The sequence below is a fragment of the Rhodococcus sp. LB1 genome, assembly GCF_001583455.1.
Lineage (GTDB): Bacteria > Actinomycetota > Actinomycetes > Mycobacteriales > Mycobacteriaceae > Rhodococcus_F > Rhodococcus_F opacus.
Window position 1 is genome coordinate 1 of the sequence record NZ_LTCZ01000054.1, and the last position, 56,888, is coordinate 56,888.

Annotated in this window: 57 protein-coding genes; 23 read left to right on the forward strand and 34 right to left on the reverse strand. The window is 67.5% G+C overall.

All coding sequences use genetic code 11. The annotated features are described in order from the left end of the window. Positions 1 to 7: 7 nt before the first annotated feature. Positions 8 to 1,039 (reverse strand): lysylphosphatidylglycerol synthase transmembrane domain-containing protein, encoded by a 1,032-nt coding sequence (locus tag AZG88_RS10150; RefSeq protein WP_231913914.1) that lies wholly within the window; start codon positions 1,037 to 1,039, stop codon positions 8 to 10. Next, on the reverse strand, positions 1,026 to 1,661 hold the full coding sequence (locus tag AZG88_RS10155; RefSeq protein ID WP_061697604.1) for a TetR/AcrR family transcriptional regulator: 636 nt from the start codon (positions 1,659 to 1,661) through the stop codon (positions 1,026 to 1,028). Before AZG88_RS10155 ends, AZG88_RS10150 begins: the two co-directional genes overlap by 14 nt. A gap of 105 nt (positions 1,662 to 1,766) precedes the next feature. Between AZG88_RS10155 and AZG88_RS10160 the strand changes: the two genes are divergently transcribed. Together AZG88_RS10160 and AZG88_RS10165 are read left to right on the forward strand one after the other, a co-directional pair. Beyond that, positions 1,767 to 2,147 carry a DUF3054 domain-containing protein gene (locus tag AZG88_RS10160; RefSeq protein WP_005243782.1) on the forward strand — a complete coding sequence of 127 codons (381 nt, stop codon included), beginning with the start codon at positions 1,767 to 1,769 and terminating at the stop codon, positions 2,145 to 2,147. A gap of 56 nt (positions 2,148 to 2,203) precedes the next feature. Continuing rightward, complete coding sequence (locus AZG88_RS10165) at positions 2,204 to 3,676, forward strand: peptide MFS transporter (protein WP_061697605.1); 1,473 nt, start codon at positions 2,204 to 2,206, stop codon at positions 3,674 to 3,676. Positions 3,677 to 3,730: 54 nt separating this feature from the next. Here AZG88_RS10165 and AZG88_RS10170 read toward each other — a convergent pair whose 3' ends face one another. The 3 genes from AZG88_RS10170 to AZG88_RS10180 form a co-directional block, all read right to left on the reverse strand. Next, positions 3,731 to 4,468: a sulfite exporter TauE/SafE family protein gene (locus AZG88_RS10170; protein ID WP_005263664.1), complete on the reverse strand. Its 738-nt coding sequence runs from the start codon at positions 4,466 to 4,468 to the stop codon at positions 3,731 to 3,733. A 90-nt stretch (positions 4,469 to 4,558) separates the two neighbouring features. Continuing rightward, complete coding sequence (locus tag AZG88_RS10175; protein ID WP_082833274.1) at positions 4,559 to 6,238, reverse strand: NTF2-like N-terminal transpeptidase domain-containing protein; 1,680 nt, start codon at positions 6,236 to 6,238, stop codon at positions 4,559 to 4,561. 96 nt (positions 6,239 to 6,334) lie between these two features. Further along, positions 6,335 to 8,134 (reverse strand): penicillin-binding transpeptidase domain-containing protein, encoded by a 1,800-nt coding sequence (locus AZG88_RS10180; RefSeq protein ID WP_061697606.1) that lies wholly within the window; start codon positions 8,132 to 8,134, stop codon positions 6,335 to 6,337. Positions 8,135 to 8,229: 95 nt separating this feature from the next. Between AZG88_RS10180 and AZG88_RS10185 the strand changes: the two genes are divergently transcribed. Together AZG88_RS10185 and AZG88_RS10190 are read left to right on the forward strand one after the other, a co-directional pair. Continuing rightward, a complete protein-coding gene (locus tag AZG88_RS10185) occupies positions 8,230 to 8,796 on the forward strand; it encodes a hypothetical protein (protein WP_005243791.1) in 567 nt (188 codons plus the stop codon). Between the two features lie 141 nt (positions 8,797 to 8,937). Then, positions 8,938 to 10,536 carry an ABC-F family ATP-binding cassette domain-containing protein gene (locus AZG88_RS10190; protein WP_005243794.1) on the forward strand — a complete coding sequence of 533 codons (1,599 nt, stop codon included), beginning with the start codon at positions 8,938 to 8,940 and terminating at the stop codon, positions 10,534 to 10,536. Here AZG88_RS10190 and AZG88_RS10195 read toward each other — a convergent pair. After that, entirely contained in the window at positions 10,512 to 11,525 is a 1,014-nt protein-coding gene (locus tag AZG88_RS10195; protein WP_061697607.1) for an isopenicillin N synthase family dioxygenase, read from the reverse strand. The genes AZG88_RS10190 and AZG88_RS10195 overlap by 25 nt on opposite strands. After that, positions 11,522 to 12,001 (reverse strand): nucleoside deaminase, encoded by a 480-nt coding sequence (locus AZG88_RS10200; protein WP_061697608.1) that lies wholly within the window; start codon positions 11,999 to 12,001, stop codon positions 11,522 to 11,524. The genes AZG88_RS10195 and AZG88_RS10200 overlap by 4 nt, the downstream gene beginning before the upstream one ends. Positions 12,002 to 12,105: 104 nt before the next feature. Here AZG88_RS10200 and AZG88_RS10205 point away from each other — a divergent pair, with 104 nt between their 5' ends. Continuing rightward, a complete protein-coding gene (locus AZG88_RS10205; RefSeq protein ID WP_061697609.1) occupies positions 12,106 to 13,635 on the forward strand; it encodes a PucR family transcriptional regulator in 1,530 nt (509 codons plus the stop codon). Here the strand turns inward: AZG88_RS10205 and AZG88_RS10210 are convergent. Further along, on the reverse strand, positions 13,600 to 15,024 hold the full coding sequence (locus AZG88_RS10210) for a purine-cytosine permease family protein (protein ID WP_061697610.1): 1,425 nt from the start codon (positions 15,022 to 15,024) through the stop codon (positions 13,600 to 13,602). The two genes, AZG88_RS10205 and AZG88_RS10210, sit on opposite strands and share 36 nt — an antisense overlap. A gap of 139 nt (positions 15,025 to 15,163) precedes the next feature. Between AZG88_RS10210 and AZG88_RS10215 the strand changes: the two genes are divergently transcribed. Genes AZG88_RS10215 through AZG88_RS10225 form a run of 3 tightly spaced genes read left to right on the forward strand, consistent with a single transcriptional unit; the run spans position 15,164 to position 17,412 of the window. Next, complete coding sequence (locus AZG88_RS10215; protein ID WP_025431959.1) at positions 15,164 to 15,595, forward strand: MerR family transcriptional regulator; 432 nt, start codon at positions 15,164 to 15,166, stop codon at positions 15,593 to 15,595. Then, on the forward strand, positions 15,592 to 16,605 hold the full coding sequence (locus tag AZG88_RS10220) for an aldo/keto reductase (protein WP_061697611.1): 1,014 nt from the start codon (positions 15,592 to 15,594) through the stop codon (positions 16,603 to 16,605). The genes AZG88_RS10215 and AZG88_RS10220 overlap by 4 nt, the downstream gene beginning before the upstream one ends. Then, complete coding sequence (locus AZG88_RS10225; RefSeq protein WP_082833275.1) at positions 16,606 to 17,412, forward strand: alpha/beta fold hydrolase; 807 nt, start codon at positions 16,606 to 16,608, stop codon at positions 17,410 to 17,412. It abuts the gene before it with no gap. 3 nt (positions 17,413 to 17,415) lie between these two features. Here AZG88_RS10225 and AZG88_RS10230 read toward each other — a convergent pair whose 3' ends face one another. The 4 genes from AZG88_RS10230 to AZG88_RS10245 form a co-directional block, all read right to left on the reverse strand. Next, positions 17,416 to 17,793 carry a VOC family protein gene (locus tag AZG88_RS10230; protein ID WP_005243807.1) on the reverse strand — a complete coding sequence of 126 codons (378 nt, stop codon included), beginning with the start codon at positions 17,791 to 17,793 and terminating at the stop codon, positions 17,416 to 17,418. A 69-nt stretch (positions 17,794 to 17,862) separates the two neighbouring features. After that, positions 17,863 to 19,098, reverse strand: coding sequence for an acyl-CoA dehydrogenase family protein (locus tag AZG88_RS10235; RefSeq protein WP_061697612.1), 1,236 nt, complete (start codon positions 19,096 to 19,098; stop codon positions 17,863 to 17,865). A 79-nt stretch (positions 19,099 to 19,177) separates the two neighbouring features. Then, entirely contained in the window at positions 19,178 to 19,903 is a 726-nt protein-coding gene (locus tag AZG88_RS10240; RefSeq protein ID WP_061697613.1) for an ABC transporter substrate-binding protein, read from the reverse strand. 27 nt (positions 19,904 to 19,930) lie between these two features. Then, positions 19,931 to 21,235, reverse strand: coding sequence for an alpha/beta hydrolase (locus AZG88_RS10245; RefSeq protein ID WP_061697614.1), 1,305 nt, complete (start codon positions 21,233 to 21,235; stop codon positions 19,931 to 19,933). A 67-nt stretch (positions 21,236 to 21,302) separates the two neighbouring features. Between AZG88_RS10245 and AZG88_RS10250 the strand changes: the two genes are divergently transcribed. Then, complete coding sequence (locus AZG88_RS10250; protein ID WP_061697615.1) at positions 21,303 to 21,890, forward strand: phosphoribosylanthranilate isomerase; 588 nt, start codon at positions 21,303 to 21,305, stop codon at positions 21,888 to 21,890. A 1-nt stretch (position 21,891) separates the two neighbouring features. Here the strand turns inward: AZG88_RS10250 and AZG88_RS10255 are convergent, their stop codons facing one another. The 5 genes from AZG88_RS10255 to AZG88_RS10275 form a co-directional block, all read right to left on the reverse strand. Further along, on the reverse strand, positions 21,892 to 22,788 hold the full coding sequence (locus AZG88_RS10255; RefSeq protein ID WP_061697616.1) for an alpha/beta fold hydrolase: 897 nt from the start codon (positions 22,786 to 22,788) through the stop codon (positions 21,892 to 21,894). Positions 22,789 to 22,829: 41 nt separating this feature from the next. Further along, entirely contained in the window at positions 22,830 to 23,459 is a 630-nt protein-coding gene (locus AZG88_RS10260) for an alpha/beta hydrolase family protein (protein WP_442971709.1), read from the reverse strand. 26 nt (positions 23,460 to 23,485) lie between these two features. Next, the gene (locus AZG88_RS10265; RefSeq protein WP_061697617.1) at positions 23,486 to 24,421 is read right to left on the reverse strand and encodes an alpha/beta hydrolase; all 936 of its coding nucleotides are present in this window, start codon (positions 24,419 to 24,421) and stop codon (positions 23,486 to 23,488) included. 47 nt (positions 24,422 to 24,468) lie between these two features. After that, positions 24,469 to 25,815: an MFS transporter gene (locus AZG88_RS10270; RefSeq protein WP_061697618.1), complete on the reverse strand. Its 1,347-nt coding sequence runs from the start codon at positions 25,813 to 25,815 to the stop codon at positions 24,469 to 24,471. Positions 25,816 to 25,940: 125 nt separating this feature from the next. Then, a complete protein-coding gene (locus tag AZG88_RS10275; protein WP_005243818.1) occupies positions 25,941 to 26,846 on the reverse strand; it encodes a LysR family transcriptional regulator in 906 nt (301 codons plus the stop codon). A gap of 114 nt (positions 26,847 to 26,960) precedes the next feature. Here AZG88_RS10275 and AZG88_RS10280 point away from each other — a divergent pair, with 114 nt between their 5' ends. The 7 genes from AZG88_RS10280 to AZG88_RS10305 all read left to right on the forward strand — a co-directional run bounded on the left by AZG88_RS10280 (position 26,961) and on the right by AZG88_RS10305 (position 32,908). Further along, entirely contained in the window at positions 26,961 to 27,497 is a 537-nt protein-coding gene (locus tag AZG88_RS10280) for a hypothetical protein (protein WP_005243820.1), read from the forward strand. A gap of 57 nt (positions 27,498 to 27,554) precedes the next feature. Next, positions 27,555 to 27,761 carry a hypothetical protein gene (locus tag AZG88_RS10285; RefSeq protein WP_005243822.1) on the forward strand — a complete coding sequence of 69 codons (207 nt, stop codon included), beginning with the start codon at positions 27,555 to 27,557 and terminating at the stop codon, positions 27,759 to 27,761. 31 nt (positions 27,762 to 27,792) lie between these two features. After that, positions 27,793 to 27,948, forward strand: a complete 156-nt coding sequence (locus AZG88_RS52525) for a DUF6131 family protein (RefSeq protein WP_005263616.1) — start codon at positions 27,793 to 27,795, stop codon at positions 27,946 to 27,948. Positions 27,949 to 28,064: 116 nt separating this feature from the next. Continuing rightward, positions 28,065 to 29,231, forward strand: a complete 1,167-nt coding sequence (gene couH, locus AZG88_RS10290; RefSeq protein ID WP_005243826.1) for a dihydro-p-hydroxycinnamoy-CoA dehydrogenase — start codon at positions 28,065 to 28,067, stop codon at positions 29,229 to 29,231. 127 nt (positions 29,232 to 29,358) lie between these two features. After that, complete coding sequence (gene couT / locus AZG88_RS10295) at positions 29,359 to 30,687, forward strand: p-hydroxycinnamate MFS transporter (protein ID WP_005243827.1); 1,329 nt, start codon at positions 29,359 to 29,361, stop codon at positions 30,685 to 30,687. Positions 30,688 to 30,742: 55 nt separating this feature from the next. Further along, positions 30,743 to 32,278, forward strand: coding sequence for a p-hydroxycinnamoyl-CoA synthetase (gene couL, locus AZG88_RS10300; RefSeq protein ID WP_061697619.1), 1,536 nt, complete (start codon positions 30,743 to 30,745; stop codon positions 32,276 to 32,278). Positions 32,279 to 32,323: 45 nt separating this feature from the next. Continuing rightward, positions 32,324 to 32,908, forward strand: coding sequence for a DJ-1/PfpI family protein (locus tag AZG88_RS10305; protein ID WP_025431955.1), 585 nt, complete (start codon positions 32,324 to 32,326; stop codon positions 32,906 to 32,908). Between the two features lie 24 nt (positions 32,909 to 32,932). Here the strand turns inward: AZG88_RS10305 and AZG88_RS10310 are convergent, their stop codons facing one another. The 5 genes from AZG88_RS10310 to couR form a co-directional block, all read right to left on the reverse strand. Then, positions 32,933 to 34,702: a CocE/NonD family hydrolase gene (locus AZG88_RS10310; RefSeq protein WP_061697620.1), complete on the reverse strand. Its 1,770-nt coding sequence runs from the start codon at positions 34,700 to 34,702 to the stop codon at positions 32,933 to 32,935. Continuing rightward, on the reverse strand, positions 34,699 to 36,024 hold the full coding sequence (locus tag AZG88_RS10315) for an MFS transporter (protein WP_061697621.1): 1,326 nt from the start codon (positions 36,022 to 36,024) through the stop codon (positions 34,699 to 34,701). Before AZG88_RS10315 ends, AZG88_RS10310 begins: the two co-directional genes overlap by 4 nt. Before the next feature lie 172 nt (positions 36,025 to 36,196). After that, entirely contained in the window at positions 36,197 to 37,105 is a 909-nt protein-coding gene (locus AZG88_RS10320; RefSeq protein WP_061697622.1) for a LysR family transcriptional regulator, read from the reverse strand. 6 nt (positions 37,106 to 37,111) lie between these two features. Beyond that, positions 37,112 to 37,588 (reverse strand): DUF3237 domain-containing protein, encoded by a 477-nt coding sequence (locus AZG88_RS10325; RefSeq protein WP_005243839.1) that lies wholly within the window; start codon positions 37,586 to 37,588, stop codon positions 37,112 to 37,114. Positions 37,589 to 37,594: 6 nt separating this feature from the next. Continuing rightward, a complete protein-coding gene (gene couR / locus AZG88_RS10330; protein WP_025431954.1) occupies positions 37,595 to 38,035 on the reverse strand; it encodes a MarR family transcriptional repressor CouR in 441 nt (146 codons plus the stop codon). Positions 38,036 to 38,149: 114 nt separating this feature from the next. Here couR and couN point away from each other — a divergent pair, with 114 nt between their 5' ends. From couN to couM, 3 genes are read left to right on the forward strand one after another with little or no spacing between them, the layout of a single operon-like run. After that, positions 38,150 to 39,061 (forward strand): 4-hydroxyphenyl-beta-hydroxyacyl-CoA dehydrogenase, encoded by a 912-nt coding sequence (gene couN / locus AZG88_RS10335; protein WP_005243844.1) that lies wholly within the window; start codon positions 38,150 to 38,152, stop codon positions 39,059 to 39,061. Further along, positions 39,058 to 39,948: a 4-hydroxyphenyl-beta-ketoacyl-CoA hydrolase gene (gene couO, locus AZG88_RS10340; RefSeq protein ID WP_061697623.1), complete on the forward strand. Its 891-nt coding sequence runs from the start codon at positions 39,058 to 39,060 to the stop codon at positions 39,946 to 39,948. The genes couN and couO overlap by 4 nt, the downstream gene beginning before the upstream one ends. A gap of 32 nt (positions 39,949 to 39,980) precedes the next feature. Further along, the gene (gene couM, locus AZG88_RS10345; RefSeq protein WP_005243848.1) at positions 39,981 to 40,454 is read left to right on the forward strand and encodes a p-hydroxycinnamoyl-CoA hydratase; all 474 of its coding nucleotides are present in this window, start codon (positions 39,981 to 39,983) and stop codon (positions 40,452 to 40,454) included. Positions 40,455 to 40,482: 28 nt separating this feature from the next. On the opposite strand, the gene AZG88_RS10350 is transcribed toward couM, so the two are convergent. After that, complete coding sequence (locus tag AZG88_RS10350; protein ID WP_005243850.1) at positions 40,483 to 40,662, reverse strand: hypothetical protein; 180 nt, start codon at positions 40,660 to 40,662, stop codon at positions 40,483 to 40,485. Positions 40,663 to 41,006: 344 nt separating this feature from the next. On the opposite strand from AZG88_RS10350, the gene AZG88_RS10355 reads away from it, so the two are divergent. The 3 genes from AZG88_RS10355 to AZG88_RS10365 all read left to right on the forward strand — a co-directional run bounded on the left by AZG88_RS10355 (position 41,007) and on the right by AZG88_RS10365 (position 44,858). After that, a complete protein-coding gene (locus tag AZG88_RS10355; RefSeq protein WP_005243853.1) occupies positions 41,007 to 41,771 on the forward strand; it encodes a pirin family protein in 765 nt (254 codons plus the stop codon). A gap of 90 nt (positions 41,772 to 41,861) precedes the next feature. Beyond that, positions 41,862 to 42,833, forward strand: coding sequence for a protocatechuate dioxygenase (locus AZG88_RS10360; protein ID WP_061697624.1), 972 nt, complete (start codon positions 41,862 to 41,864; stop codon positions 42,831 to 42,833). Positions 42,834 to 42,908: 75 nt separating this feature from the next. Then, a complete protein-coding gene (locus tag AZG88_RS10365; protein ID WP_061697625.1) occupies positions 42,909 to 44,858 on the forward strand; it encodes a M13 family metallopeptidase in 1,950 nt (649 codons plus the stop codon). Between the two features lie 3 nt (positions 44,859 to 44,861). On the opposite strand, the gene AZG88_RS10370 is transcribed toward AZG88_RS10365, so the two are convergent. From AZG88_RS10370 to AZG88_RS10420, 11 genes are all read right to left on the reverse strand, one after another. Beyond that, positions 44,862 to 45,926, reverse strand: coding sequence for an ABC transporter ATP-binding protein (locus tag AZG88_RS10370; RefSeq protein ID WP_005243861.1), 1,065 nt, complete (start codon positions 45,924 to 45,926; stop codon positions 44,862 to 44,864). Between the two features lie 17 nt (positions 45,927 to 45,943). Beyond that, complete coding sequence (locus tag AZG88_RS10375; protein WP_061697626.1) at positions 45,944 to 47,263, reverse strand: ABC transporter substrate-binding protein; 1,320 nt, start codon at positions 47,261 to 47,263, stop codon at positions 45,944 to 45,946. A gap of 18 nt (positions 47,264 to 47,281) precedes the next feature. Beyond that, positions 47,282 to 48,181 carry a carbohydrate ABC transporter permease gene (locus AZG88_RS10380; RefSeq protein ID WP_061697627.1) on the reverse strand — a complete coding sequence of 300 codons (900 nt, stop codon included), beginning with the start codon at positions 48,179 to 48,181 and terminating at the stop codon, positions 47,282 to 47,284. Next, positions 48,178 to 49,110: a carbohydrate ABC transporter permease gene (locus AZG88_RS10385; RefSeq protein WP_061043791.1), complete on the reverse strand. Its 933-nt coding sequence runs from the start codon at positions 49,108 to 49,110 to the stop codon at positions 48,178 to 48,180. Before AZG88_RS10385 ends, AZG88_RS10380 begins: the two co-directional genes overlap by 4 nt. Before the next feature lie 97 nt (positions 49,111 to 49,207). Further along, positions 49,208 to 50,128, reverse strand: coding sequence for a L,D-transpeptidase (locus AZG88_RS10390; RefSeq protein ID WP_061697628.1), 921 nt, complete (start codon positions 50,126 to 50,128; stop codon positions 49,208 to 49,210). Positions 50,129 to 50,297: 169 nt separating this feature from the next. Further along, the gene (locus tag AZG88_RS10395; protein WP_025431949.1) at positions 50,298 to 51,977 is read right to left on the reverse strand and encodes an FAD-dependent oxidoreductase; all 1,680 of its coding nucleotides are present in this window, start codon (positions 51,975 to 51,977) and stop codon (positions 50,298 to 50,300) included. A gap of 93 nt (positions 51,978 to 52,070) precedes the next feature. Further along, the gene (locus AZG88_RS10400; protein WP_025431948.1) at positions 52,071 to 52,292 is read right to left on the reverse strand and encodes a dodecin; all 222 of its coding nucleotides are present in this window, start codon (positions 52,290 to 52,292) and stop codon (positions 52,071 to 52,073) included. Between the two features lie 17 nt (positions 52,293 to 52,309). Beyond that, positions 52,310 to 53,515, reverse strand: a complete 1,206-nt coding sequence (locus AZG88_RS10405; RefSeq protein ID WP_061697629.1) for a serine hydrolase domain-containing protein — start codon at positions 53,513 to 53,515, stop codon at positions 52,310 to 52,312. Positions 53,516 to 53,608: 93 nt separating this feature from the next. Continuing rightward, a complete protein-coding gene (locus tag AZG88_RS10410; RefSeq protein WP_061697630.1) occupies positions 53,609 to 54,124 on the reverse strand; it encodes a DUF6764 family protein in 516 nt (171 codons plus the stop codon). A gap of 53 nt (positions 54,125 to 54,177) precedes the next feature. Next, complete coding sequence (locus AZG88_RS10415) at positions 54,178 to 55,206, reverse strand: DNA polymerase domain-containing protein (protein WP_005243885.1); 1,029 nt, start codon at positions 55,204 to 55,206, stop codon at positions 54,178 to 54,180. Then, positions 55,207 to 56,250, reverse strand: a complete 1,044-nt coding sequence (locus tag AZG88_RS10420; protein ID WP_039952193.1) for an ATP-dependent DNA ligase — start codon at positions 56,248 to 56,250, stop codon at positions 55,207 to 55,209. Between the two features lie 148 nt (positions 56,251 to 56,398). Here AZG88_RS10420 and lppU point away from each other — a divergent pair. Then, the coding region (gene lppU / locus AZG88_RS10425; RefSeq protein WP_442971710.1) for an LppU family putative lipoprotein at positions 56,399 to 56,888 on the forward strand (490 nt) is incomplete at its 3' end.

The window sequence follows — 56,888 nt, forward strand, 5'->3', positions numbered from 1 at the left end:
CGCCCCGTCATCCACCCGGAAGGCGGGGCATGCTCGTGCCACGGGCGTATCGTGCGGCGAACAGCACTGCCCACCCGATCGCGCCGATCAGCGCGAAACTGATCAGCCGGTACAGCATCACGGCGGCAGTCGCCTCGTCCGTGCCCAGCCCACCGGCGACTAACGCCACGATCAGGGCACCGTCGACGACGCCGATCCCGCCGGGAATCAGAGGGATGCTCGACGCGGCCATGCCTGCGACGTAGGCCGTCATCGCGAGGCCGATCCCGACGCCGGCGACGCCCACCGCGCGGCACGCGGCGACCAGGCACAGCAGGTCGCCGATCCAGTTCAGTCCCGCGAACACACCCCCGAGCACCCAGTCCCGCGGGCGAGGCCGGACGAGGGACAGCTGCTCGACGAGGGCGCGGACGCGATCGACGCCCGACGCCGCGGGTCTCCGCAGAAACGCGTTGGCCCAGCCGAGCACCCGCTCCCCCGCACGCACGAGAAGTTCCGGACGACGCACCAGCTCCCGGATCGCGAACGCGAGGCCGAGAACTCCCACGATCTCGCCGCCGACGGTGAGCGGATCCGCATGCGCCCGGACGCCGACAGTCGCCCCGAGAAGTCCGAGGGCCCCGAGCGCGAGCGAGCTGATGATCCCCGACGCGAGCATCGTCCAGGCGACCAGCGGGGTGCTCGCACCCCACGTGCGCAACCTCCGAAAGGTGAACCCCGCGGACACCAGGTGCCCGGCGGGGAGCGTGACGGACAGTGCGTTGGACGCGAAAGTCAGTGCGATCGAGCGATGGAGTGCCACCCGGAGACCGCCGGCCGCGAGCAATTGCCGCTGCAACCGCGCGAAAGTCGTCATCGACGCGATCTCGGCGATCACCGCCAGCACGAGCCACCGCCACCGCGGGTGCAGCAACGCGCCCGACGCTCGCGCGATGTACGGACTCAACACCAGAACCTCGACGAGCAGTACTCCGGCCGCGGCGATCGCCAATGCCGTCCTGGGTACCGAGCGCCCGCGCCACACGTCAGTGACGTTCACGGGACGCGACACCGGTCCGCGACCGGGGAAGGTCGAGGACCCCGGCCTCGATCTCCGCGAAAGCCGAATCCAGCAAGCCCAGGAACCGCTGCGCGTCGTCGCCGGGCTGCCACTGCAGATACGCCGTGCGCAGGACGGCGAACGCCGTGTTGACGAGCAGCACACTGCAGAGCGGGTCGACCCGGTCCGGTCGCACCCGGGCGTCGACCCACTCCTGGACGAACTGCTGGAATCGCTCGCCGGCGGCCTTCGTCGACTGCGCGAGGTGGGGCGCCGCATCCAGAATCCGCCGTTGCACCGTGAGGGTGGCGGCATTGTGGGCGATGTTCGCGCGGATGATCTCGCGGACCGACACCCACATCGATTCGCCTTCGGGACGCTCGTCAGCCAGCTTCTGCCACCGCTCACGGTCACCCGGTCCGGGGTCGAAGAGCAGCGCTTCCTTGGAGTCGAAATAGTTGAACAGCGTGCTCTTGGACACGCGCGCTGCGGCCGCGATCTCTTCGACGCTGACGTCGCCGTAACCGCGGGTGTCCACCAGGTCGAGGGCGCACGCATGCAGCGTCCGCCACGTCTCGTGCTTCTTCGAGACGCGAAGGCCTGATCCGCTGTCCGTCGCCATGAATCGAACCTTAACCCAACTTGGACCGAGTACAATTTTCTCCCTGGTCCACTGTTGGTGCGAGTCCACATCTCGTCACGAATGCGGTCCCTCTAGGCTGACCGTGTGAAGAAGTACCTCCCCGCGCTCGTCCTGGACGTCGTCCTCGTGATCGTGTTCTGCGCCATCGGCCGCCGCAGCCACGACGAAGCCAACGCCCTGACGGGTCTGGCCACCACGGCGTGGCCGTTCCTGACCGGCCTCGCGGTCGGCTGGCTCGCCACCGTCGCGCTCTACCGCGACAAGTTCGACGCGTTCCTCATCGTCCCGACGGGAATCGTGGTGTGGCTGTCGACGCTCGTGGTGGGCATGCTGTTGCGCGTCGTCAGCGGCCAGGGAACGGCGTTCAGTTTCGTCCTCGTGGCGGGCACGGTGCTCGCCGTATTCCTCCTCGGCTGGCGCGCCGTCGCGAAGATCGTGACGAAATCGCGCGCCACCACCCGATAGCGGCGAATACGCCCCGACGGCACCCGAACTTCCGCTCGAGGTGAGACAGTTTTCCCATGAGTGACACCATCGATCCGGCCCGGGACGAGAAGCGGTCCGACCGCGGCTTCTTCGGCCAGCCGTTCGCCCTCGCGAACCTGTTCGGCGTCGAGATGTGGGAGCGATTTTCCTTCTACGGGATGCAAGGCATCCTGATCTACTACCTGTACTACTCGGTCGCCGACGGTGGCCTCGGAATCGCCGAATCGTCCGCGACCAGCATCGTCGGCGCCTACGGCGGCACGGTATATCTGTCCACCATCCTCGGCGCGTGGATCGCCGACCGGCTCCTCGGCTCCGAACGAACCCTGTTCTACAGCGCGATCCTCGTCATGCTCGGTCACATCGCCCTTGCCGTGTTCCCGGGCCTGTGGGGTGTGGGCATCGGCCTGGTCTGCGTCGCATTCGGTAGTGGCGGGCTCAAGGCCAACGCCACGTCCCTCGTCGGTGATCTCTACGACGAGCAGGACGAGCGCCGGGACGCCGGATTCTCCATCTTCTACATGGGTATCAACCTCGGCGCCCTCGTCGGCCCGCTGCTGACGGGCTGGGCGCAGGACTCCATCGGATTCCACGCCGGCTTCGCGCTCGCCGCGATCGGCATGGCGCTCGGACTGATCCAGTACACCCTCGACCGCAAGCGCCTCCGGGGTATCGGTGCGGAACCGCCCAATCCCCTCCCCCGCGCTCAGCGGCCCAAGTGGATCGCGATCGGTGCCGCCGCGGTCGTGGTGATCGCGGCCCTGTCCCTGACAGGGGTGATCACCGCGGCCAACATGTCGGACATCGTGGTCGGCCTCACCATCGTCGCGGCAATCGGCTACTTCGCGATCATGTTGTCAAGCCGCCGCATCACGGCCGTCGAGCGCAGCCGCGTCTACGCGTTCATCCCGATGTTCATCGCCAGCGCGGTGTTCTGGTCGCTGTTCCAGCAGCAGTTCACCACCGTCGCGGTGTACTCCGACAAGCGACTCGACCGCAACCTGTTCGGCTGGGACTTCCCGCCGTCGTGGGTGCAGTCCATCAACCCGGTCTTCATCATCATCTTCGCCGGCGTCTTCGCGGCCGCGTGGACGAAGCTCGGACCCCGGCAGCCGTCGTCGCCGATCAAGTTCGCGGCGGGCACCGTCATCATGGGTATCGCGTTCCTGGCGTTCATCCCGATGTCGGGTGGCGGCGCGAACAGCGCACCGCTGCTGGGTCTGGCCGGAATCCTGTTGCTGTTCACGTTCGCCGAACTGCTGCTGTCCCCGGTCGGGCTGTCGCTGTCGACCAAGCTGGCGCCCGAGGCCTTCCATACCCAGATGGTGGCGTTGTTCTTCCTGTCCGTCGCACTGGGCACCGCCATGGCGGGCACACTGGCCGGCTACTACGACGAGAACAACGAGATCCCGTACTTCACCGCGGTGGGGCTGGGATCGATCGCCGTCGGCGTGCTCCTCGCCATCGGGTCACCGTGGATCAGGCGTCTGATGAAGGGCGTTCACTGACGCGTGGCGGCACCTCGGCACTGACGCGTGGCGGCACCTCGGCACCGAGCGTCGTCAGCGCACCCACAACCACGCGGCCAACCCGAATCCCGCGATCGCGATGACGACGCGGAGGACGGACGGTGGTATCCGCCTGACGACGGGCGGGCCGCACCAGCCACCGGCCAGGGCGCCGATCGCCATCGCGGCGGCGGCGCCCCAGTGGACGGGGCCGAAGACCGCGAACCCGATCGCCGCCACCAGGTTCGCGACGCCGAGGAGAAAGCTCTTCAGGATGGTCGCGCGCCAGATCTTCTCCGACGTGAGGATCAACGCGATCGCCAGGAAGATCACGCCGGCGCCGGCGCCGAAGTACCCGCCGTAGATGGCGACGACGAACAGCGACACCGAGTACGCGCGTGGCATGTCCCGCTCGCCCGCCAGCGCACGGAGCCGGGGTTGCAACAGCAGCGCCAGTGCGGCGAACGCCACCATGAACGGAACGATCGCCTCGAACGACCCCGCCGGAGCCACCAGCAGAATTCCCGCGCCGACCAGGCCGCCCGCAGCCGAGTACAGCGCCCAGCGCCACAGCTTGGGACCGGTGTCGGCGACCTCCCGCGTCGAGTTGGACAGGGCGCCGACGCCGACCGCGACCATCGCGACCGTGTTGGTGACGTTCGCGGTGACCGGCGGCAGACCGACCGCGAGGAGTGCGGGATACGACACGATGGACGCCAGGCCGGTGACGAAGCCGACCAGTCCCGCGAAGAACCCCGCTACGACGAGAAGACCGATATCAAGCAGGGACACAAGGAAGAAACTTACCCTTGCTCACTTACTCCCTCAGCGCGGACGGCCCCGGCGTTCCCTCAGTTCGCCGGCTTCGCCATCACCGTGTCCTCAGTTCGCCGGCTTCGCCATCTCACGGAAGAGCATGTCGGTCATCTTCACCGCGCGGTCGCCACCGTCGGCGTCGGCGACGAAGACCGCGAAGGCCAGGTCGCCGCGTGAGCCGTAGAACCAGCGGTCGTCGCCGCTCGCCCCGTTCATGCCCATGAGATCGGGGTAGCCGTTGAGGAACGACGCCCCGCCTCGCACCACGTTGTCGCGCATGATGCCCCGGAGCTGGTCGTTGACGTTCGCCGGAAGCGGCTGAGCGGCCACATCGGTGGTGCCCGGCTGCCCCTGGACGATCATCGGTGCCGGCGCGCTGCCCCGCGCGATCGACGCTGCCAGCATGGCCATCCCGAACGGCGTCACGGCGGGCAGGTCGCTGTCCTTACGGTTCATCACCTGGTTCATGCCCGACTGGTCGGCGGTGAAGACGGCGGTCTGATGGTCGAGGCCCGGGATCTTGTAGTTCATGCCGAGCCCGAGCTGATTGCCCGCCTTCTCGATGTCCTCGATCGACAGCGACGACGGGTCGACGCCCTTCTGCAGTCCGGCGGCCTTCTTCACCAGGTCGAGGTTCGATCCGGCGGGATACAGGCCCTGGAACGCGATCGGCCCCTGCTCCATCGCCTGGTTGTTCTGCGCGGCGGCCAGCACGGCGCCGGAGGACGGCTGGATCGCGACGATCGTCGCGGGGGTGCCGACACTGACCACGGCTTCCTCGGCTGCCAGCTGCAGGCGGGAGTCCATGGTCGCGACGATGTCCGGTCCGGGCGGGCCCTGGAAACCTGCCTGCGGGATGAGCGTGTCGTCGGGGTCCACGAGGTGGACGGCCCAGCCGGCCGTGGCGTCCCGGTTGGCCTGCCACACCTTGCGCAGCGGATCCAGCAGCGGTGTCGTGATGCGCCTATCCGCCGTGATGAGCTTCGGCGTCTTTATGGTGATGACGCCGGGTATCGCGAGATCCTGCTCGAGGAACTCCCAGTCCTGGTCGCGCAGCAGCACGGCGGTGACCTGCTGGCCGGGCTTCTCTGCCATCTCCGCCATCATCGTGTCGGACGTGACGAGGGGGGCCACCGGCTCGAGGACCTCCGCGAGACGCCGGGTGGTCGCGACGGGGTCGGGCATCGTGGCGGGATCGAGGGTGACCGAGTTGATGGTCTGCTCGTTCATGAGCAACCCGCCGAACGCGTCGAAGACCCGCGGCGGAGCGGCGTCCGTCCGGTCGTAGCGGACGATACGCCCGTTGCCCAGGTCGGGCGCGAGGATCGACGGATCCCAGGAGATCCGCCAGCCGACGGACAGGTTCCGCACACCACCCTGCACCTGGTAGGTCCAATCCTTGCCCTCACCGAAATGCCAAGCGGCACCGACGGTGAAGAAGCCGGAGTCCGAGCCGAGATCCATGAACTGTGTCAGGTCGAACTTGGCGTCCTCAGGTTTGAGACCGTCGAACATCTGCTGAATCGCCGTCTCCGCGGCGTTGGGATAAGAGGTCTGCGCTGCCGCGGCAGCGGCGTCGCCCTCGTTCAGCGCGTTGACGAAGTCGTCGACGACCGACTGAGCGGTCGCCTCCTCTTTCGACAGCACACACGACGCCAGAATCACCGCCAAAATGACAGCCGACGTCAGGGCGATCACGTATCTGTTGCGGCGGCCAAGCGATCGTCCATTCCCCATGTCCACCATCTTGCTTTCAGTCACATGCGTAACAAGCACCATTTGCCTACGAAGAAGTTACGGTTGAGCCACAACTTATCCCCGAACAGCAACGCGCGAACGGGTTTATCGAAGAAAACGCCCCGCAGCCTGCACAGCAGGGGCCGAACTGTCACCTGTTGCTATAAAAACGGCAAATGCTAGGTCGTCCTTGATTCCGACGAACCAGCCGTGTGCGGGACCATTTCCCGACTCGGCCGTGCCCGTTTTGCCGAGCAGTCCCGGAATGTCCTGCAGCGCAGTAGCGGTACCGCCCGTCACAGTTTCGCGCATCATCGTCCGGAGGTCGGAGGTGACGTTCGCAGGCACGGTGGGCGCCGTCTTGTCGGCGGTTCCCGGTTGGCCTTGCACGATCATAGGCGACGGCGTCGAACCGTTCGCGATGGAGGCGGCCACCATGGCCATCCCGAACGGCGTCGCGGTCACCTGCCCCTGCCCGATCCCGGACTCGACACGGGCCGCCGGACTGTCGGCGACGGGCACGTTGCCGGTCACGGTCGTCAGCCCGGGTGTGACGTAGTCGACGCCGAGCCCGAACTGCAGCGCGGCCTGCTGCAGGGCGTCGGGCGGCAACCCGACCGCCAGCCGTCCCATGGTGGTGTTGCACGAGCGGGCGAACGCGGTGTGCAGCGGGACCGCGCCCAGGTCGAATTCGTCGTCGTTGGGGATCTGCCTGCCCTCGATGTTCTCGGTGCCGGGGCAGGGCAGAACGGTGTCCGGTGTGGCGGCGCCGGCCTGCAGGGCCGCGGACGTCGTCACCGTCTTGAACGTGGATCCCGGCGGGTAGAGGCCGGTCAGTGCGATCGGGCCGAGCGCGTCGGCCGGGGCGTTCTGCGCCACCGCCAGCACCTCCCCGGTGGAGGGTCGCAGGGCGACGATCGCGGCCTGCTGCGGCACGTCGGCGAGCGCCCGCTCGGCAGCCATCTGCATCGGGAGATCGAGGGTCGTCGCGATGTCGGGGGCGGCGGGACCCTGCGCACCGGCGATGCTCTTCGCCGCGCCGTCCTGACCGACCAACTGCACCGCCCAGCCGGCGGATGCGTCCTGCCCCTCCTGCCACAGGTCGCCGAGGCCCGCCAGGGTGGGTGAGGCCAGCGCTTTGTCGGTGCTGAGCAGCCTGGTCTGTGGTGCCAGCGCCACGCCGGCGAGTTGCCGCAGCTGCGGTTCGATCGGCGCCAGGTCCTCGGCGCGCAACGAGATGGCCGTGACCGGCTTGCCCTGGGCGCCGGCCAGATCCTGCTGAAGCGAGGCCGCGGTGATCGTCGGTGCGATGGGTGACAGCAACGCGGCCACCGCCGCGGTGTCCGCTCCCTGTTCGAGGTTGACCAGCGTCACGACCTGTTGCTCGAGGATCGGGGCCCCACCCGCGGCGAGGACCTTCGGTGGCGTCCCGGTCGTGGTGGTGTACCGGACGGTGGTGTCGTCGGTGAGGCCGGGTGCGAGGACGGCCGGGTCCCAGACGATCTTCCAGTCGTCGCCTTCCTTGGTGGCGTTGCCGGTGGTGCTGTACTTCCACTCCTGCCCCGGGGCGAACGGCCACGACACGTCCATCGTGAACGTGCCGCCGGACTCCTGCACGTCGGTGCGGGTGAACGTCCCGTCCTTGTTTCCGAGCCCGTCGTACATCGCCGTGATCGCGGCGGTTGCGGCGGCCGGATCGGTGGTGAGTTCGGCGGCGGCCTGCACGTCGTCGCTGTTCAGGGCGTCTGCGAACTGCTGCGAGACGGTGTCGGGCTGGTCCGGTCCGAAGAGTCCGCAGGCGGAGAGCACCGTCGCGAGGACGGCGATTCCGGCCGCTGCCTTCCGGGTGGGGGTGGGACGGGTGGGGCTGTGACGAACGGTTGAGGTGCGCACGGACTCGATCATGCCTGACGTGGTGGCGTGCTTCGAATAATCGGTGTAATCATGTAATCAGTGCTGCATCACACCGATCGCGGCACCAGGGTCCCCAGGAGGACGCCATGAGGAACACACAAGGTCCGGGCCCCCGCCGCTTCGGCCGGCCCGGTGGATGGCAGCAGGCGGATGTCCCCGATGCGAGCGATGCGGCCGAATGGTTCGCCGGCCGTCTTCCCGACGACTGGTTCACCGGCCCCGCGACCGTCGAGGTCGACCGCGAGGAGATCGTGGTGGTCGGCGAATTGCCGCCCGTCGAATCCGCCGACTCCGGTTCCGAGGCCGCGATCGACGGACGCATCTCCCGGTTCCGCGAAACGACCCGGGGCGATCGGATGCGCATCGCCGACGAGGCCGAGAGGCGATACGGGCGCAAGGTCGCGTGGGGCGTCAGCCTCGACGGCCACAAAACGTTGTTCACCCACCTCGCCGTTCCGGTGATGACCCGACTGCGCCAACCCGAACGCAAGGTTCTCGACACGCTCGTCGACGCCGGTGTGGCGCGGTCGCGGTCGGACGCCCTGATGTGGACGGTGCGCCTGGCCGGCCAGCACAGCGAACAGTGGCTCGCCGAACTCCGCGACGCCATGGCGAAGGTGGACGAACTCAGGGCCGACGGCCCCCAGATCTAATTCGATTGCGCGGGCATCGGCGGCGTCCTATCGTGAACGTCACCGATGCGCACCGGGCGTGTCAGACAGAGGGGAACGGTCCATTGCTCCTGACGAGGTAGTCACGCGAGTCTTCATACGCACACACCTCGGGAGTCCCCTATGGCCCAGTCATATCTGTCCCTGTCCGACCTCACGTTCACCTGGCCCGACGGCGAGCCGGTCTTCGACGGCCTCGATGCCGTCTTCGGCCCCGGACGCACCGGGGTGGTCGGTCTCAACGGTTCCGGTAAATCCACCCTGCTCCGGCTGATCGCCGGGCGCCTGCACCCCGACCGCGGGTCGGTGACGGCGCAGGGTGAGGTGGCCTACCTGCCGCAGGACATCACGCTCGATCCCACACTGAAGGTCGACCGGATCCTGGGCATCGCCGACCTCCGGGCGGCGTTGCACCGCATCGAGTCCGGCGACGGCACACCAGACGATTTCGATGCCGCGACCGGCCGCTGGGACATCGAGGAGCGGGCGGTCTCGACCCTGCATCGGCTCGGTCTCGAACGCGTGCTCGGGAGCACGTCCGACCTCGATCGCACCGTCGGCACCCTGTCCGGCGGTGAGACCGTACTGCTCGGCCTCACCGCGCAGCTGTTGAAGGAACCGGAGGTGCTGCTCCTCGACGAGCCCACCAACAACCTCGACAGCGCGTCCCGCAGCAAGCTCTACGAGGTGGTGCAACAGTTTCCGGGCACCCTGCTGGTGGTCAGCCACGACCGTGACCTGCTCGATCTCATGAATTCCGTCGCGGAGCTGCGCGGTGGCGACATCCGCATGTTCGGCGGGAACTTCAGTGCCTACCAGGAGATCGTCGAGGCGGAGCAGGAGGCCGCGCGGGCGGCGGTGCGCGATGCCCGCAGCGACGTGCAGAAGCAGAAGCGGGAACTCGTCGAGGCCCGCATCAAGATCGACCGTCGTAAGCGGTACGGGCAGAAGATGTTCGAGAACAAGCGCGAACCGAAGATCGTGATGGGGCTGCGGAAGCGCCAGGCACAGGAATCCGCGGGGAAGCTGCGGAACAACCACATCGCGAAGGTCGACGAGGCGCGGGAGTCGTTGACGGAAGCGGAAAGTGTCCTGCGGGACGACCGCGAAGTGCGCATCGACCTCCCGGCCACGGAGGTGCACTCGGGCCAGGAGGTGGTCTCCGTCCGGGACGTGAGCCTGCTCAGCGGACAGCAGGTGTCGCTGGACGTCGTCGGTCCCGAGCGGATCGCCCTCGTCGGACGCAACGGTGTCGGCAAGACGACCCTGCTCGACGCCGTCGTGGCCGCGGGACCGCGGGTTCCGTTCAAGGCCCTGCCGCAGCGACTCGACGTGTTCGACGAGTCGCTGACGGTCGCCGAGAACGTGGCCGTGGCGGCTCCCCACGCGTCGCAGGAACAGATCCGCGCCCAGCTGGCCCGGTTCCTGTTCCGCGGCAACGATTCCGACGTGCTCGCATCGGCGTTGTCGGGCGGGGAACGGTTGCGGGCGGCACTCGCGACCATCCTGCTGGCCGAACCCGCCCCGCGGCTGCTGCTGATGGACGAGCCGACCAACAATCTCGACCTGCCGAGTCTCGCGCACCTCACCCAGGCGCTCCGCAGCTACCGCGGCGCGTTGATCGTGGTCAGCCACGACCGGCAGTTCCTCCACGACATCGGCGTCACCCGGTGGCTGGAGCTGACCGACGAGGCCCTTCAGGCTTGTGCGCCTTTTCGGTAGCCCCGGCTACCAGAAAGGCGCACGGGCGGAGCCTCGAGCGTGATCGCGTCGAGGCGGGTCTTGATGAAGTCGGCCGACGTGACGGGCCCGAGCCCGGCGACGGTTCCGATCGGCGGTTCCAGAGGTGTGACCTGCGCGTCGTGGTTGAGTTCGTAGAAGTAGATGAGCGACACCAGGTCTTCTTCGGGGGCGTCGGCCTGCGGCGGCAGCACGCGGTGCCGGCCCGACGGCCAGCGCTTGCCGCTCCAGTACTCGAGGAGGTCGCCGATGTTGACGGTGACAGCGTCGGGGTCGTAGGGCGCGTCCTCCCAGCCGCCTTCGTCGGTGTACACCTGGAGTCCGCCTGCGCCGGGTTCCCGGTCCAGGACGGTGACGGTGCCGAAATCGGTGTGCGGCCCGATGCGGAACTGGCCCGGCTCAGGCTCGCCCACCGACGACATCGGCGGGTAGTGGTTGATGTTGCACGTCCACGTCGGGCGGTCCGCGAGCCCGTCGAAGGGGTTGACGGGCAGCGCGAGTGCCGCCGAGAACAGGGCGAGGAGGTCGTCCGAGAGCCGGCGCATCGCCTCGGTGTAGGTGGTGAGAAGGGCGCGCAGTTCCACCACTTCGGTGGGCCACACGTTGGGCTTGAACCACACGTCGTCGACGAGGGGATCCCCGGTGCACGTCTCGGCACCGATGGCGAACGTCTCCTTGAGGTCCGGGGGCGTCTCGGTGCCCTCGGCATAGCCGTTGGCCTCCATCCCGGGCCCGATCCAGCCGCGTTCGCCCACGATCGCCGAGTACCGCGCCTTCACCTCTTCGGGAAGTGCGAAGAACCGGCGCGCGGCGGCCCGTACGTCCGCGGCCAGTTCGCGCGTCACCCCGTGGCCGCGGACGAGGAGGAAACCGGCGCGCTGCAGTCCCTCGTCGACGTCCCGGGCGACGGCCGCTGCGGAGGGTCCGCCCGCCCGCCAGAGTGCGATGTCGACGGTGGCGATCGGGGTCATTCGGCTACTCCAATGTCTTCGTTCCAGAGTTCGGGCTGGTTCGCGATGAATTCGGTCATGAGGTCGATGCAGCGTCGATCGCGCAGGACGGTCACGTCCACGCCGTTCTCGCGGAGCCATTCGTGGCCGCCGGTGAACGTGACGCTCTCCCCCACGACGATCGCGCCGATGTTGAACTGCCGGACCAGACCGCTGCAGTACCAGCACGGTGACAGGGTCGTCACCATGATCGTCGAGCGGTAGTCGCGCTGGCGCCCGGCGGCCCGGAACGCGTCCGTCTCACCGTGGACGGACGGATCGGCGTGCTGGACCCGTCGGTTGCGGCCGCTGCCCAGCAGGGTTCCGTCGCCGGCGAAGAGCGCGGCCCCGATCGGTATCCCGCCCTCGCGTTTGCCGAGTTCGGCTTCGGCGATCGCCACGGTCAGCAGTTCCTCGGGGTCGAGGGCCATCCGCGCAGAGTTCACAGAGATCGACATGCCTCTACCTTGCGTCTCGGACGCCGCGACCACAACGGACACACTGTGGTAACGAACCGGCCTTAACCTGTACAGACTGTCCGCCTCCCGAGGAGGGTTCGACGATGTCGTTGACCGTGCGCGAGTTGCTCCGGAACCAGTTCTTCAGCGCGAACCCGCAGGTTCTGGCCGGGAAGTCGCAGCTCGGCCGCACGGTGCGCTGGGTACATTCCAGTGAAATCTACGAGATCAGCCCGCTGCTGTCCGGGGACGAGTTGCTGCTGACCACCGGGCTGGGTCTGTCCGGTGTGGATCCCGGCACCCGCAGGCACTATCTCCGCGAGGTCGGGGAACGCAATGTGGCGGCCGTGGCAATCGAGTTGGGCCGGACGTTCGACGCCGTTCCGGGCGACATGATCGAGGAGGCGGCCGCCCTGGACCTGCCGCTGATCGCGCTACGGACAGTGGTCCCGTTCATCGAACTCTGCCAGAACGCCAATACGGAGATCATCTCCCGGGAGGTGTCGGCCCTGCGGACCCAGAACGAACTGTCCCGCGTCCTGGAGGCCGAACTGATGGCAGGCAACGGGGTGGCCCGGTTGCTCGAGCGGATCAGCCAGGCGAGCGGCTGCCCGCTGATCGTCACCAGCGGCAGCGGGGCGCTGGTCGCGGCGCACGGCGTGGACGACGACCGCGCGGCCTGGGCAGCAGCCGACGCCGGAACCGTCACGGCCACCATCCATTCGCGGGACGGCGTGTGGGGGACGTTGACGGCCGGGCCGGGTTCCACGATGGACTCGCCCGTGTTGCGTGCGCTACTCGAACGGTCCACGGCGTCGCTCGGGCTTGCACTCACCTACTCGGGCAGCCTCGCGGGACGTCCGCAGCGCGCCGCGGCCGCGCTGGTGTCGGACTTGCTGGACCGCAACGACGTTCGGCAGATCGACCTCACGGTGCGGTCCGCCGCGGCGGGGTTCCATCCCGCGCCGGGCAACCGGGTGGTCGCGGTCGCCATCGATTCGCCGGGCTCGCGCATCGCGACCCGGTTGCTGGATTCGGCCGCCAAACTGCTCGGGCAGCCGTGCCTGCGTGCGGAGGTGCACGCGAGCACGTTCGGCCTGATCGCGGTCCCCGCACCCGTGGTCGACCCGGTGGGGACTGCCGTCGACTGCTTTCAGGAATCGTTGGCGTCCAACATCACCGACGGAGTGACGGTAGTGGTCGGCGATCCGTGCGACTTCGCTCCCGGAGACGTCGGCACCGCGCTGCACACCGCCCGCTCGGGACTGCGCCTCGCGATGTCTGCCCGGCGGTCGTGGCTGTCGGGGCGGGTAGTGACGACGACGCGGGAACTCGCCCCGGAACTCGCGCTCGATCGGCTACCTCCCGACGTCAGGGAGCGGATGGTCGCGACAACCATTGCGCCGCTGGTGGAGTGGGATCGAACCCATTCGAGCGACCTGGTCCGTACCCTGGAGGTGCACCTTCGGCACGGGTGCAGCGCCACCAGTTCTGCGTCGGCGCTGCATCTCGGCCGGCAATCGCTGTACCAGCGACTCGAGCGGATCCGGGCCCTCCTCGGATACGACCCGGGTTCGCCGTCGATGTACGGTTCGCTGCTACTTGCCCTGTGCGCCAACAGGTTGGCCGCGTGAGATCTTCGCACCGTTGATCGCGAGGTAGAGCGCTCCGGCCAGCACGAAGCCGACGAAGAACGTGATGTCGCCGAGTTCGGGTACCGCGCGCACCACGTAGCCGACGAACTTCTCCTGATTGGAGAACAACAGAACAGAGCCGACGAGGGCGATCACGAACGCGGTCAGACCACCCCAGTTGCTGTACTCGCGGTTGTACAGGAGGGTGTCGATCCGCTGTCCGCGGCGCAGATACTGGTCGGCGAACATGATGCCCAGCCACGGTCCGATCCAGTAGGCGACGATGAGCAGGAAGGCCTCGTAGCTCGCGGCGGCGTCGGCGAGCGCCCACCACGCCACGAGGAATCCGACGACTCCGAACATCATGGTGACCACCGCCCGCTGCGTCTTCAGCGGCAACCTCAGCCCGATGGTCACGAAGGCCATCGACCCGGAATACACGTTGAGGGCATTGGCGGCGACCGCCCCGAGTGCAATGGCGAGCAATGTCAGATTCGCCAGTGCCGAGGGCAGATTCGCGGTGAACGCGTCGGTCGGGTTGTCGGAGGACGGTGCGCCGATCGTCACGGAGGCGGCGCCGACGACCGACAGTGCGACACACGAGACGAACAGCCCGGCCGAGGCGAACAGCCCGGTGCGGACCCTCGACACGGTGGCCGGCAGATACCGGGTGTAGTCGGCGGCGTACGGCGTCCACCCGGCCGCGTAGCCGAACGCCGTTCCGACGGTAAGGAGGAACCCGCCCATTCCGCCGACACCACCCTCGACCGCGGGCGCGCCCGGGTTCGACTTCGCGAGCACCACCACTGCGGTGATCGCGAAGATCACGGCCAGCACAGGGAACGCGTAACGCTCGAACGCCTGGACCAGGTTGTGCCCGAAGAACGCGAACACGGTCTGGACGACGACGATCACGAGCAGTGAGGGCAGGGGCGCCAGACCGGTCAGCGTGTTGAGTGCGAACGCGCCGCTGACGCTGTTGGTGGCGAACCAGCCGACGCCGCACATGATCGACATGAACGCCGACGGAAGGGCGTTGCCCCAATACCCGAAGCCGAGGCGTCCGAGCACCATCTGCGGAACGCCGTGCAGGGGACCGCGCGCGGACAGGACGTAATGCGCGGCAGCCCCGAGACCCGTCCCGAGGACGAGCCCGAGCGTCGCCTGCCAGAACGTCATCCCGAACACCGACACGGACAGGATGCCGATGAAGATCGTGGCGAACTCGAGGTTCGGCGACATCCACGTCCAGAAGAGTTGGCGTGGAGTTCCGTGGCGGACCTCGTGCGGAATGAACTCGTTTCCGCCCGGTTCGACGGCCAGGACGCGGTCGCCGTACTCGCGTTCGGCAGCGGTCGCATCGCTGGTGGTGCCCTCGGTAATTGCCATAGAAGCACTGTGTTCGCCCAGGCCGGCGCCGACAACCGACAATGTGTCCGTCAAACGTGCGCTCGGGGCGGACAGATCGACGGGACGCAGTCGCCCCGGGTCTTGCGTTGGAGTGCACTCCAGGTCGTACCGTTCAGTCATGGCCACCCAGTTGGAGCAGTCGCCCGGAGCGTTCGCGAGCATCTCGGAGGTCTCGGCGATCACGGGCCTCACGCAGGACACCCTTCGCTGGTATGAGCGCGAGGGGATGATTCCCAGGATCGCGCGGGGTTCGGACCGTCGTCGCCGCTACAGCGAGCGGGACGTGCGGCTCATCGAACTGCTGGTGAAACTGCGGACCACGGGCATGCCGACCAGTGACATGCAGCGTTTCGCGGTGCTGCTGACCGGGGGCGCCGAGACCCACGAGCGGCGGTTGTCGCTACTGCTCGAGCACCGCGAACGCATCCTCGCCCAGCAGGCGAGGCTCGACGACGCCCTGGCCGCCCTCGACACCAAGGTCGATCACTACCGGGCCCTCATCGCAGGGACCGACGAAGACCGTGCCCGACAACGACGAGGAGAAGCATGACCGACATCGGTACGACAACCCTGGGTGACGCGCTCACCGTCTCCGACATGGGTTTCGGAGGAATGGCTCTCACACCCGTCTACGGCGGGGTGGAACCGGGGAAGGCGCTCGCGACACTGCATCACGCGGTGGATCTCGGAGTGAGTTTCCTCGACACCGCCGACGTGTACGGGGCCGGGGACAACGAGCGGTTGATCGCGCAGTTGCTGAGGGATCGGCGCGAGGAAGTCACGCTGGCAACCAAGTTCGGGATTGTGGGGGATCCGAGGAAGCGGAGCGAGGGCGGCGCCTCGACCCGCGGCGACCGCGCCTACGTTCACGAGGCGGTGGACGCCAGCCTGCGCCGGCTCGGTATCGACACGATCGATCTCTACTACCTGCACCGCCCCGACCCGTCGGTTCCGATCGAGGAGACCGTCGGTGCGATGGCCGAACTGGTGGCGGCGGGCAAGGTGCGGCATCTCGGACTGTCGGAGGTGACGGCCGGGGAGCTGGCGTCCGCGCACGCGGTGCATCCCATCACGGCAGTCCAGTCGGAATGGAGCATCTGGAGCCGCGACGTCGAGGCGCGGATCGTGCCGGCGGCGGCCGCACTGGGTGTCGGGTTCGTCCCTTACTCGCCGCTCGGCCGGGGTTTCCTCACCGGGACCGTCACCGGCGTCGAGACCCTGGCGCCCAACGACTTCCGCCGGACCCTCCCCCGGTTCGCGGCGGGCACGCTGCAGCGGAACCTCGGCGTGGTGGACGCGGTGAATTCGGTCGCAGGCGACCTGGGTGCCACGCCCGCACAGGTTGCGCTGGCGTGGCTCTACGCGCAGGGCCGCGCGTTCGGACTTCCGGTCGTGCCCATCCCCGGAACCCGCAGTGCGGAACGGGTGACGGAGAACGCCGGTGCTCTCGGTATCGAACTCGATGCGGCGCAGCTGGCGGTGCTGAATTCGGCCAGGGACCACGTGGAGGGTGCGCGTTCGGAGGATCTGCAGTGGGTGTCGGAGGGCCGCGACTTCTGAGTGATGCAGACTGGGCGGGTGCAGCACGCTACCAATCCCGTCGACGGTGTCCGGATCGCGTACAAGACCGTCGGCGAGGGAGAGCCGCTCGTTCTCCTTCACGGCACGGCGCTCTCCCACGCGATCTGGCGCGGATTCGGTTACGTCGCCGCGCTGCGTGATCGGTACCGGCTGATCCTGGTCGATCTGCGGGGCCACGGGCGCAGCGACAAGCCGCACGACGAGGATGCGTACGCGATGGAGCTGGTCAGCGGCGACGTGCTGGCGGTCCTCGACCACCTGGATCTTCCGAGCGCGCACGTGCTGGGGTATTCGCTCGGCGGCCGGGTCGCGCTGGCCTTGGCAGTCGGGGCGCCCGACCGGCTGGAGAGCCTGATCGTCGGCGGCGGCAGCAGCCGACCGCAGGCCGGCGCATTCGACCGCCTGTTCTTCCCGGGCTGCATCGACGTCCTCGAGCGGGACGGCATGGATGCGTTCCTGGGGCAGTGGAATGCCCGGCGCGCGTGGCCGATCGACGCCGGCACCCGGGCGGCGTTCATGGCGAACGACGCGAAGGCGCTGGCCGCGTACATGCGGCGTTCCGGTGTGGAGCCGGGCGTGGAAGACGACGTCCTGCGTGGGATCGCCGTCCCCACCCTGTTGTTCGTCGGTTCGAACGACGCCGAGCGGATCGGCGACACCCAGCGGGTGGCGGCACTGGTTCCCGGTGCGTCGCTGACGGTCCTGCCCGGGTTCGACCACTCGACGGCGGTGGCCGCGAGCACCGAGGTGCTCGCGGCCGTCGAGCCGTTTCTCGCCTCGGTGTGACCACTACATCCATTCGACCAGCTGGATGATCACCCCGTTGGGGTCGCTCATCTGGAAGTAGCGTTCGCCCCAGGGCTCGGTTTCGATGGGCGTCACGATCGGGACGCCCTCCGCCTGCAGTCGGTCGTATTCGCCGTCGATACCGTCGACGACGAGCGCGATCAGCAACCCCTGGCCGGCGTCACCGGCGATCCGCGCGGGCTTGAAGGTCTCCAGTCCGGTCTTCAGGAAGACCAGATTGAAGCCGACGTCCGCGCGCTTCAGTGACACGAAGCCCTCGGCGGCCATCTCCTCGACGAAGCCCAGGTGGGACTTGGCGAACTCGGCCGACGCACTGGGGTCTGCGACGTTCAGCGACAGTGCGCTCGCGGTGACCTTCACGGTGGTGTCCTTTCGTTGACGACACCCCACTAACGTACGCCGTACGACATTCGTTCCCGGGGCCACGCATCACATCGCCAGCAGGCCCTTCGCGATGTGCGTCACCTGGATCTCGTTGCTGCCGGCGTAGATCATCAGCGACTTCGCGTCGCGCGCGAGTTGCTCGACCCGGTACTCCGCCATGTAGCCGTTGCCGCCGAACAACTGCACCGCCTCCATCGCCACCTCGGTGGCCGCCCGCGAGGAATAGAGCTTCATCGCCGACGCCTCCGCGAGGCTCACCTGATCCCCCGCCGCGGTGCGCTCGATGGCATTGAAGACCATGTTCTGCACGTTGATGCGGGCGATCTCCATCTCGGCGAGCTTGAGTTGAATGAGCTGGAACTGGGCGATCTCCTTGCCCCACAGCGTGCGGGACCTGGCGTAGTCGACGCACAGCCGGTGACACTCGTTGATGATGCCGAGCGACAGCGACGCGATGCCGATCCGTTCGGCCGCGAAGCTCTCCTTCGCACTGGACTTGCCGTCGGACTTGCCGCCGTCCTCCGTCTCGCCGAGCAGACGGTCACGGGTGAGGCGCACGTTGTCGAAGAACAGTTCTCCGGTGGGTGAGGAGTTCATGCCCATCTTCTTGAACGGCGCACCCTGGGTGAGCCCCTCCATGCCCGCGTCGAGGACGAAGGCGAGAACCTTCCGGTCGCGGCGGTCGACGGACGAGTCTCCCTCGTCGAGCTTCGCGTAGACGATGATGACGTCGGCGTAGGGACCGTTGGTGATGAACGTCTTCTGCCCGTTGAGGATGTAGTCGTCGCCGTCGCGGCGCACGTACGACTTCATACCGCCGAACGCGTCCGAGCCGGAGTCGGGCTCGGTGATGGCCCAGGCTCCGACCTTCTCGAACGTGACCAGTCCGGGTAGCCAGCGCTCCTTCTGCGCCAGCGTCCCGCGACTGCGGATGGTGCCCGCCGCCAGCCCGAGACTCACCCCGAGCGAGGCGACGAGCCCGAGGCTGACGCCGGCCAACTCGGCGTTCATGATGACGCCCATGCTGCCCGCACCGCCGAGGCCGCCGGACTTCTCTTCCTTCGCGCCGGACACGGCCCCACTGCGCTCGCGGTCCAGGGACTTCGTCAGCGCGTCACGGGCCATCTCGTCCAGGCCGAAGGTGGCGAAGAGTTTGCGGATGATGTCGAACGGAGGCAGCTCGCCGGTCTCCAACTTGTCGACGTGCGGTCGAATCTCCTTGTCGATGAAACCGCGGATCGCGTCGCGGAACATCAGGTCGGTATCTGACCACTCATACATGCCGGGCACTCCAGTCGCTGAGAGACAAACGGTTGCCGCAAATATAGAACACGTTCCTATTCTTGGACAGGTGTGCCGGTTAGAGCGAGCCGCCTTTCGGTTCGCCGATACCGAGCCACTTCGACCTCAGCCGGTCGAGGGTGCCGTCCGCGGCCAGGGTGCGCTGCGCCGACTCGATGCGTTCACGCAGCGCGTGATCACCCGTGCGGACGGCAACGGCGATCTCCTCACGCGAGATTCCCCGTTCGACCACCTCCACGTGCGAGCGGTCCCGGGCGAGCCAGGTGAGGACCGGCGCGAGTTTCATGACGGCATCGCACCCGCCCGAGGACAGGTCGTCGAGGGCCTGCCCGATCCGGTCGTAGGCGTACACCCGGATCGCGCCCGCGCGGCCCTCCGCGACCAGCCTCTCCACGATCGGCTGACTGGTGTTGCCGTGCTGGACACCGACGGTCAGACCGCCGAGGTCGTCCACCCCGCGCACTCCCGGATGCCGCGACGTGTCGACGGCGAGGGACTGACCCGACACGAGGTACGGAGCGCAGAAATCCGCGCGCGTCCTCCGCTGCGGGGTCACGGTGGTTCCCGAGGCGATGCAGTCGAATTCACCGTCCGCCAGCGCATCGAAGATGCCGTTGAAGTCGGTGCCCCGGTACGGGACGAGCGCCCATTCGACGCCGAGCACCTGCGCGACCGCCCGCGTGAACTCGACATCGAAACCCGCCGGAGCCCCACCGTCCCGGAACTCGAACGGCGGGTCGGGCAACGCCGAACCCACCCGCAGTACCCGCGCTGCCGCCGTCATGCCATCCCTCTCCGCCGTGACGAGTACCTACGAGCCGATCAGCCCCAACCGCTGTGCCAGCCAAGGCAATTCCTTCTCCAGTCCCGCAGACCACACCGCGAAGCTGTGCCCGCCCGGCACTTCCACGTACTGCACGTCCATGCCCGCGTCCTTCGCGGCCTGATAGACCTTCTGGGCCCCCGGCTTGTAGGCGTCGTCGTCGCTGCCGACCACGAAGACCCCGGCCGTATCCGGGTACTGCTTCGACGCCATCAGATCGAGTGGGTTGACGCGTTTGAACGCCGCCTCGTCACCGCCGAATCCGTCGTCGAGGGTGCGCTGATGGTCACCGAGCGTGGGTTCTTCCTGACCCGAGATGTCGAGGAACGTCGGGTACACGTCGGGATAGTTGGTGGCCATCTGCAGCGAACAGGTGCCGCCGTAGGAGAGGCCGCCGATCGCCCACGCCTTGGGGTCCGGGTCGACCTGCAGGTTCGACTTCACCCAGGACGGAACGTCCTTCGCCAGATACGTGGCCACATTGCCCAGCTTCGAATCGACACACAGGGGGTTCGCGATCTGCGAGCCGGTGCCGTCCGCCACCACCACGATCGGGGCCAGTCCCCCGTGTTTCGCGGCGAACTCGTTCATCGTGGTGGCGAGCTTGCCACCGGCGAACCAGTCCTCCGGCGAACCGGGTTGACCGGCCAGCATCACGAGCACCGGCAGCAGGGGGCGCGGGTTGGCGAAGTAGGCGGGCGGGAGGTAGATCTCGGCGTCGCGGGCGGCGAACCCCGACGCCGTTCCGGGAACGGCAGCCGTCAGGACCCGCCCCTCGCTCGGCATTCCGGGCGGGGCGGTCCACGACGCGTCGAGAGGCGTTCCCGTCACCACGTTCTCGGCGGCGCTGCCGAGGTCGTTCATCTGAACCCGGTCGAACGGCTCCGCCCCGAATGCCGTGCCCACCGTGGGATAGGCGTCGAACACCAGGTTGATCTGCGTCGCGGACGCGAGAATCACGGCGAGCACCGCGAGAACCGACACGGCGGCGGCTTTCACCGTCCGGCCGGCGCGGATCCTCGGCACGAGCAGGACGATCGCGAAGAGCCCCAGACCGATCCACACGTAGATGGAAATCTCGATGGGGTCGGGGAACGGCCTGAGCACCTTCTCGACCATCACGTAGAGAACGACGGTGACGACCACCGACACGGCCAGGCAGATCGGAATCGCCTTCCTGGGGTACCAGGGTGCGCGGGCAGCGAGCAGCCACACGCCGCCGAGCACACCGATCACCGTGAGGATCCAGGGCAGAGGCCCTGAGATCACGCTGAGGTCGCTGAGCCATTCCACGTCACGAAGCCTAGAGCGCGAACCCGCGCTGCGTCGGCGACTCGGAGCGACCGGTAAAATTGCGGGGGTGACATTCATCAAGGTGTGCGGTCTGCGAGACGAGGCCTCCGTCGATCTGGTCGTGCGCCTCGGCGTCGACGCCGTGGGTTTCGTGTTCGCCGACAGCGTCCGCCGGATCTCCCCCGAGGACGCCGCACCGCTGGTCCGCCGGGTCACCGGTCACACGGTCGCGGTGGGTGTGTTCAAGGGGAGTCCCGTGGCGGAGGTGATCGACGTCGCCGCCGCGGCAGGTCTCGGAACCGTTCAGGTGCACGACCTGAAGTCCGCCGACGACGTGGCCCGGTTGCGGGAGGCGGGGCTCGGCGTGATCCGTGCCGTGGTCGCCGGTGACACGTCGGGCGATTTCGGCGCCGACCGCATCCTCGTCGACGGAGCGACCGCCGGGGCAGGCGTGCCCTGGGACTGGGCGAACCAGAGCCGACCCGACGGCGAGTGGATCCTCGCCGGCGGACTTCATCCAGGCAACGTGCGGGCCGCCGTCGACGCGACCGGCGCGTGGGGTGTCGACGTGTCGAGCGGCGTCGAATCCTCGCGTGGTGTGAAGGATCCGGCGCTGATCGAGCAGTTCGTCGCCGCCGTCCGATCCGGCGACTGAGTCAGCCCGGCATCCCGGCGACGGAATCTTCGACGTCCCACGACGCGAGCACCGTCCGGATACCCACGACCAGCGCGAGCGGCTGGTCGATCATCACGTGGTGCCCGGCGTCGGGGATCTCGACCACCACAGCGGTGGGCCCGAATCGGCGGCGCATGCCGTCCATCATGGCGTCGGTGACGATGCCGTTCTCGGCGCGGAAGTAGGCGATGCGGCAGTGTGGGTCGGATCCGCCCAGGTGATCGCTGCTGTGGCGCGCGAAGAACGTGGAGTCGAACTTCCACGACCAGCCGCCGTCCACCTCTTCCATCGAGTTCTCTGCCACGTGCCGCAGGACCGCGGGCACCGCGGTGTCCTGCGGCGGGACGAACCGGAACCGCTCGAGCGCCTCGGTCCTGGACGGGTAGACCTTCTTCGGACCGAAGGCACGCTGCTTCCGCGCTTCTTCCTCCTCCGGGGTGCGGGCGAGGACGGGCGAATCGATCAGCTGGACACCCGCCAGATCCTCGCCGAACAGTTGCGCGGCCACGTAGGACACCATGCCGCCCATGCTGTGCCCGACGAACACCGGCGCCCCCGAGATACCCGCCGGCTTCGCCACGGCCAGGGCTTCTTCCGCCCACTGCTCCAGGCCGTACTCCGCGCGCCGGTCGCTGTCGCCGTGCCCCGTCAGGTCGAGTGCGACGACGCGACGGTCCGTGGCCAGCATGGGTGCCACATGGTCCCACCACCGGCTGTGGGCGGCGCCGCCGTGAACGAGCACGATTCCCGGCGATCCCGACGGCCCCCACGCACGGTAGTGGACCTGTGCACCGGCGACGTCGACCCGGCCGGTGTCGACCGGCGACGCCAACGCCGTGGTGAACCAGCGGGGCGCGTCCGTCTGCACGTTGCTCATTCACCGAACATACCGACCGCGTGTGGCCGTCCCCGACCGCCCTACAGAAGGTCGAGCATGGCCGTGACCGCGCGTTCGACCACCGGGAACCTGTCCGGGGCCAGATCGTGGCGGGCCCCCTCTAGTTCGACGAGCGTCGTCGGTGCGGGGATCAGTTCGAGTGCCGACCGCATTTCGCCGGTGGTCGCGAACGGGTCTTTCGAACCGTGCACCACCACGGACGGGGTGCGGAGACCGGGCAGGTGCTCGGTGCGGAGCTTCTCCGGCTTGGCCGGCGGATGCAGCGGGTACGACAGCAACAACAGGGCGTCGACGAGACCCGGTCGCTCCGAAGCGAGCATGGACGCCTGCCGCCCGCCGTACGAGTGCCCGCCGGCCCACACCGGCGCCGACACCAGCTCCCGCATCACGACCACCGCGGCCGCGATGCCGTCCCGGTCCTCCGCCGCCGTCGACGGATGCGGCGGACCCGACGCGCGGCGCTGACGGAACGGGAGATCGAACCGCAGGACGACGACCCCGCGCTCCACGAACCCGTCGGTCACTGCACGCAACAGCTTTGTGTCGCAGTCACTTCCCGCTCCATGAGTCAGGACCAGCCCCGCCACCCCGTCACCCGCGGGGCGGTGGAGATGTCCGCGCACACCGTCACGTTCCAGCAACTCGCTCATGCGGTTCACGGTAGTGGAATGTCGGGCTACTCCGGCGCGAGCAACTCCGCCAGTTCTTCGCACAGCTGGTCCGCGAGTTCGTTGGCGCGTGGCACGACACCCATGCTCCAGTACCCGTGCAGCATGCCCGGGGAGATCCGCAGTCGAACCGGCACGCCGGCGGCCTCCAGCGCAGCGGCGTAGGCGGGGGCGTGATCTCGGAGCGGATCACATTCGGCCCCGCACACGATGGCGGGTGCCACCCCCGTCAGGTCACCCTCGATCGGCGAGACACGGGGGTCGAGGGCCAGGCTGCGATCTTCGAGGTAGCCGGCCCCCATGTCCTCATCCGCAGGCACCCTGAGGAAATACCCTTCGGCGAGTTCGTCCATCGACGGGTAACGCTTCGCGAGATGCACCGGCACGTACAGCAGCAGCTGTGCCCGCAGAGGAAGTCCCGCGTCGCGGGCCGCCAAGGCCACCGACGCCGCGAGATTGGCGCCCGCGCTGTCTCCGGCGACGGCGACTCGGGACGCGTCGCCGCCCAGCTGATCGATGGTGTCGTGGATCCAGTGGAGCGAAGCCAGGCAGTCGTCGTAGCCGGCAGGGAACGGGTGTTCCGGCGCGAGCCGGTAGTCGACGGCGACGACGACGGAGCCGGTGCGAGCGCAGACGCGTCGAGCATGCGACTCGTGTGAGTCGAGGCCGCCCATCACCCAGCCGCCGCCGTGCAGGTACAGGACGGTCGACCGAGTCGGCTCCTCCGTGTCGGGCCGGTAGATCCGGGCGGGGATGCCACCGGCCGGGCCCGGGATGGTGACGTTCTCGACTTCCCGCACCTCGAGCAGTTCCGGCTCGAAGTAGAGGGCACGCATCTCCTCGATGCGCTTGCGTGCGCCTTCGATCGTCGTCTGGGGACCTGCGGCGGCGTCCCAGTCGTTCAGCTTGTCCAGCAGTACGGACATGTCGGGGTCGAGCTTCATGATTCTCCTCGTGATGGGGAACCGCACCGAGGCGGTTCGCGGATCGATTACTTCTTGCCCAGTTCGGTGATCGCGACGCTGCGCGTCTCCGGAGCGGTCACCGCCGAGAGACCGGCCACCAGCAGGCAGACGGAGCCGAAAGCCGCCACCGGTATCCACCCGTGCGTGCCGGTTCCGAGCAGCGCATAGCCGATGCTCGGGGCGAAGCCCGCGAAGGCGAACCCGATCTGTGTCGAGATGGCGATGCCGGAGAACCGCACTCGGGTATCGAACATTTCCGCGAAGAACGTCGGACCGACACCACTGACACCGGATGCGGCGGCACCGAAGAAGGCCGACACCGCGAAGATCAGGGGAACGGAACCGATGCTCATCGCCTCGAAGTAGAAGAAGAACGCGGCGATGGCACCGACGATTCCGGCGAGATATACGGGCCGCCGGCCGATCTTGTCTCCCAGCATCGCCCAGAGCGGAATGGCGAACAGCTGCATGATGTTTGCGATGACGCCCGCCCACAGCAGGGTCTGGCGTTCGAGCCCGGCCTCACCGGTGCCGTATGCGAGCGCGAAGACCGTCATGATGGTGCCCGACACGGCGAAGAGCGAGCAGGCGATCACCCGGACCATCTGCAGCCGATAGTTCTCGAACAGTTCGACGACGGGGATCTCGACCAGATCGTTGTCGCGTTCCGCCTCCCGGAATACCGGAGTCTCCTCCATCGTCCGGCGGACGAACAGCGCGACGATCGTCAGGATTCCGCTGACGAGGAACGGGATTCGCCAACCCCAGGCCATCAGCATGTCCTCGGGCAGCGCGGCGACGGGGATGAACACGAGGGTCGCGATGAGCTGCCCCGCCTGGGTGCCGCTCATCGTGAAGCTGGTGTAGAACGCCCTGGAACCCTCCGGCGAATGCTCGAGGGTCAGCGAATTGGCGCCACTCTGCTCGCCCGCCGCCGAGGCACCCTGCATGAGTCGCAGGACCACCAGCAGGATCGGCGCCGCGATCCCGATGCTCCCGAAGCCCGGCAGGCATCCGATGAGGAACGTCGAGACTCCCATCAGGACCAGCGTGAAGACGAGCACACGCTTGCGTCCGATGCGGTCGCCGTAGTGTCCGAGCGCGACGGCCCCGATCGGGCGGGCGATGTATCCGACGCCGAATGTCGCCAGTGCCGCCAACGTGCCGGTCGCCGGACTCTCCGACGGGAAGAAGACCGTCGGGAAGATCAGGGCGGCCGCCGACCCGTAGATGAAGAAGTCGTAGTACTCGACGAGGCTGCCGAGGAAACTTGCGAAAGCCGCCTTGCGGGGCTGACGCGCGGGCACGCTCGCCGGGGTGTCGACAGGCTGCTGCGCGTTCGGAGGCGCAGCAGAACCAGCTCGTACGCTCATGGGAGGACCTTTCGGACCGGAGTGAAGGTGATGACGTGCCGCGGATCACACCACCGCTGCGCCGACGACTCTGCCAAACGCCTTCATCACAGTCCAAGATCAACTTGGCATACTTTCGATAAGAACTACTTATCGAACTCGTCGATCGTCGGCATGATCTCCGCCGCGAGCGCGAGGACGGTCTCGAGCAGCGGCGTCCGGGGCCTGTCCGCCCACGCCAGCGCACCGCGGATTCGGTGGCGTCCGCCGTCCGTGGGCACGACGACGGCGTCGACGGCTCCGGCGCGATGGGAACTGACAGGAATGAGCGAGACCCCCACACCCGCCGCCACCAGCGCGGTCAGCGTCGTTCCGTCGGACGTTTCCTGCGCGATTTCCGGCGTGAACCCCGCTTCGTGGCATGCAGCCAGCACGTCCAGACGCAGAGTCGATCCCGACGCCGCGGGGTTGGTGACGAACGGATCGTCGCGCAGTTCGGACAGCGAGATCTCCGAGCGTTTCGCCAGTGGGTGGTCGGCGTAGAGCAGCGCACCCAGAGGCTCGACCGAGATCAGTCTCGTCGCAATTTCGGGATGCGACAGCGCCGCCGAGACGAAACCGAGATCGAGCTTGCCGGAATAGATGTCGTCGAGGATCAGCCCGCTCGGTCTCGCCCCGTCGAGAACCAACTCGAGTTTCGGATATCTCTTGCGCGCGGTCCGGGCGAACAGAGGCAGCTTCGACTGTCCGTAGGCGCCGCTGAATCCGACACGCACGCGGCCCTCCTCCGCGGGATTGCCCGCGGACGCCGACTGCTCGGCCCAGGCAACGGCTTTCAGCGCGGCCCGGCACGGCTCGAGAAATTGCTCTCCCGCGGCAGTCAGCCGGATCGGTCTCGTGCCCCGGTCGAACAGCTTCACTCCGAGATGCCTCTCCAGCTGCTGGATCTGCTGGCTGACCGCGGGCTGGGCTATGCGCAACGACTCGGCTGCCCGGCCGTAGTTCGACACCTCGGCTACGGCGAGGAACGCGCGCATCCAGCGGATCTCCATGCTCGCACCCTAATGTCGTGCCGAAATTCGACGGTTGATTGCGATTGGCTCTCGGTCTGTTTGCCGGGTTTCGGCGCGGGGTACTTTAACAACACAACCGCTGGGAGTAACCATATGGACACCATGACTGTCATCTGGATCATCGTCGCGATCGTCGTCGTTCTCGCCCTGATCGCGCTGGCCGTTGCGGCATCACGCAAGCGGAACGAGCGCAACCGTCATCAGGCCGACAGCATCCGCGCGAAGGCGCAGGAGCAGACGTCCGTCGTCGAGAAGCGCGAGGCCATCGCGGAGGAAACTGCGGCCAACGCCAGAAGGGCCCAAGCCGAAGCGGAGGCCAAGGCGGCAGAGGCCAAGAGACTGCAGGTCGATGCGCAGACGCACCAGAACACGGCGACCACGTCTCGTGACGACCTGAAGCACGAGTGGCAGCGAGCCGACGAGCTCGATCCCGACGTCAAGACGACGGACACTCCGCCGAACGACGCCAGGGCCACCGACGCCCGAACCACCGGAACGGGGCCGACGAACGCTCGGGCCACCGATGCGCGAACCACGGGTACAGGGCCTGCCAACGGTCGGCCCAACGGCACGGACTCCACGAATACCCATGGAGCACACGCGAAGCCGACCGACACGTCGTCGACATAGCGTTCGAGTTCGTCACGTGCACCGGCGCGGCGCCGGTGCCCACACGGGAGGTCGGAAATGCGTATCGGACGACTCGTGACGCTCATCGTGATCATCTGGCTGATCATCGGCGCCGTTGCCGTGTGGCAGCGCGGTTACTTCAAGGACGCGACGGCCGATTGCGCCAGCGCCGGAACGATCGCGGTCACCGTGATCGCGGGCCCACTCAACTACGCGGGTGTGAACCCGAAGATCGATTGTGAAGTGCCGCAACCGAGTCAGTAGTTCCAAGCCGTCAACCGAAAGAGGGAAGACCGTGATCGTTCTCGGAATCATCCTGCTCGTCATCGGCCTCGTCGCGGGGATCTCGATCCTCACGACGATCGGAATCATCCTCCTCGTCATCGGCCTCGTGCTACTGCTGCTGGGCACGACGGGCCGCGCGGTCGGCGGGCGGAAGTACTGGTATTGACGCCGGCGCTCATCCGCCGGACATGCTCAACCATTGACATTATCAATGATTGATAGATAGGTTCCTTTCGGGTATGCACCCGTGCGTTGCACGTGTGCCGACGAAAGGAACCTTGCATGTCTTCGGTTGCACTGGCACGGAACATCTTCGACGCCGATCACGATGCGTTTCGAGAAACGGTGCGCCGGTTCGCCGAACGTGATGTGGCCCCGCATCTTCGCGACTGGGCCGATGCGGGACAGGTCGACCGGGACGTCTACCGCCAGGCCGGCAAGCTCGGGCTCCTCGGGATCAACGTCGAGGAACGATTCGCCGGCGGCGGAATCGACGACTTCCGTTTCAACGCCATCGTCATCGAAGAGCTCTGCCGCGTCGGGGCCCCCGCCGTGGTGATGGGCCTGGCGGGCATCAACGACCTCGTCACGCCCTACCTCGCCTCGCTGGCGAACGAAGAGCAGAAGCACCGGTTCCTGACGCCCCTGTGCACCGGCGAGAAGATCGGCGCCATCGCCATGACGGAGCCGGGCGCAGGTAGCGACCTGGCCGCGATCTCCACGACCGCCCTCCCCGACGGGGACGATCTGGTCCTCAACGGCACCAAGATCTTCATCAGCAACGGAATGCTCGCCGACTTCGTGATCGTCGTGGCCAAGACGGATCCGGCAGCGGGCAAGAAGGGCGTGAGCCTGCTGGTGGTCGAAGACGGGGCGGCCGGCTTCACCCGCAACGGGCCGCTGCACAAGGTCGGCCTGACCGCCCAGGACACCGCCGAGCTCGTATTCGACGACGTCCGCGTCCCCCGCGAGAACGTCCTGGGCGAACTGAACGACGGCTTCGGCTACCTGCGACACAACCTGCCGCAGGAACGCCTCAGCGTGGCCGTCACGTCCATGGCGTCGATGCGACGCACGTTCGACCAGGCCCTGACGTACAGCTGCGATCGCACGGCGTTCGGCCAGCGAGTGGCCGACTTCCAGGCCAACCGCTTCTACCTCGCGGAACTCGCCACCGAGATCGAGATCGCGCAGTGCTTCACCGACCGCTGCATCCTCGACGCCGCACACGGCACCCTCGACGAGGTGACAGCGGCGATGGCCAAATGGTGGATCACCGAGCTGCAGCAGCGGGTCGTCCAGCGCGCGGTCCAACTGCACGGCGGCTACGGATACATGCGCGAGTACGACGTCGCCCAGGACTACCTCGACTGCCGCGGCGGGCCGATCTACGCCGGCACCACCGAGATCATGAAGGAAATCATCGGGCGCAAGCTCGCCCGGGCCTGACGGGTGCGATTACCACAGAAGCGTTGGCGATCTCTTCCATTGACATCTTCAATGATTAATGTTTAATTGTGATCCGCGCTACACACGCGATCCGCTCTGTTGTCCCACGCTCGGCCAAGGAGTATCGATGACGGTCACCGCCACCGCCGGCACCATGTCGGCCACCCAACGCAAGAAGGAAGTTCGCAGGGTAATCCTGTCGAGCTACCTGGGCAGCACCATCGAGTTCTACGACTTCCTGCTCTACGCCACCGCAGCGTCCCTCGTCTTCGGCCCGGTGTTCTTCGCCGATCTCGACCCTCTGGCCGCGAGCATCGCGTCGATGGGAACGTTCGCCGCCGGCTACGTCGCGCGCCCCCTGGGCGGAATCGTCTTCGGTCACTTCGGGGACACCGTCGGCCGCAAGGCCATGCTGCTGATCTCGATGACCGTCATGGGCATCGCGTCGTTCGCGATCGGGCTCATTCCCCCGCCGGAGATGATCGGCTCCTGGGCCGCGGTGATCCTCGTCCTCCTCCGCGTCTGCCAGGGACTCGCCGTCGGCGGCGAATGGGGTGGCGCAGCGCTGATGTCGCTCGAGCACGCCGAATCCGGCAAACGCGGATTCGCCGCGGCGTTCACCAACGCGGGCGCCCCCACCGGCGCACTGCTCGGCACACTCGCGCTGGCGGCCGTGTCGCTTCTCCCCGACGAGCAGTTCCTGACGTGGGGCTGGCGCATCCCGTTCCTGATCTCGGCGTTCATGCTGGCCCTCGGCCTGTTCATCCGGTCCAAGGTGTCGGAGAGCCCGCTGTTCACGGCGGCGCTGAAGGAATCGGCGAAGAAGGAGACCACCCCGCCCATCGTCACCATCCTGAAGCGGCCCCGCGCGGTCGTCGTGGCGTCGATGAGCTGCATCGCGAGCTTCGGAATGCAGACCGCATTCACCACATTCGCCATCACCTACGCCGTGTCGAGCGGCGCCCCGCGGTCCGACGCGCTGCTGGCGTTCTCCTTCTGCCAGTTCTGCGCGATCTTCCTGGTCCTCGGATCGGCGCGACTGTCCGACCGGATCGGCCGCCGGCCGGTCATGCTCGCGGGACTCGGCGCGATGATCCTCAGCGTCTACCCACTGTTCCTGCTGCTCAGCACGGGAGAGTTCCTGTTCATCGCGCTCGCCTTCGTCGGCTACACCCTCTGCCACTCGGCCACCTACGGGCCGATGGCCGCGTTCATCTCCGAGCAGTTCGGCACCCGGGCGCGCTACACCGGAGCGTCGCTCGGATACCAGCTGGCCACCCTCATCGGCGCGGGATTCACCCCCGTCATCCTGGCGTCGCTGTTCGCGTCGTCCGGCAAGTCGATCCTCCCGGTCGGGTTGTTCATCATCGCACTGTGCGTGGTCAGCGCCGTCTTCCTCGTCGCGACGAAGGAGAGCAAGGACAACGACCTGAGCGCCGAGACCCCGTCGGCCTGACACACCCATCCCGCCACAAGCTCGAGAGTAGTTTCGAAGAGAACGAGGAGTCACCATGGACAACGAAGGCATCGGCTCGTGGCTCGAGCGCCGCATCACCATGACGCCGAAGAACGAGGCGCTCGTCTTCGACGGACGGGCCGTCACGTACGAGGAGATGGCCCTGCGGACCCGCCGACTCGCCCACGGCCTACGCGCCCTCGGCGTCGAGAAGGGTGACTGCGTCGGCTTCTTCGGTTTCAACGACCCGGCGGCGCTCGAGGTGATGTTCGCGGCCGGGCTGCTCGGCGCCACGTATCTCCCGCTCAACGCACGCCTCACCGCCGAGGAAGCGCGCTACGTTCTCGGCGATTCACGCTGCACCACAGTGATCTTCGGCGATCAGCAGGCCGACGTCGCGCAGGAGCTGGCGCAGTCGGACACCCCGGTCACCACCTGGATCGGCCTGGGCGCCTCGTGGTCCACCCACACGTACGAGGGCGTGCGCGCCGGGCGGCCGGACACCCGCATCGACGAGCAGGTGGGCCTCGACGACCTGTCCGTGCTGATGTACTCGTCGGGCACCACCGGTGCGCCGAAGGGCGTCATGCTCAGCCACGGCAACATGCTGTGGAACGCGCTGAACCAGCTTCTCGCCCAGGACATGACGTCGAAGGAACGCACGCTGTCGGTGGCGCCGCTGTTCCACATCGGCGGGATCGGCGGCGCCGTCACACCGACGCTGCTCAACGGCGGCACCGTGGTGCTGCTGCGCAAGTTCGATGCCGGCGTCGTGCTCGACACGATCGAGAAGGAACGCATCACCACGTTCTTCGCGGTCCCCACGATGATCCAGGAACTGTGGCACCACCCCCGGTTCGCGGACGCCGACCTGTCCAGCCTGCGGGCCATCTGCGTTGCGGGGGCTCCCCTGCCCGAAGCGTTGATCTCCCCGTGGCAGGACCGTGACGTCGCGATCACGCAGGCGTACGGCCTGACGGAAACCGCGCCCTCGGTCACCATGCTGTCGAGCGCGGACGTGCGCAGCAAGATCGGGTCCGCCGGCAAGCGGACGTTCTTCACCGACGTCGACGTCGTGCGTCCCGACGGGTCGAGCGCCGAACAGCACGAGATCGGCGAGATCGTCGCCAAGGGCCCGAACGTGATGCTCGGCTACCTGAATCAGCCCGAGGTGACCGCCCGCACGATCGTCGACGGCTGGCTGCACACCGGCGACGCCGGCTACTTCGACGACGAAGGTTTCCTCTTCATCTGCGACCGCTACAAGGACATGTACATCTCCGGCGGCGAGAACGTCTACCCCGCCGAGGTCGAGGCGGCTCTGCTGAGACTGGAGGGCATCCGGGAGGCGGCGGTCATCGGCGTCCCCCACGAGAAGTGGGGCGAGACCGGTATGGCCTTCGTCGTCGCCGCCGACGGCACGACACTCGACGAGGAGACGGTTCGCGCCCGGCTGCGAGAAAAGCTCGCGGGCTTCAAGATTCCCACGTTCATCCAGATCGCGGAGGCACTCCCCCGCACCGCCACCGGCAAGATCCGCAAACCCGACCTGCGGAAGCTTGCCGCTTCGCGGCCTGTGAGTACTTCTTGACCGCGGGCGGTTAACAAGTACTCACGAGCGTGCTTGCATTATGGAATGAAGCACATCGGGATCGTGTTGTTCGACGGCGTCGAGGAGTTGGACGCCGTCGGGCCGTGGGAGGTGCTGTCCGCGTGGACGCGCATGTACCCAGACGACGGATACGCCGTGTCCTGCCTCTCCGCGTCGGGCGGGAGTGTGCAGTGCGCCAAGGGCCTCGTCCTGGGCGCTCATCATTCCCATGCCGACGCGCCGCCCCTCGCCGTGCTGCTCCATCCCGGCGGTCAGGGCACGCGGCCCCAACTGCTAGACGACGCCCATCTCGACTGGGTGCGCCGGCAGCGCGCCGTCGTTCCGTTGATGACCAGCGTGTGCACGGGTTCCCTGGTCTACGCGAAAGCCGGCCTGCTGAAAGGCAGGCCGGCTACGACGCATTGGGCGTCGTTGGCGTTGCTGGCGGAGATCGATCCGACCATCGACGTGCGCCCGGACGATCGGTTCGTCGACGACGGCGCCGTGATCACGTCGGCCGGTGTCTCCGCGGGTATCGACATGGCACTGCACCTCGTCGCCCGCTTCGCCGGAGCGGAGCGGGCGCGCGAGGTGCGCCGCTATATCCAGTACGACCCTCGCCCCCTGTGAGTACTACAAGTACTCACGGGCGCGTCAGCGCACCACGGAGAGCGACACGCGGCTGGGGTGCCGCTCCCCCGTGTGCACGGTCTGGTGGGCGACCACGAATTCCGATGATTCGTACGCAGATTCGCCGGTGTTCAGGTTGCGGTCCCAGCGGGGATGGTTGCTGGACGTCACGTGGACCCGGATCCGCTCACCCGGCTGGAAGGTGACGGCCGTGGACCACAGGTCGATCGCGTACTCGTACACCTCCCCGGGCACGAGCAGGCTCGGTTCGGCGGATGTATACGTCCCGGGGGTCCGGTAGGAGTCGCGGTAGCGGGCCCGGACCATGCCGTCGGTGAGGGTGATCGACGTGCCGTCCGCGGTCACCCGGCACAGTCGCACGACGAAATCGGTGTCGACCGCACTGGACGACGCGAACAGCGTCGCGGACACCCGGCCGATCACCGTCAACGGCTCGGTGAGTGCCTCACCGGTGAACACGAGGACGTCGTCGCGGGATTCGACGCGGCTCTGTTCCAGTGCGCCGGGCGCGAACGTTCCCGGCATCATCGTCGCCCCACCGACCGTCGGCACCGGATCCGCCGGGTCGTAGTCGTAGTTGACGCACCCGTCGGCCCCCTCCGCTTCCGCGACGAGGGTTCCGCCGGGAGCCAGGAAGAGTTCGGCCGTCCGCGCGGGTTCCGGGAAGCGGTCGTACGTCCGCCACCGGTTTTCCCCCATCACGAAGATCCGGACGCGGGGCATGTCGGGTTCCTCGTCGCCGAGCACCGACGCGTACCACTGCGCATGAACCGACGACAGGTCCTGCCCCGAGTCGAGCACCGCCTGGTTGGCGGGACTGCCGAACACTACCGAGCCACCGAGCCCGGAGAAGTTGGTGTGACTCCACGGGCCCACGATCAGGTACGGCGCGGGGGCCGCACCGGAATCACTGTGCGCCAGTTGGCCGAAGTACTGGTCGAGGGTGCTGTTCACGAAAATGTCGTACCACCCCCCGATGTGCAGAGAGGGGAGGCCGACGGCCCGGTCGCTCGCGCTGTCCCACAGGTCGCGGGTGGGGTGATCGATCGGGAATCCCAGCGATTCGACGATCGGCGACGCGAAGAACGCCGGAGCATCGGCCGCCATGTCGCGGACGGGCAGGATGTCCAGGAACGTGTCCTCGGACATCGCCCGATCGATCCGCGCCCACGACTCCCACTCGCGTTCCGCGCGGACGGGATCGGTCCGGGACAGTTTCGCGATCTCGGCCGGTCCGGCCGAGTAGTGCCCCCACCCGAGCCGGGCACCGAATTCCACCGCGCCGCCGCGCACGAGTCCACCGGACCGCGCATTGCCGCCTGCGGAGATGCCCGGGGCGATGCCGCGCAGGGCCGGCGGCTTCTCCTGGGCTGCACGCCACTGGGTTTCGGCGAAGTACGACCGTCCCCACATGCCCACGGCGCCGGTCGAGTACGGCAGTTCGGCGGCCCACTGCACCGTGTCGTAACCGTCCGGACCTTCGTTCTCGGACGGCACGAAGTCGCCGTCCGAGCCGAATCTGCCGCGGACGTCCTGCATGATCACGACGAATCCGGCGGCCGCGACGGTGGTGGGGTTGAGGTAGCCCGAGTTCACGGACAGGTCGCGGCCGTACGGGGTGCGGGTGAGCAGAACCGGGAAGCGTCCGGATCCGTTCGGGCGGTACACGGTCGAGCGCAGAACCACCCCGTCCCGCATCGTCGCCTCGACGTCGTTCTCGATCAGTACATCGTGTTTCACAGGTTCGGTCACTTTCGACGGGAGTGCGGTCATTTGCCGAGGTCGGTGGTGCTGGTCCGGTAGGTTTCGCGGACCGTGAGCGTGGTGAGCGCGCTGACCAGGCAGCAGCACGCGGTGAATACGGCCACCGGAATCCAGCCGTTCGGTCCGGGCCGGACGAGCGCCGCGGCGATGGTGGGGGCGAATCCGGTGGCCACCAGCGCCAGCTGCCCGGAGATCGCCATGCCCGAATACCGGATGCGCGTCTCGAACATCTCGGCGTACAGCGCGGGACCGACGGCGTTGACGAGCGAGTAGCCGGCCACCATCACGACGCACGCGGTGATCAGGATCAGGGCGGTCGAACGCTGGCTGACCGCCCAGAAGAATCCGGAGATGGCGACGGCGCAGACGAGATTGCCGGTGATGAAGATCGGCTTGCGTCCGATCCGGTCGGCGAGGATCCCCGCGGCGGGCTGGGCCACGAGCGCGAGTGCGGCGGTGAGCACGGTCGCGCCGACCATGACGGTCCGGGACACACCGGCCTCGTGGGTGCCCCACGACAGAGCGAAGGCGCTGAAGATGGTGGAGACCACCGCGAACAGGCCGCAACCCACGACCCGCAGCACGCTCGGCCAGTGGTCGCGGAAGATCACCTTCGCCGGCATCTCCTTGGGTTCGTCGGTCGACACGGCCGCCTCGAACACCTCGCTCTCCGGCAGCATCCGGCGGATGACGAGCCCGGCGAGTGCGACGAAGATGCTGAGCAGGAACGGGATACGCCATCCCCAGCTGAGGAAGGCGTCCTCGGGCAGTCCGGAGAACACGAGGACGACCAGCGATGCCAGCAGCATTCCCGCGGCGGCGCCGGTGTTCACCCAGCTCGCCGCAAGCGCCCGGCGATCGGCGGGTGCGTGTTCGAGCGCCAGGGACGCGGCTCCCGCCGACTCGCCCGCCGCCGACGCACCCTGGATGGCCCGGAGCAGCACCAGCAGGATCGGCGCCGCGACGCCGATCGCCCCGTACGTCGGCAGGCAGCCGATGAGCGACGTGGCCACGCCCATCATCACGAGCGTCACCACCAGCATCCGCTTACGGCCGAGGGTGTCCCCGAAGTGCCCGAAGACGAGGGCTGCGAGAGGCCGGACGACGTACCCGATCCCGATGGTCGCCATCGACACGATGGTCCCCCAGAACGAACCGAGATCCGGGAAGAACAGGGTGTTGAACGCCAGCGCGGAGAAGGAGGCGTAGATGAAGAAGTCGTAGTACTCGAGTGTGCTGCCCACGAAGGAGGCCAGGGCTGCCCGGCGCGCGTGGGGCGACCGGACGCTCGTGTCGGCGCGTACGTCGCGGCCGTCGAATGTGGAAGTCATGTGGTTCCTACCTGAATGTGAAGGGCATCCGGGAGTTCGGAGAGGCCTCGAGGCGGGTGCGGCACCGGGGATCGGAGTTGTCCAGGTCACATCCGCTGCCGCCGAGGGAGACTCTGCCAAAGAAACCGATCACCGTCCAAGAGCAGTATCGGCACCGATTGATAAGCGATCGTTATTGCTCGTCGGGGGCGGCGCCCGGCGACGGCAGCACCTCGGCGGCGAGGTCGAGAACCGTCTGCACGACGGGCGATACGGGACGGTCCGACCAGGCCAGCGCGGCCCGGACTTCGTATCGGCCGGCGTCGAGGGGAACGAGCACCACCCGATTGGGATACGTCTGGACGTCACCCGGCACGAGCGCCACACCGACCCCGGCCGCGACGAGGGCGGTCAGCACGATGCCGTCGGTGGTCTCCTGCACGATGTTCGGCGTGAACCCGGCATCCCGGCACGCGGCGAGCAGATCGCGGCGGAGCGTGGACCCGGTGGCGGCGGGATTCGCGACGAACGTTTCGTCGCGCAGTTCGGCGAGGTCGATCGACTCCCGTGCGGCGAGTGGGTGATCGCTCGGGAGCAGTGCACTGAGGTACTCCACCGAGATCTGCCGCGTGAGCACATGGGGGTGGGACACCGCGTCCGAGACGATCCCGAGGTCGAGTTGCCCCTCCCAGATTTCGTCGAGGATCTGCCCACTGACCGTCGCCCCCTCGAGGACGAGATCGATCAGCGGGTACCGACGGCGCACCGACCTTGCCAGAGAGGACAATTCGGTCTGCCCGTAGGCGCCGCTGAACCCGACCCGGACGCGACCTTCGACCGCCGGATCCGCGATCACCGCGGCATCGACGGCGCGGTCGATTCCGGCGAGCGCGTCCTTGCACGGCTGCAGGAAGCGCTCCCCCGCCGCGGTGAGCCGGACCGATCGCGTGGTGCGGTCGAACAGTTTCACGCCGAGGCGCTTCTCGAGTTGCTGCACTTGCTGACTCACGGCCGGTTGCGCGATGTGCAGCACCTCGGCCGCCCGGCCGTAGTTGAGTTCCTCGGCGACCGCGACGAACGACTTCATCCAGCGGATCTCCACTGCCGGTCAGTCCACCACGAACACCGTGAGACGCACCTCGCCGGGGAGGCGTTCGCCGGTGCCGACGAGGATCCGCGAGCGCAGCCACGACCACCGGCCCTCGGCGGCGGTGAGCCGTGGGGTGCAGCGGAAGTAGATGCGCTCGGGTGGCACGGGCTCGCCCTCGACCAACCGGGCGATGTCTTCGGCGGTACCCGAGCGCAGCCCGAAGTTGGTGACGTAGATGCGGTCGCCGTCGTCGGTCTCGATGGCGTACTTGGCCTCGAGTTCGGTGAGCGTGGACGAGCTGAGCAGCTGGAAGTCCGCCCCTACCGGCAGCACGGTGCCCCGTAGCTCGGGGCCCTCGACCCGGCCACCGACGATGGGGATGATGCGCCGTGTGCCTTCGGGCGTGGACCCGATCTCCACCGGCTCGGCCACCTCCACGACGAACGTGGCGAGGAACGACATGCCGGGCGGGGCCGGGGCGAGGAGCTCGGTCATCGTGCCCTACTCGACGAAGGTGGGAAAGGCGATGCTCTGCAACGTGTCCCGCATCTGATTCACGACCGTGTCGGGGATGCCCTCGAAGTAGCGTCCGTGCGCGGCGTCGACACGCGCCTTGGCGTCGTCGCGGAGTCGGCGCCCCTCGTCGGTGGCAGCGATCAGTTTGTTGCGACGATCCGAGGGGTCGAGGGTGCGCACGACGAGTCCGCGTTCCTCGAGTTCGTCGACCAGGCCCACGATCTGACTGGGGTCGAGCCCCATGGTGGCGGCCACTCCGCGCTGGTTGACGCCCTCGGCCTGCTCACAGGCGAGGACCAGAACCGAATAGGAGCGCACCCGCAGACCCGTGGGAACGAGGGCCTTGTTCACCGCGCCCAGCACCATTCCGCCGACGCGCGAGAGCAGGAACCCGATGTCGTCCGATAACGCCTGCGACTCTGCCATGCGACGACCCCCTTCTGATGATTGCCGGTAGAGTAGCAGATCTTAATCATTGACATTCTCAATCATCAATGATTACGTGTGATTCAGCGAACACGACCTTAGGAGAATCGCGACATGGACCTCAGCAACAAAGTCGCCGTAGTCACCGGCAGCGGACAGGGCCTCGGACTGGCCTACGCCAAGGACCTCGTGCGGCACGGCGCCGCAGTCGTGATCAACGACGTCAACCAGGCCACCGCCGACGCCGCCGTCGCCGAGATCACCGCCGCGGGCGGCCGGGCAGTCGCCGTCGTCGCCCCGGTCGGCAGCACCGAAACCGCCCAGAAGCTGGTCGCCGGCGCGATCGACGCATTCGGACGCCTCGACGTCATGGTCACCAATGCCGGCATCCTCCGCGACAAGGTGCTGTGGAAGATGACCGACGACGACTTCGACGCAGTGATCAACGTACATCTGCGCGGCACGTTCACGTGCGTCCGCGAAGCCGTCCTGAAGTTCCGCGAACAGGGCGACGGTGGTCGCATCATCTGCATCGGCTCCCCTGCCGGCCAGCGCGGCAACTTCGGGCAGACCAACTACTCGGGCGCCAAGTCCGGCATCGTCGGCATGGTCCGCACCTGGGCGATGGAACTACAGCGCGCGGGCATCACCGCCAACGCCGTCTGCCCCGTCGCCGCGACCGCGATGACCGAGACCGTCCCGTTCCTCGCCCCCTACATCGAGGGCATGAAGAATGGCGAGCCGCTCCCCGACATCATCCGCCGCGACGTGGGCCTGGGCACCCCCGAGGACGCCGCAGGCATCATCTCGTTCCTCGCGTCCGACGCGGCCGCCGAGATCACCGGCCAGGCCTTCGCCGTCGGTGGCGACCGCCTCGCGCTGTGGTCGCACCCCGACCTGACCGCGGTCGAGTACCACGACGGCGGCTGGTCGGCCGACGACATCGCGGCTCAGTGGACCGGCACGTTCGGCGACGCCGTCCAGTCCGTCGGCGAGGAATTTCCCGAGGAGCTGATGGCGAAGTGAGCCGCTACGAGTACGGCATCGACTTCGACAAGATCGACGCCATCGACATCCACACCCACGTCGAGATCGACGGCTGCGGGCACCGGTCCCTCGACGACGAACTGATGGCCGCCTCGGAGAAGTACTTCAAGTCCGGCGAGGAACGCACCCCGTCCATCGACGCGATCGCCGATCACTACCGCTCGCGCAACATGGCCGCGGTCGTGTTCACCGTCGACGCGGCCTCGGCCAGCGGACACGCCGCCAACTCGGTCGAGGAGATCGCCGAGGGCGCGGCCCGCCACAACGACGTCCTGATACCGTTCGGGTCCGTCGACCCCTGGCAGGGCAAGGCCGCCGTGCGGCGCGTGCACCGGCTCGTCGACGAGTTCGGCGTGAAGGGGTTCAAGTTCCACCCCAGCATGCAGGGCTTCGAACCGAACGACCGGCAGTTCTACCCGCTCTACGAGGCCATCACCGAGACCGGGGTCCCCGCCCTGTTCCACACCGGTCAGACCGGGATCGGCGCCGGGCTGCCCGGCGGGCACGGCATCAAACTGCGCTACTCCGACCCGATGCTGCTCGACGACGTCGCCGCCGACTTTCCCGACCTCACCGTGATCATGGCCCACCCGTCGGTGCCGTGGGTCGACTCGCAGATCTCCATCGCCACCCACAAGGCGAACGTCTTCATCGACCTGTCCGGGTGGTCGCCGAAGTACTTCCCGCCGCAGCTGGTCAAGGCCGCCAACAGCATGCTCCGCGGCAAGGTGCTGTTCGGCTCCGACTTCCCCGTCATCCAGGTCGACCGCTGGATGAAGGACTTCGAGAACCTCGACATCAAACCCGAGGTCGCGCCCCTGATCTTCAAGCAGAACGCGCTGCGCGTTCTCGGCATCAAGCACTGACCCGGCCTCACCGAACCACCAGGAGACTTATCGTGACCACCGCAACCACCACCCGCGTCGCCACCCTGGCCGACCTCGCCGCACTCGAGGGCCAGTCGCTGGGCACCAGCTCGTGGATCGACATCCCCCAGCAGCGGATCAACACATTCGCCGACGCCACCGACGATCACCAGTGGATTCACGTCGACCCCGAGCGCGCCACGGCGGAGAGCCCGTTCGGCGGGCCCATCGCCCACGGCTACCTCACGTTGTCGCTGATCATCCCCATGTGGGACGAGGTACTGACCGTCGACAGCGTGACCATGGCCGTCAATTACGGTCTCAACAAGGTCCGATTCACCAACCCCGTGCCCGCGGAAGGACGCGTCCGCTTGAACGCGACGCTGCAGTCCGTCGAGGAACTGCCCAAGGGCGGCGTCCAGGTGACCGTCGCCGGGCAGATCGAACTCGAGGGCAGCGAGCGTCCCGCGGTAGTCGTCGAGGCCGTGTACCGCTTCTTCGAGTGACCAAGTACTCACGGGCGGCGAAGCCGCACTACTCGGGAGCCTGGTCGTCGGGCTCGACCTGTTCAGCCTGCTTCCGCTCGGACGCGTTGCCCGCGATTCCCTTCGCCTCGCGCTCGGCCACCAGCCGGTCTTCCATGTCGTCGACGAGGTCTGCGATCCGCTGGTGCTCGGGGAGGTGCTGATCGTGTCGATCCGAATTCGCCTTCATCACGCTCCTTCCGCTGTGTGCGACGTGCCGCAAATCCTGCGACTTCCGGACGCACAATTCGAACTGTACGCCGCGGGCCCGGTCGAAGCGGGCATTCGCGGCGGCACGAACTGGACGCCCGTCTTTCACGCTTTTCTCACCGTCGATGAAAGCTGTTGCCGAACACCGTCTTACGAGCGCTCGGTACTCCAATGTCGCACTGCGCAGCCCCATTTCGTCTTCGACGCGGGCCCTCCACCGCTGCCGACAGGCGATGAATTCGATGCACAATCGACACCGTCTTGCGAGTACCCACAGCCGGCACCTCGTACTCTGGACCGGGTACCACCCGAAGGAGGACCGATATGCCAGCAGTCACCACACCTCACGTCTATGTTCATCGTGCCGGCGATCGGCTGAAAACCAAGATTTCCTGGTTGGATTCGAAACATTCGTTCTCCTTCGGCCAGCACTACGACCCCGACAACACACACCACGGGCTGCTCCTCGTGAACAACGACGACACCGTGCTCCCCGGTCAGGGATTCGACACGCATCCGCACAAGGACATGGAGATCGTCACGTGGGTGCTGCGCGGCTCGCTCGTGCATCAGGATTCGATCGGCCACTCCGGCATCATCTATCCCGGCCTTGCGCAACGCATGAGCGCAGGCAAGGGCATCATGCATTCAGAAAAGAACGACAGCTGGCGCCTCGAGGGTGAGCAGCACCATGAGCCGGTGCATTTCGTCCAGATGTGGGTGGTACCCGACGAAGCCGGCCTCACTCCGAGCTACGAACAACTCGAGATCGAGGACGAGATCCTCAAGGGCGGGCTGGTGCCCGTTGCGTCCGGAATGCCGGAATACAAGGACAATTCGGCGATCCGGATCAACAACAGGCACGCGGCCCTGCATGTCGCGCGACTCTTCCCCGGCGCACCGGTGACCCTTCCCGAAGCGCCGTTCCTCCACGTCTTCGTCGCCCGGGGCACCGCGGAGATGGAGGGCGTCGGCACCCTGTACGAGGGGGACGCCGTCCGGCTGAGCGCCTCCGGTGGCCAGCAGGTCACCTCGCACACCGGCGCCGAGGTCCTCGTCTGGGAGATGCACGCCCGCCTCGGCGGCTGATTCCCAGCAAGTTCACAGCCGGACGGCACGCTGCGTGCAGGTTCGTGCGCCACGATCGGGTCACAGCCCGATCATGGAGAGGTACACATTGTGAACAAGGACGTCGAGAAGAGCCGTCTGCGCATCAGCCGCCGCCGCGCACTGGCGGTCGGTGGAACGGTGAGTCTGGGTGGGCTCATCGCCGCCTGCACCGGGAACGGGAGCGGCAGCACGTCGGCGTCGGCCTCGTCGACCGCAGCCGCATCCAGCGCCACGACGAGCGCCGACACGGTGACCGCCCTGCTCGACCAGGCACCGCAGTGCGTCCTGGCCGTCGAGGAGACGCAGGGACCATACTGGTTCGACGTCGACTCCATCCGCAGCGACATCCGCGAAGACCGGCCGGGCACGAAGCTGCAGCTCGCACTGCGGGTGCAGAACCTGACGAACTGCTCCGCGGACGGGTCCGCCGCGGTGGTCAGCAATGCGGTCGTGGAGATCTGGCACTGCGACGCGGGCGGTGTGTACTCCGGCTTCGAGTCGGGTTCCAAGGCCGCCGACCTCAGCGGCAACGGCGCCCCCGCAGGCGCGCCGCCGGCAGGCGGACCCGGTGGCGGCCAGCCCCCGGCCGGTGGTCCCGGTGGCGCAGGTGGGCCCGGACCGGGTGGTCCCGGCGGCGACATGTCCGGCGGTTCGGGTGAGACGTCCGACGGGTCCTACAGCGTCGGCGACAGCGAGGCCACGACCACGGACGACGGCACCTACCTGCGCGGCGCCCAGACCACGGACGCGAACGGCATCGCCCAGTTCACCACCGTCTTCCCCGGCTGGTACATCAGCCGGACCACCCACATCCATCTCAAGGTGCACATCGACAAGAAGACGGTGCTCACCACCCAGCTGTTCTTCGACGAGGCCCTGCTCGACGAGGTGTACGCGACCGCGCCGTACTCCGATCACACCGGACGGAAGAACAACGTGAACAACTCCACCGACAGCATCTACGACGACGCCGGCCTGCTGACCGTCGCCACGCAGTCGGACGGCTACCTCGCGGCGATCAACCTCGGCATCGACGTCTGATCGATCCCGATAGTTGGTTTCGCCCTGAGCGCAGTGGTGGACCTCCCGGCGCGGAACGGTGTAAGGATGGAACGCATGACCACGGCTCAGCGCTCCGGCATCGACCTCACTCACCTCGACAACGACACCCGCGCCCAGGACGACCTCTTCGTCCACGTGAACGGCAAGTGGATCGACGACTACGAGATTCCCGCGGATCGGGCGATCGACGGCGCGTTCCGAACGCTGTACGACAAGGCCGAGGTCGACGTCCAGACCATCATCGAGGAGGCGGCGGACTCCGGCGCGGCGCCGGGGACCGACGCCCAGCGCATCGGCGACCTGTACGGCAGCTTCATGGACGCGGACGTGGTCGAGGCCGCGGGGCTCGCACCGATCGCCGGTGAGCTCGCCGACGTGGCCTCGGCCACCGACCTCTCCGCGCTCGCCGCCGTCATCGGCCGCCAGCAGCGCACCGGGGTCGGCGGTGCCGTCGGTCACTACGTCGACACGGACGCGAAGAACTCCGAGCGCTACCTCGTCCACTTCAGCCAGTCGGGCATCGGCCTGCCCGACGAGTCGTACTACCGCCAGGACGACCACGCGGAGATCCGCGCGGCGTACGTGCAGCACATCGCGAAGATGTTCGCCCTCGCCGGCGTCGACTACGACGCGCAGCGCGTGTTCGACCTGGAAACCAAGATCGCGGCAGGTCATTGGGACGTCGTGAAGCGTCGCGACGCCGAGCTGAGCTACAACCTGCTCACCCTCGACCAGCTTCCCTCCGGGTTGGACTGGTCGTCGTGGATCGGCGCACTCGGTGGCACGTCCGAGCAGTTCGCCGAGATCGTGGTCCGCCAGCCCGACTTCCTCACCACCCTGACCGGGCTGTGGACGTCCGAGGACATCGACGACTGGAAGGCGTGGGCGACGTGGAACGTCATCCGCTCCCGCGCCCCGTACCTCACGCAGGCCCTGGTCGACGAGAATTTCGCGTTCTACGGGAAGACGCTGACCGGCGCCGAGGAGATCCGTGAGCGCTGGAAGCGCGGCGTGTCTCTGGTGCAGGATCTGCTGGGCGAGGCCGTCGGCAAGCTCTACGTCGAACGCCACTTCCCGGCCGACGCGAAGGCCCGCATGCAGGAACTGGTCGCCAACCTGCAGGAGGCGTACCGGCGCAACATCTCCGACCTGGACTGGATGAGCCCCGAGACACGGCAGGCGGCGCTCCGCAAGCTGGAGAAGTTCACGCCCAAGATCGGCTACCCCGACAAGTGGCGGGACTACTCGGCCGTCACCATCTCCCGCGACGACCTGGTCGGCAACTACCGCAGCGGCTACGCGGCGGAGTACGACCGCGACCTCGCGAAGCTCGGTGGTCCCGTCGACCGCGACGAGTGGTTCATGACACCGCAGACGGTCAACGCCTATTACAACCCGGGCATGAACGAAATCGTCTTTCCCGCAGCCATTCTGCAGCCGCCGTTCTTCGACGCCGCAGCCGACGACGCCGCCAACTACGGCGGAATCGGTGCCGTCATCGGTCACGAGATCGGCCACGGCTTCGACGATCAGGGCGCCAAGTACGACGGCGACGGCAACATGGTCGACTGGTGGACCGACGACGACCGGACCGAGTTCGGCAAGCGCACGAAGGCGCTGATCGAGCAGTACAACGAGTTCGAGCCGAAGGCGCTGCCCGGCCACGCCGTGAACGGCGAGTTCACCATCGGTGAGAACATCGGCGACCTCGGTGGCCTGTCCATCGCCATCGCGGCGTACCGGATCGCCACGGACGGGTCCGAGCCCGAGGTTCTCGACGGCCTCACCGGTCTCCAGCGGGTGTTCTTCGGCTGGGCGCAGGTGTGGCGCACCAAGGCCCGGGACGCCGAGGCACTTCGCCGGCTCGCCGTCGACCCGCACTCGCCGCCGGAGTTCCGCTGCAACGGCGTGATCCGCAACCTCGACACGTTCCACGACGCGTTCGACGTCCAGCCGGGTGACGCCCTGTATCTGGATCCGGAGGAGCGCGTCAAGATCTGGTAGTCGCTACCGCAGACGGTCACCCGTCGCCGCGGAGAAGAAGTACACCTCGCCGGGTTTCGGCTGCAGGTGCACCCTCTCCCCCGCGGCGACGGTGCGGGTGCGGTCCACCCGCACCACCACCTTCCCTGACGTCCCGGACGCGTACACGAAGGACTCCGCCCCCAGTTCCTCGAGCAGGTCGGTCTCGACCGTGTACGAGTCCTTGCGCCACGACCCCACCAGCACCCACGACTCCGGGCGCACCCCGACGATCACGGAGCCGTCCCCGATAGCCGAGTGCGGCACGGGAATACGCAGGTCGCCCAGTTCGGCGACGCCGTCGCGGATCGGGGTGTCCATGAGGTTCATCCCGGGCGAGCCGATGAAACCGGCGACGAACGTGTTGACCGGGTCGTCGTAGAGATCGCGGGGCCGGGCTACCTGCTGGAGGCGCCCGCCCTGCATGACCGCCACCCGGTCGCCCATCGTCATGGCCTCCACCTGGTCGTGGGTGACGTACACGGTGGTCGTGCCGAGCCGGCGCTGCAGGCCCGCGATCTGCGAGCGGGTGCTCACCCGCAGCTTCGCGTCGAGGTTGCTCAGCGGTTCGTCCATGCAGAACACCTTCGGGTGCCGCACGATCGCCCGGCCCATCGCGACCCGTTGACGTTGCCCGCCGGACAGTTTCGCCGGTTTGCGGTCCAGCAGCGGTTCGAGTTCGAGCATCCGCGCCGCTTCCAGCACCCGCTCGGTGCGTTCCGCCTTCCCGACGCCGGCGTTGCGGAGCGCGAAACCCATGTTGTCGGCGACGGTCATGTTCGGGTACAGCGCGTAACTCTGGAACACCATGGCCACGTCCCGCGCCCGGGGTGGCAGCGCGGTGACGTCGGTGCCGCCGATCTCGATGCGGCCCGCCTCGACGGCTTCGAGGCCGGCCAGCATCCGCAGGCTGGTCGACTTACCGCACCCGGACGGACCCACCAGGACGAGGAACTCGCCGTCCGCGATGTCGAGGTCCAGCCGATCGACCGCGGGTCGATCGGCTCCGGAATAACGGTGGGTGACACCTGCGAACTGCACGTGGGCCATGGATGTTCCTTCTCCTCCTACTGGGGCAGCTTGGGCGTGATCTGGCGGTCGATGATCTGCTGGAGTTGCGTCCCGACGCCCGCGAACGTCGTTGCCACGTCCGCGTTCTGCAGCGCGATCTGTTCGAGTCCGGTGCCGATGACCTGGTCGCCGCCGGGCACGAACACTCGGGCGTAGTCCTGTGACCGGGTCTTCGCGAGCTGGTCGACGGCGGTGCGCGCGTTGGGGTTCGCGTCGAGGTACGCCTTCATACTCGGATCCTCGACAGCGGATTTGCGGACGGGCATGTACCCGACGTTCTGGGAGAAGTACGCGGTGTTCTCGCCGTTCGTCACGAAGTCGATGAACGTCAGCGCGTTCTTCTTCCGCTCGTCGGAGATCCGCGCCGGTATCGCGAGCCCCGCGCCGCCGGTCGGGCAGCCCGGCGCGCCCGACGCGGGGAGGAACGCGGTGCCGAAGTCGAACGCGGCCGACTTGGTGATCCCTGACAGGTCACCGGTCGAGGCGATGGTCGACGCGAGGATGCCCGCACCGAACTCGTTGGCGATGTCGCTCGACACGGCCGCGTACTTCTTCGTGTGGATCATGTCCTTCAGGAACGCCCCCGCGGCGAGCGTCTTCTCGTCGCCGAACTTCAGGGCCCACTGGTCCGAGTACGCCCCGCCGAACGTCCAGACCGGTCCCTCGAACGTCCAGCCCAGGTAGTTCTTGGCATCGCCCCAGCCGTGGGCCAGCTTGCCGCCGCCCATCACCCGCTGCAGTTCGGGACCCCACTCGTCGAACTCCTGCCAGGTGGCAGGCCCGCGATCGGGCAGGCCGGCCTGCGCCCACACCTGCTTGTTGTAGTAGAACAGCGGCGTCGACCGCGCGTACGGGAGGGCGTAGTGCTTGCCCTCGAACAGGTAGTCGGCGAGCAGCGAGTCGACGTAGTCGGAGGAGTCGACGCCGACCTCGCCGAACAGTCCGTCGAGCGGTTCGATGGCACCGGTCAGCGCGTAGTTGAACCACCAGACGTCCGACAGGACCACGACGTCGGGCAGTTCGCCGCCCGACAGGGCCGCGTTGAACTTCTGCGACACCTCCTCGTAGTTCTTTCCGCCGTCGACGAGGTTCACGGTGAGGTCGGGGTGTTTCGCCTGGAACCGGTTGATCAGTTCACGTTCGACGTCCTGGGATTTGCCGGGGTGATTGGACCAGAACGTGATGGTGTTCGCGTCGCCCGCCGCACCGGACGTCGCCGACGAGCCCGACCCCGACCCGGCGCAGGCCGTCAGCGCGGCACCGGCGGCCACCGCGCCCGCCAGCCCGAGGAATCCTCGACGGTTCATCCGATTCATGTCTCTCCTCGTTCTCCGCTATCCCTTGACCGCACCCGATGTGAGGCCCTTGATCATGTGCCGTTGCAGCACAAGGAAAACCGCGAGAATCGGCAGCATCGTGAGTACCGTTCCCGCCATGACCGGGCCCCAGTTGGTGAGCCCGTCGTTGTTCTGGAGTTGGGTCAGCCCGATCGGCAGCGGCGCGACGGAGGCGTCGTCGGCCATCAGGAACGGCCACAGGTATTCGTTCCACTCGGTGACGACGGTGATGATCGCGAACGCCACCATGGTGGGGCCCGACACCGGCAGGACCACCCGCCACAGCAGCCGGAAGTGGCCTGCGCCGTCCATCCGGGCGGCCTCGATGATCTCGGTGGGTATCGACAGGAAGTGGTTGCGCATCAGGAACGTTCCGAACGCGACCCCGGCGAGCGGAACGATGATGCCGTGAAAGCTGTTCCGCCAGCCCCATTCGGCGACGAGTGCGTAGTTGGAGATGACCGTGATCTGGTTGGGCACCATCAACGCGGCGATGATGCCGAGGAACACGAGGTTCTTGCCCGGGAACCGCAGGAATACCAGCCCGTAGGCGCTGAATACGCCGAGCGCGAACTTCACGACGGCCAGCACCCCGGTGATGATCACCGAGTTCCGCAGGAACGTCCAGAACGGCACCGACGTGGTGGCCTCGGAGTAGTTCTCGGGATGAAAGGTGCCGGGCCACCAGGTGACCGGAAGGGTGTAGACGTCCGGACGATCCTTGAAGGACGTCATCACGATCCAGTACAGCGGCAGGGCCACCATGACCAGCACCGCCACCATCGCGGCGTACCCCAGGGCCGTCACGAGCGCCTCCCGGCGTCGATGGTCACGGGCCGCGTCTGCCGTCACCGGCACTTCCGTGGTGCGCTGATCGCGCGCGGTGTCCGCGGTCACCGGACCTCACCTCGATCCATGATCCGCACCTGGTAGACGGTGATCCCGAGCAGGACCAGGAACATGATCGTGGCCACGGTGGCGCCGTAGCCGGCACGGAAGTTGCGGAACGACTCGTTGTAGACCTGGTAGACCATCGTGGTGGTTCCGGTGCCGAGTGGACCGCCCCGGGTCATCACGTTGATGATGTCGAACACCTGAAGGGAGCCCAGCATCACCGTGATCGAGAGGAAGTAGGTGGTCGGACGCAACTGCGGGAGGACGACCCGTCGGAACGTCGTCCACCGGCCCGCCCCGTCGATCTCCGCGGCCTCGGTCAACTCGCGCCGCGTACCCTGCAGTGCCGCAAGGTAGATCACGAACGTGTAGCCGAGGTTCTTCCACATGTAGGTGACCGTCACCATGAACAGCGCCCAGTGCGGATCCTGATAGAAGTCGGGGACGGAGTCGACTCCGGCACGATGCAGAAGATCCTGGATCAACCCGAAACGGGGATCGAACACGAACTGGAACGCCACGCCGATCGCGGCACCCGAGATGACGAACGGCGCGAAGATCGCCGAGCGAACAAGGTTGCGGCCGTGCAGGTTACGGTCCAGCAGCACGGCGAGCGCGAGACCGGCGACCATCGATCCGAACACGGTCGCGACAGTGAACACGACGGTGTTCCCGACGATCTGCCAGGTGTCGGGCCGGCTCCACCATTCGCGGTAGTTGTCCCAGCCGACGAACGTGGCGACGGGGTCGGCGATGTTCCAGTCGAAGAACGACAGCCGGATGTTGTCGACCAGGGGCCGGTAGGTGAACAGAACGAGCAGAACCAGATTGGGACCCACCAGCGCTGCGAACAGCGCGTAGTCCCGCCATGGACGCCCGAGCAATCCCTGCTTTCCCGGCGACGGCAGGGTTCGTTCCGGACTCGATCTCACTGCGGCAGTCTGACGACCGTGTACGAATAGCCGGTAAATTGCCGTAGCCCGCACATTGAACTGTGCGGGCTACGGGGAGAACGTGGTCAGATCAGGGTCAGCGGTTCCAGTCGCCGAGACCGTCGGAGCCGTTCAGCACGCCGCCTGCGGTGTTCTGCACGACCACGGCATCGCCCTTCTTCGAGTTCTCGTAGAACCACCTGGCGTCCTCGGTGCTCACGTTGAGGCAGCCGTGGCTGACGTTGGTGTTGCCCTGGGCGTCCACCGACCACGGTGCGGCGTGGACGAAGATGCCGCTGTACGACATGCGGGTGGCGTACTCGACGTACGTGCGGTACCCCTCGGCCGAGTCGACCGGGACACCGTACGTGGACGAGTCCATGTACATGTCACGGAACTTGTCGCCGATGATGTACGTGCCGTTCGGCGTCTCGTGATCGGTCTTACCCATCGACGTCGGCATGGTCTTGACCACTTCGCCGTTCCGGGTGACGGTGATCTGCTTGGTGTTGTCGTCCGCGGTCGCCACCAGCGCGTCACCGATGGTGAACGTGGAGTGCGAATCGCCGGCGTCCACGGTGACCTCGGTGTTCGCGGGCCAGAACTCGGTGGGCTTCCACCGCACCTGGCTGTCGTTGATCCAGTAGAAACCGCCCTCGACCGGCTGGCTGGTGGTGACCTTGATGGCACGCTCGGCGGCTGCGCGGTCGCCGATCGCCTCGTTGAAGCGGATGATCACCGGTTGCGCAACACCCACGACCTCGCCCGCACCCGGGTTGAGGGATGGGGCCGAGAAGTTCGCGGGCGCGGGTGCCGGTTCGGGAAGCGGCAGCTGCGGCGCGCCGGGCAGACCGGGCAGGGTGGGAAGACTCGGAACCTCCGGTCCACCGGGAAAGAGCGGTGCGGCCTGTGCGGCCCCGACCAGCGCAGTTCCGGACACGACGGCCCCGGTCAGTGCGACAGCGACGCGCGAAGACCAGTGCTTGTTCCTGGAAAAACCGATTCCTGACTTGCCCATATGACCACTCTCGTTCGACGACGTGTGCAACGCGCGTCCCCGACGGACCTACCAATCGCGCACTGCCATTAACACACATCATCCGGCCGCGAGCAATTTGCCCGCAATCGTTGCCGCTCCGCGGCCTGCGGGCAGGTTGTGTCACCGAGTGGTCAAGAAGCACTCACGATCAGGTATCGGCGCGGGCGGCGGCGAGCATGCTCTCGATGGTGATCAGCTTGGTGCGCGTCCGCCCGGCAGCCTTGCCCCCGGCACGTTCGGTCTTGTCGATGCGCTGCCAGCCCTGGTAGTCGACGGCGTCGGGCGCACGCTCGGCGATCAGGCGGTCGAGAGCCTCACGTTCGGTGGGCGCGCCGAGCCGCCCGGCGGAGAAATCGTCGATCAGCATCTTGACCGTCTCCGCGGAGCAGTACTTGTTGGTGCCGATCACACCCGTCGGCCCGCGCTTGATCCAGCCCGCCACGTACACGCCGGGCACGGGCGTGCCGGTCTCCGGATCGATCACCCGGCCGTTCTCGTTGGGGATGACGCCGCGCCGGTCGTCGAACGGGAGATCGGCCACGGGTTGACCGCGGTAACCGATCGAGCGCAGCACCAGGCCCGTGTCCAGCGTCGAGGTGACGTCGGACGGTTTGGCGCTGAGCCGCCCGGACGCGTCCGCGACCATCTCGTTCTTCGCGATGCGCACCGATTCGACGGCGTCGGTGCCGAGAATCTCCACGGGCGACGTCAGGAACCGCAATACGATCCGCTTCTTCGCCGGATCGGCGGTGCGCCGGGCGAACTCCTCGACCTGCCGCACCTTGTGGCGATGCGACGGCTCGGCCTCGTCGCCGTCGACGAACGCGCGGCTTGCCGGGTCGAGCACCGCTTCGTCCGGGTCGACCACGATGTCCACGTTCGGCATCAGCCCGAGCGCGAGGAGTTCGGGGTTGGTGTAGGCGGCCTGAGCGGGGCCGCGGCGGCCGAGAATGACGACCTCGCGGATGTTGCTCGCCCGCAGAGCGTCGAGGGCATGGTCCGCGAGGTCCGTCTTGGCCAGGATCTCCGGATCGGTGACGAGGATGCGGGCCACGTCGAGTGCCACGTTGCCGTTGCCGACGATGACGGCCCGCTCCCCCGACAGGTCGAACGTGTGGTCGGCGTAGTCGGGGTGACCGTTGTACCAGGCCACGAACTCGGTGGCGGCGTGGCTGCCGACGAGATCCTCGCCGGGAATGCCCAGCGTGCGGTCGCCTGCCGCGCCGACCGCGTAGATGACGGCGTGGTGGTGTGCGAGCAGTTCCTCGTGGCTCACGTCCCGGCCCACTTCCACGTTGAAGTGGCAGTGCACCGTGCGCTTGCCGACGACCGAACGGAACTGGTCCGTGACGCCCTTGGTGCCCGGATGGTCCGGCGCGACCCCGGCGCGCACCAGCCCGTACGGGGTAGGAAGCCGGTCGAAGATGTCGACCTCGACGCGCGGTTTCGCGGTCAGTTCCATCGCGGCGTAGCAGGCGGCCGGACCCGACCCGACGATCGCGACGTGGAGCGTGCCGAGGGCTGCGTCGATCTGCGGCAACGCGAGCGGCTCGGGCCAGTCGGGGCCGATGGGGTGCTTGGTGTAGTACTGCGCGTTGATGTCGAGGTACGGCTCGTCGACCTCCTCGAGATCGTTCTCCGCGTAGATGGCCTCCACCGGGCACTCCTCGACGCAGGCCCCGCAGTCGATGCAGGTGTCCGGGTCGATGTACAGCATTTCCGTGGTAGCGAACGGCTTCTCGTCCGGTGTGGGATGGATGCAGTTGACCGGACAGACATCGACGCACGAGGCGTCGTTGCAGCACGGCTGCGTGATCACATAAGTCACGGTTCTCCCCTACCTGAGTACGCGCAGTCCGACGTCGGGATGTGACACCAGACTATAACGTGTTCCAATTTTGCGCGAGAACCGTGCGCTGTGTCAGACCGCGTCGCCCGGCTCCACACGGAATCCGACCTTGACCGTGACCTGGTAGTGCGCGATCGCGCCGTTCTCGACGTGGCCCCGGGTCTCGACGACCTCGAACCACTCGACGTTGCGCACGGTCTCGTTGGTCCGCGCGATGGCATTCTTGATGGCCGCGTCGGTGCTGTCGCTCGACGAACCGACGACCTCGACAACTCGGTACACGTGATCACTCATCAGGATTCCTTTCGTGGTTACTTGCCGTTCCGGACGATCGCCTGCGCCTCGACACCGAGCCGGGCCAGACGAAGATCACCGAGAGCCGTGAGGGAACTGCCGAGCCGGTTGGTGACGAAGCCCAGGGACAGTCCGCTGTCGAGGTCCGCGTAGGCGCCGGACCCGCCGACGCCGTAGTGCCCGATCGCGTTCCGTGGTTGTTCCCGGGACGCGAGGATCGGCCGGTGGTAGCCGAGGGACCACTGCGGCCGGATACCGAGGACGTAGTCGCGGTCGTGGGTCTGCACCTGCGACATCTGCGCGATGGTGGACTTGCGCAGGAACCGGTGTCCGTCCAGCCTGCCCCCGTTGGCGATGGCGCCGTACATGCGCGCGAGCGCCCGCGCGCTGAACACGCCGTTCCAGCCGGGCATCACCGCGTCGTGCACCGCGGGGTTCCGGACCAGCACGTCGAATCCCTGGGGCATCGCCGCCTCGGCGAGTCCGCGGGTGGGGCCGACGAGCGAGAGCACGTTCGACGTGAGCTCCCAGTTGAGTCCGGCCGGGTTGATGTGCGGAAAGAGCTTCGCGATCCGCGGACGGTGCTGTCCGGGAACCTGATACCAGTAGTCGTCGACGCCGAGCGGGCCCGCGATTTCGTCCTGCACGACCTGGACGAACGGCTTTCCGGTGACGCGCGCGATCAGTTCTGCCACCAGCCACCCGTAGGTGACGGCGTGATACCCGGGGCCGCGCAGCCTGCGCGGATCCGCCGGGGTGGCCGCGAGGGCCCGGACGACGGCGTCGTAGTCGAGGAGATCGAGCGGGCTCCGCATCAGACCCCGGACCTTGTGCAGTCCGGCCCGGTGGGTGAGGAGTTCGCGGACCGTGATGTCGTCCTTGCCTGCCGCGCCGAACTCGGGCCAGTAGCGCGCGACGGGCGCGTCGTAGTCGATCAGCCGGCGCTCGGCGAGCCGGTGGACGACCGTGCTGGCCACGCCCTTTCCCGTCGAGAACGACAGGGCGACGGTGTCGCGGTCCCACCGGCGGTCGCGGTCGGCCCAGCCCGCCCAGATGTCGAGGACTTTCTCACCCCGGAAATACGCGGTGAGCGCCCCGCCGCCGTGCTGAGGTTGCCGGTACATCGCGAAGAACCGGTCGGCGAGCGGCAGGAACCGCGGGTCGACGTGCAGCTCTGTCCGTGGCACGGACGCGGGCCGGGGAACTCGAACGCTGGTCGTCATCGACCACCTCCGATCTCGCTGCCATATCTCCTACGGCAGTTGCGTCAGCCCATTGTGACTACCGTCACCATACGACGCGGACCGGGGTGCCGTTCAGGGAAGGCGCCACACTGTTGTGCCGTCGCTCAGACACGCTTGACCTGCAAGGAAATTGATCGCGAGCGACGGTCCGGCGGCGCACACCACGCCCTTGGCCGGATCCGCGACGAGCGCCTGCCCTCCCGGACCGCTCAGCACCAGGGCGGGACCGACACCGTCGACCGCTCCGATGGCGACGCTCTCGGGCCCGACCGCCACGGCGGCGACGGCGCCACGACGTGCCTCGGCCGCACCGACACCGCCGCCCAGTCCGGCGCCGAGCGCCGCACCCGCGTGTGCTGCGTCGGCGAAACCGACACCGTCCGTGCCGAACGCCACCGAATTGCTGCTCGTATCGGCGTTGGCACCGCACGCGGTGCGGTCGACGACCGTGGTGTCACCCCGGCCGGGTGGTGACACACAGGAGAGGGAGACGGCCGACGCGGTGGCCGGCGCGATCATCAGGGTCCCGAGTGCCGTCGCGACGACACCGAGAGCGAGTCCGGCAGTACCGACTGTCGTACGTTCCATGGCGACCTCACATTGTTCCCGACCCGACCGTCCCGAGCCTACGTGAGCGCCGGCTATTTGCGGTCTCGGTCCCGACTCGGTTGTACCCGCTTGGGTTCCCCCGGCATCTTGGGGTAATTGGGGGGGTACGGCAGATCCCCGAGACCGTTGGCGGCGTCCCGTTCGGCCATCTCCAGCAGCACGTCCAGCGATTGCGCCACGTCACCCATGGTCGCCATGGGATCGCCACGCTTCTCGAGCAGCGCGGGCACGGTCGCGATGGTGAAGTCGTCGGGGTCGACGTCGACGAGTTCCTCCCAGGTGACCGGCGTCGACACGGTCGCGATCGGCGTCTTGCGGGCCGAGTAGGCGGACGCGATGGTCTTGTCCCTGGCGTTCTGGTTGAAGTCGAGGAAGATGCGTTCGCCGCGTTCCTCCTTCCACCAGGACGTGGTGGCCCGGTCGCCGCTGCGCCGCTCGATCTCCCGTGCGAGGGCGATGCCCGCGCGCCGCACTTCGATGAAATCCCAGCGCGGTTCGATGCGGAGATACACGTGCAGCCCGCGGCCGCCCGACGTCTTGGGGTATCCGACGAGACCGAGTTCGTCCAGCAGCGGCCGGAGCACGTCCAGCGCGACCGCCCGCGCGTCGTCGAATCCGGTCCCCGGCTGCGGGTCCAGGTCGATGCGCAGTTCGTCCGGGTGATCGACGTCGGGGCACCGGACCGCCCACGGGTGGAACGTGATGTTGCCGAGGTTCGCCGCCCACACGATGTTCGCGGCGCTGCGCACACGGAGCACGTCGGCCTTGCGGCCGGACGGGAACGTGACCTCGCACGATTCCACGTGGTCGGGGCGCTTCGCGGGAACCCGCTTCTGGTAGATCTCCTCGCCCTCGATCCCGTCCGGGAACCGTTGCAGATGCGTCGGCCGATCGAACAGGGCGGTCAGCAGCGCACCGTTCAGTGCCACGGTCCGGTAGTACTCCACCAGGTGCCGTTTCGTGCCGCCCTCGGCGCCGAGTTTCGGGTAGTAGATCTTGTCGGGATTCGACAGCCGAACGGCGACGCCGTCGACGTCGAGTTCTTCGGCAGGACTCGCCATCTAGGAACCTCCGGCCAGGACGTCGGCAAGGTCGTATCGCACCGGGACCTCCAATTGTTGGAACGTGCACTCGTCGGGCGTCCGGTCCGGACGCCAGCGCAGGAACCGCGCGGCGTGCCGGAACCGGGCACCCTCCATCTGGTCGTACGCCACCTCGACGACGCGTTCGGGGCGCAGCGGCACCCAGGTTCGGTCGTTGCCCGACTGCCACCGCGTCGGCGCCCCGTCCGCGACGACGTCGTCGCCGACGCGCAGCTCGTCGAGTTCGGCGAGCAGTTCGATCCGCCGCGCCGCCGTGAACGCCGACGCACCGCCGACCATCGCCATCTGGTCGCCGTCGTACAGTCCGAGCAGCATCGACCCGATCCCCGGCTGACTCTTGTGCGGCCGGTAGCCGATGACGACGCAGTCCGCGGTGCGGGCATGCTTCACCTTCACCATTTCCCGCTTGTTCGGCAGGTACGGGCCCACCAGCTTCTTCGCCACCACCCCGTCGAGGCCGGCCCCCTCGAACGCCTCGAACCACTCGATCGCCGTCGCACTGGATTCGGTGGCCGCGGTGACGTGGCAGCTGGGTCCACCGCCGATGGTGTCGACGAGCTGCGCGCGACGGACGGAGAAATCCTCCCGGCTGAGGTCGCGGTCGCCCAGGGCGAGCAGATCGAACGCGACGAACTGGGCCGGAGTCTTCTCCGACAGCATCGTCACCCGGCTCTCGGCCGGATGAATGCGCTCCGACAACGACTCCCAGTCGAGCCGGGTGCGGCCGTCGATGCTGCGCGGGACGACGAGTTCGCCGTCCACCACGCACCGCTCGGGCAGTTCGTCCTTCACCGCCCGGACGAGTTCGGGAAAGTACCTGGCCAGATCCTTACCGCCGCGGGACCCGAGCACCACCTCGTCGCCGTCGCGGAAGACGAGGGTGCGGAAACCGTCCCATTTCGGTTCGTAGGACCAGGCGAGCCCGGACTCCGGTTGCGCCGGAACGGACGACGCAGCCTTCGCGAGCATCGGCTGTAACGGAGGCATCACGGGGAGATCCACCCGTCCATACTGTCACCACGATTGGCAAATCGGACAGCGATGTAATCAAATAATGCGCGACACGGCAATCGCGGTGGACACGATCGAGGTGGCAACGGTCATCTCGGAGGCACGGGTGGCGGACGGTCACCTGACGGAGGGGTCAGACATGACAGGGTTAGTTCGGCGGGTGTGTACCGCAGTCGTCGCATTGTCGGCGACGGCAGTTCTGGTGGCCGGGTGCGGTTCGGACACGACGCCCACCGCGGTGCCCGAGTCGGGTGCCTCCGCGGCCACCTCGTCCAGCGAATCGACCACCGAGATCGACGGGCAGGAAGGCGAGGACGCCGGCGGCGACGTCGACTTCGAGGTCGCGATCGGTGAGTGCGTGAAGCTCGGCGGCACCGTCTCCGACGCCGAGATCGACAAGGCGGTGTGCGGCAGCGCCGATTCGAACTACAAGGTGATCGCCAAGGCCGCGAAGAACAGCCAGTGCATCAGCGACGCCGACTCGTACTACTACGAAACCCTCGGCGGCGTCGAGCAGGGCGCGATCTGCCTCGACGTGGACTGGGTCGTCGGCGGTTGCATGGACGTCGGCGGCGAGGATCCTGCGCGCATCGACTGCGGCGACACCACCGCCGTCGACGGCGTGAAGG

Coding starts and splice junctions, on each gene's coding strand:
- AZG88_RS10270 (WP_061697618.1), bottom strand. CDS start 25,815: ATGAGCGTACGAGCTGGTTCTGCTGCGCCTCCGAACGCGCAGCAGCCT.
- AZG88_RS10200 (WP_061697608.1), bottom strand. CDS start 12,001: ATGTCGATCTCTGTGAACTCTGCGCGGATGGCCCTCGACCCCGAGGAA.
- AZG88_RS10390 (WP_061697628.1), bottom strand. CDS start 50,128: ATGGGCAAGTCAGGAATCGGTTTTTCCAGGAACAAGCACTGGTCTTCG.
- AZG88_RS10405 (WP_061697629.1), bottom strand. CDS start 53,515: ATGACGACCAGCGTTCGAGTTCCCCGGCCCGCGTCCGTGCCACGGACA.
- AZG88_RS10235 (WP_061697612.1), bottom strand. CDS start 19,098: ATGTATGAGTGGTCAGATACCGACCTGATGTTCCGCGACGCGATCCGC.
- couT (WP_005243827.1), top strand. CDS start 29,359: ATGACGGTCACCGCCACCGCCGGCACCATGTCGGCCACCCAACGCAAG.
- AZG88_RS10205 (WP_061697609.1), top strand. CDS start 12,106: ATGTCGTTGACCGTGCGCGAGTTGCTCCGGAACCAGTTCTTCAGCGCG.
- AZG88_RS10215 (WP_025431959.1), top strand. CDS start 15,164: ATGGCCACCCAGTTGGAGCAGTCGCCCGGAGCGTTCGCGAGCATCTCG.
- AZG88_RS10325 (WP_005243839.1), bottom strand. CDS start 37,588: ATGACCGAGCTCCTCGCCCCGGCCCCGCCCGGCATGTCGTTCCTCGCC.
- couR (WP_025431954.1), bottom strand. CDS start 38,035: ATGGCAGAGTCGCAGGCGTTATCGGACGACATCGGGTTCCTGCTCTCG.
- couN (WP_005243844.1), top strand. CDS start 38,150: ATGGACCTCAGCAACAAAGTCGCCGTAGTCACCGGCAGCGGACAGGGC.
- AZG88_RS10210 (WP_061697610.1), bottom strand. CDS start 15,024: ATGGCAATTACCGAGGGCACCACCAGCGATGCGACCGCTGCCGAACGC.
- couH (WP_005243826.1), top strand. CDS start 28,065: ATGTCTTCGGTTGCACTGGCACGGAACATCTTCGACGCCGATCACGAT.
- AZG88_RS10255 (WP_061697616.1), bottom strand. CDS start 22,788: ATGAGCAACGTGCAGACGGACGCGCCCCGCTGGTTCACCACGGCGTTG.
- AZG88_RS10410 (WP_061697630.1), bottom strand. CDS start 54,124: ATGGAACGTACGACAGTCGGTACTGCCGGACTCGCTCTCGGTGTCGTC.
- AZG88_RS10165 (WP_061697605.1), top strand. CDS start 2,204: ATGAGTGACACCATCGATCCGGCCCGGGACGAGAAGCGGTCCGACCGC.
- AZG88_RS10305 (WP_025431955.1), top strand. CDS start 32,324: ATGAAGCACATCGGGATCGTGTTGTTCGACGGCGTCGAGGAGTTGGAC.
- AZG88_RS10375 (WP_061697626.1), bottom strand. CDS start 47,263: ATGAATCGGATGAACCGTCGAGGATTCCTCGGGCTGGCGGGCGCGGTG.
- couL (WP_061697619.1), top strand. CDS start 30,743: ATGGACAACGAAGGCATCGGCTCGTGGCTCGAGCGCCGCATCACCATG.
- AZG88_RS10355 (WP_005243853.1), top strand. CDS start 41,007: ATGCCAGCAGTCACCACACCTCACGTCTATGTTCATCGTGCCGGCGAT.
- AZG88_RS10280 (WP_005243820.1), top strand. CDS start 26,961: ATGGACACCATGACTGTCATCTGGATCATCGTCGCGATCGTCGTCGTT.
- AZG88_RS10415 (WP_005243885.1), bottom strand. CDS start 55,206: ATGGCGAGTCCTGCCGAAGAACTCGACGTCGACGGCGTCGCCGTTCGG.
- AZG88_RS10285 (WP_005243822.1), top strand. CDS start 27,555: ATGCGTATCGGACGACTCGTGACGCTCATCGTGATCATCTGGCTGATC.
- AZG88_RS10400 (WP_025431948.1), bottom strand. CDS start 52,292: ATGAGTGATCACGTGTACCGAGTTGTCGAGGTCGTCGGTTCGTCGAGC.
- AZG88_RS10185 (WP_005243791.1), top strand. CDS start 8,230: ATGAGGAACACACAAGGTCCGGGCCCCCGCCGCTTCGGCCGGCCCGGT.
- AZG88_RS10315 (WP_061697621.1), bottom strand. CDS start 36,024: ATGACTTCCACATTCGACGGCCGCGACGTACGCGCCGACACGAGCGTC.
- AZG88_RS10175 (WP_082833274.1), bottom strand. CDS start 6,238: ATGGTGGACATGGGGAATGGACGATCGCTTGGCCGCCGCAACAGATAC.
- AZG88_RS10240 (WP_061697613.1), bottom strand. CDS start 19,903: ATGACGGCGGCAGCGCGGGTACTGCGGGTGGGTTCGGCGTTGCCCGAC.
- AZG88_RS10350 (WP_005243850.1), bottom strand. CDS start 40,662: ATGAAGGCGAATTCGGATCGACACGATCAGCACCTCCCCGAGCACCAG.
- AZG88_RS10220 (WP_061697611.1), top strand. CDS start 15,592: ATGACCGACATCGGTACGACAACCCTGGGTGACGCGCTCACCGTCTCC.
- AZG88_RS10370 (WP_005243861.1), bottom strand. CDS start 45,926: ATGGCCCACGTGCAGTTCGCAGGTGTCACCCACCGTTATTCCGGAGCC.
- AZG88_RS10275 (WP_005243818.1), bottom strand. CDS start 26,846: ATGGAGATCCGCTGGATGCGCGCGTTCCTCGCCGTAGCCGAGGTGTCG.
- AZG88_RS10365 (WP_061697625.1), top strand. CDS start 42,909: ATGACCACGGCTCAGCGCTCCGGCATCGACCTCACTCACCTCGACAAC.
- AZG88_RS10180 (WP_061697606.1), bottom strand. CDS start 8,134: ATGATCGAGTCCGTGCGCACCTCAACCGTTCGTCACAGCCCCACCCGT.
- AZG88_RS10190 (WP_005243794.1), top strand. CDS start 8,938: ATGGCCCAGTCATATCTGTCCCTGTCCGACCTCACGTTCACCTGGCCC.
- AZG88_RS10195 (WP_061697607.1), bottom strand. CDS start 11,525: ATGACCCCGATCGCCACCGTCGACATCGCACTCTGGCGGGCGGGCGGA.
- AZG88_RS10265 (WP_061697617.1), bottom strand. CDS start 24,421: ATGAAGCTCGACCCCGACATGTCCGTACTGCTGGACAAGCTGAACGAC.
- AZG88_RS10155 (WP_061697604.1), bottom strand. CDS start 1,661: ATGGCGACGGACAGCGGATCAGGCCTTCGCGTCTCGAAGAAGCACGAG.
- AZG88_RS10260 (WP_442971709.1), bottom strand. CDS start 23,459: ATGAGCGAGTTGCTGGAACGTGACGGTGTGCGCGGACATCTCCACCGC.
- AZG88_RS10310 (WP_061697620.1), bottom strand. CDS start 34,702: ATGACCGCACTCCCGTCGAAAGTGACCGAACCTGTGAAACACGATGTA.